This is a genomic window from Cognatiyoonia sp. (assembly GCF_965661665.1).
Classification (GTDB): Bacteria; Pseudomonadota; Alphaproteobacteria; order Rhodobacterales; family Rhodobacteraceae; genus Cognatiyoonia.
In genome coordinates, this window is sequence record NZ_CBFIEO010000017.1 from 1 (window position 1) to 44,100 (window position 44,100).

The 44,100-nt window shown below is 56.0% G+C and carries 47 protein-coding genes and 2 pseudogenes; 11 read left to right on the top strand and 38 right to left on the bottom strand.

What is annotated here, in order from left to right; translation table 11 throughout:
* Positions 1 to 874 (top strand): HpcH/HpaI aldolase/citrate lyase family protein (locus ACTF5F_RS11345; RefSeq protein ID WP_438956986.1); only part of this gene is annotated, 874 nt, incomplete at its 5' end.
* Positions 875 to 898: 24 nt separating this feature from the next.
* Here the strand turns inward: ACTF5F_RS11345 and ACTF5F_RS11350 are convergent.
* Together ACTF5F_RS11350 and ACTF5F_RS11355 are read right to left on the bottom strand one after the other, a co-directional pair.
* Complete coding sequence (locus tag ACTF5F_RS11350) at positions 899 to 1,039, bottom strand: LapA family protein (RefSeq protein ID WP_438956987.1); 141 nt, start codon at positions 1,037 to 1,039, stop codon at positions 899 to 901.
* Between the two features lie 106 nt (positions 1,040 to 1,145).
* Complete coding sequence (locus tag ACTF5F_RS11355) at positions 1,146 to 1,346, bottom strand: hypothetical protein (RefSeq protein ID WP_438956988.1); 201 nt, start codon at positions 1,344 to 1,346, stop codon at positions 1,146 to 1,148.
* Between the two features lie 186 nt (positions 1,347 to 1,532).
* On the opposite strand from ACTF5F_RS11355, the pseudogene ACTF5F_RS11360 reads away from it, so the two are divergent.
* The 4 genes and pseudogenes from ACTF5F_RS11360 to rnhA form a co-directional block, all read left to right on the top strand.
* Positions 1,533 to 1,748, top strand: a pseudogene (locus ACTF5F_RS11360) (integrase core domain-containing protein); the annotation flags it as partial.
* 102 nt (positions 1,749 to 1,850) lie between these two features.
* Entirely contained in the window at positions 1,851 to 2,297 is a 447-nt protein-coding gene (locus ACTF5F_RS11365) for a DUF3429 domain-containing protein (RefSeq protein WP_438957060.1), read from the top strand.
* Complete coding sequence (locus ACTF5F_RS11370) at positions 2,294 to 2,890, top strand: class I SAM-dependent DNA methyltransferase (protein ID WP_438956989.1); 597 nt, start codon at positions 2,294 to 2,296, stop codon at positions 2,888 to 2,890. The genes ACTF5F_RS11365 and ACTF5F_RS11370 overlap by 4 nt, the downstream gene beginning before the upstream one ends.
* Complete coding sequence (gene rnhA, locus ACTF5F_RS11375) at positions 2,883 to 3,350, top strand: ribonuclease HI (RefSeq protein ID WP_438956990.1); 468 nt, start codon at positions 2,883 to 2,885, stop codon at positions 3,348 to 3,350. Before ACTF5F_RS11370 ends, rnhA begins: the two co-directional genes overlap by 8 nt.
* Here rnhA and ACTF5F_RS11380 read toward each other — a convergent pair.
* A complete protein-coding gene (locus ACTF5F_RS11380; RefSeq protein WP_438956991.1) occupies positions 3,347 to 4,330 on the bottom strand; it encodes an NAD(P)H-quinone oxidoreductase in 984 nt (327 codons plus the stop codon). The two genes, rnhA and ACTF5F_RS11380, sit on opposite strands and share 4 nt — an antisense overlap.
* A 9-nt stretch (positions 4,331 to 4,339) precedes the next feature.
* Entirely contained in the window at positions 4,340 to 5,035 is a 696-nt protein-coding gene (locus ACTF5F_RS11385) for a COQ9 family protein (protein ID WP_438956992.1), read from the bottom strand.
* Between the two features lie 109 nt (positions 5,036 to 5,144).
* On the opposite strand from ACTF5F_RS11385, the gene rpsU reads away from it, so the two are divergent.
* Entirely contained in the window at positions 5,145 to 5,351 is a 207-nt protein-coding gene (rpsU, locus tag ACTF5F_RS11390; protein WP_072857096.1) for a 30S ribosomal protein S21, read from the top strand.
* Positions 5,352 to 5,414: 63 nt separating this feature from the next.
* Here rpsU and ACTF5F_RS11395 read toward each other — a convergent pair whose 3' ends face one another.
* The 13 genes and pseudogenes from ACTF5F_RS11395 to iolD all read right to left on the bottom strand — a co-directional run bounded on the left by ACTF5F_RS11395 (position 5,415) and on the right by iolD (position 18,068).
* Positions 5,415 to 5,765, bottom strand: coding sequence for a hypothetical protein (locus ACTF5F_RS11395; protein WP_438956993.1), 351 nt, complete (start codon positions 5,763 to 5,765; stop codon positions 5,415 to 5,417).
* Between the two features lie 73 nt (positions 5,766 to 5,838).
* On the bottom strand, positions 5,839 to 6,141 hold the full coding sequence (locus tag ACTF5F_RS11400) for a hypothetical protein (protein ID WP_438956994.1): 303 nt from the start codon (positions 6,139 to 6,141) through the stop codon (positions 5,839 to 5,841).
* Between the two features lie 434 nt (positions 6,142 to 6,575).
* Positions 6,576 to 7,043, bottom strand: coding sequence for an Lrp/AsnC family transcriptional regulator (locus ACTF5F_RS11405; RefSeq protein ID WP_438956995.1), 468 nt, complete (start codon positions 7,041 to 7,043; stop codon positions 6,576 to 6,578).
* Between the two features lie 121 nt (positions 7,044 to 7,164).
* A pseudogene (gene mscL / locus ACTF5F_RS11410) lies at positions 7,165 to 7,575 on the bottom strand (large conductance mechanosensitive channel protein MscL).
* Positions 7,576 to 7,700: 125 nt separating this feature from the next.
* Positions 7,701 to 8,144, bottom strand: a complete 444-nt coding sequence (locus ACTF5F_RS11415; RefSeq protein ID WP_438956996.1) for a YtoQ family protein — start codon at positions 8,142 to 8,144, stop codon at positions 7,701 to 7,703.
* Positions 8,145 to 8,194: 50 nt separating this feature from the next.
* Positions 8,195 to 8,380, bottom strand: coding sequence for a methylglyoxal synthase (locus tag ACTF5F_RS11420; protein WP_438956997.1), 186 nt, complete (start codon positions 8,378 to 8,380; stop codon positions 8,195 to 8,197).
* Between the two features lie 160 nt (positions 8,381 to 8,540).
* Complete coding sequence (gene pheT / locus ACTF5F_RS11425; RefSeq protein ID WP_438956998.1) at positions 8,541 to 10,937, bottom strand: phenylalanine--tRNA ligase subunit beta; 2,397 nt, start codon at positions 10,935 to 10,937, stop codon at positions 8,541 to 8,543.
* 448 nt (positions 10,938 to 11,385) lie between these two features.
* Complete coding sequence (gene pheS / locus ACTF5F_RS11430) at positions 11,386 to 12,459, bottom strand: phenylalanine--tRNA ligase subunit alpha (RefSeq protein ID WP_438956999.1); 1,074 nt, start codon at positions 12,457 to 12,459, stop codon at positions 11,386 to 11,388.
* A gap of 60 nt (positions 12,460 to 12,519) precedes the next feature.
* Positions 12,520 to 13,506 (bottom strand): inositol 2-dehydrogenase, encoded by a 987-nt coding sequence (gene iolG / locus ACTF5F_RS11435; RefSeq protein WP_438957000.1) that lies wholly within the window; start codon positions 13,504 to 13,506, stop codon positions 12,520 to 12,522.
* 3 nt (positions 13,507 to 13,509) lie between these two features.
* Positions 13,510 to 14,337, bottom strand: a complete 828-nt coding sequence (locus ACTF5F_RS11440; protein WP_438957001.1) for a class II fructose-bisphosphate aldolase — start codon at positions 14,335 to 14,337, stop codon at positions 13,510 to 13,512.
* A gap of 21 nt (positions 14,338 to 14,358) precedes the next feature.
* Positions 14,359 to 15,201 (bottom strand): 5-deoxy-glucuronate isomerase, encoded by an 843-nt coding sequence (locus ACTF5F_RS11445; RefSeq protein WP_438957002.1) that lies wholly within the window; start codon positions 15,199 to 15,201, stop codon positions 14,359 to 14,361.
* 9 nt (positions 15,202 to 15,210) lie between these two features.
* The gene (iolC, locus tag ACTF5F_RS11450) at positions 15,211 to 16,200 is read right to left on the bottom strand and encodes a 5-dehydro-2-deoxygluconokinase (protein WP_438957003.1); all 990 of its coding nucleotides are present in this window, start codon (positions 16,198 to 16,200) and stop codon (positions 15,211 to 15,213) included.
* Entirely contained in the window at positions 16,200 to 18,068 is a 1,869-nt protein-coding gene (iolD, locus tag ACTF5F_RS11455) for a 3D-(3,5/4)-trihydroxycyclohexane-1,2-dione acylhydrolase (decyclizing) (protein ID WP_438957004.1), read from the bottom strand. Before iolD ends, iolC begins: the two co-directional genes overlap by 1 nt.
* A gap of 115 nt (positions 18,069 to 18,183) precedes the next feature.
* Between iolD and ACTF5F_RS11460 the strand changes: the two genes are divergently transcribed.
* The 3 genes from ACTF5F_RS11460 to ACTF5F_RS11470 are packed head-to-tail and all read left to right on the top strand — an operon-like array spanning position 18,184 to position 21,335.
* Positions 18,184 to 19,284 (top strand): Gfo/Idh/MocA family protein, encoded by a 1,101-nt coding sequence (locus tag ACTF5F_RS11460; protein WP_438957005.1) that lies wholly within the window; start codon positions 18,184 to 18,186, stop codon positions 19,282 to 19,284.
* Positions 19,285 to 19,300: 16 nt separating this feature from the next.
* The gene (locus tag ACTF5F_RS11465) at positions 19,301 to 20,188 is read left to right on the top strand and encodes a TIM barrel protein (RefSeq protein WP_438957006.1); all 888 of its coding nucleotides are present in this window, start codon (positions 19,301 to 19,303) and stop codon (positions 20,186 to 20,188) included.
* A 10-nt stretch (positions 20,189 to 20,198) separates the two neighbouring features.
* Positions 20,199 to 21,335: a Gfo/Idh/MocA family protein gene (locus ACTF5F_RS11470; RefSeq protein ID WP_438957007.1), complete on the top strand. Its 1,137-nt coding sequence runs from the start codon at positions 20,199 to 20,201 to the stop codon at positions 21,333 to 21,335.
* A 164-nt stretch (positions 21,336 to 21,499) separates the two neighbouring features.
* Here the strand turns inward: ACTF5F_RS11470 and ACTF5F_RS11475 are convergent, their stop codons facing one another.
* The 4 genes from ACTF5F_RS11475 to ACTF5F_RS11490 all read right to left on the bottom strand — a co-directional run bounded on the left by ACTF5F_RS11475 (position 21,500) and on the right by ACTF5F_RS11490 (position 25,447).
* Positions 21,500 to 22,498, bottom strand: a complete 999-nt coding sequence (locus ACTF5F_RS11475) for a LacI family DNA-binding transcriptional regulator (RefSeq protein WP_438957008.1) — start codon at positions 22,496 to 22,498, stop codon at positions 21,500 to 21,502.
* A gap of 66 nt (positions 22,499 to 22,564) precedes the next feature.
* Positions 22,565 to 23,341 (bottom strand): ATP-binding cassette domain-containing protein, encoded by a 777-nt coding sequence (locus tag ACTF5F_RS11480; protein ID WP_438957009.1) that lies wholly within the window; start codon positions 23,339 to 23,341, stop codon positions 22,565 to 22,567.
* Between the two features lie 13 nt (positions 23,342 to 23,354).
* Complete coding sequence (locus ACTF5F_RS11485) at positions 23,355 to 24,428, bottom strand: ABC transporter permease (RefSeq protein ID WP_438957010.1); 1,074 nt, start codon at positions 24,426 to 24,428, stop codon at positions 23,355 to 23,357.
* Between the two features lie 80 nt (positions 24,429 to 24,508).
* The gene (locus ACTF5F_RS11490; protein WP_438957011.1) at positions 24,509 to 25,447 is read right to left on the bottom strand and encodes a substrate-binding domain-containing protein; all 939 of its coding nucleotides are present in this window, start codon (positions 25,445 to 25,447) and stop codon (positions 24,509 to 24,511) included.
* Between the two features lie 325 nt (positions 25,448 to 25,772).
* Between ACTF5F_RS11490 and ACTF5F_RS11495 the strand changes: the two genes are divergently transcribed.
* Positions 25,773 to 26,582, top strand: coding sequence for an HpcH/HpaI aldolase family protein (locus tag ACTF5F_RS11495; protein ID WP_438957012.1), 810 nt, complete (start codon positions 25,773 to 25,775; stop codon positions 26,580 to 26,582).
* A gap of 6 nt (positions 26,583 to 26,588) precedes the next feature.
* Here the strand turns inward: ACTF5F_RS11495 and ACTF5F_RS11500 are convergent, their stop codons facing one another.
* The 14 genes from ACTF5F_RS11500 to ACTF5F_RS11565 form a co-directional block, all read right to left on the bottom strand.
* Positions 26,589 to 27,284 (bottom strand): RraA family protein, encoded by a 696-nt coding sequence (locus ACTF5F_RS11500; RefSeq protein ID WP_438957013.1) that lies wholly within the window; start codon positions 27,282 to 27,284, stop codon positions 26,589 to 26,591.
* Positions 27,277 to 27,981 (bottom strand): alpha/beta fold hydrolase, encoded by a 705-nt coding sequence (locus ACTF5F_RS11505; protein WP_438957014.1) that lies wholly within the window; start codon positions 27,979 to 27,981, stop codon positions 27,277 to 27,279. The genes ACTF5F_RS11500 and ACTF5F_RS11505 overlap by 8 nt, the downstream gene beginning before the upstream one ends.
* On the bottom strand, positions 27,978 to 29,102 hold the full coding sequence (locus ACTF5F_RS11510) for a cobalamin-independent methionine synthase II family protein (protein ID WP_438957015.1): 1,125 nt from the start codon (positions 29,100 to 29,102) through the stop codon (positions 27,978 to 27,980). The genes ACTF5F_RS11505 and ACTF5F_RS11510 overlap by 4 nt, the downstream gene beginning before the upstream one ends.
* A gap of 81 nt (positions 29,103 to 29,183) precedes the next feature.
* Positions 29,184 to 30,149, bottom strand: coding sequence for a cupin domain-containing protein (locus ACTF5F_RS11515; protein ID WP_438957016.1), 966 nt, complete (start codon positions 30,147 to 30,149; stop codon positions 29,184 to 29,186).
* Positions 30,150 to 30,160: 11 nt separating this feature from the next.
* Complete coding sequence (locus tag ACTF5F_RS11520; RefSeq protein WP_438957017.1) at positions 30,161 to 31,129, bottom strand: ester cyclase; 969 nt, start codon at positions 31,127 to 31,129, stop codon at positions 30,161 to 30,163.
* Positions 31,126 to 32,148 (bottom strand): LacI family DNA-binding transcriptional regulator, encoded by a 1,023-nt coding sequence (locus tag ACTF5F_RS11525; RefSeq protein WP_438957018.1) that lies wholly within the window; start codon positions 32,146 to 32,148, stop codon positions 31,126 to 31,128. Before ACTF5F_RS11525 ends, ACTF5F_RS11520 begins: the two co-directional genes overlap by 4 nt.
* A complete protein-coding gene (locus ACTF5F_RS11530; RefSeq protein WP_438957019.1) occupies positions 32,148 to 32,912 on the bottom strand; it encodes an SDR family NAD(P)-dependent oxidoreductase in 765 nt (254 codons plus the stop codon). Before ACTF5F_RS11530 ends, ACTF5F_RS11525 begins: the two co-directional genes overlap by 1 nt.
* Positions 32,912 to 33,964: an ester cyclase gene (locus tag ACTF5F_RS11535; protein WP_438957020.1), complete on the bottom strand. Its 1,053-nt coding sequence runs from the start codon at positions 33,962 to 33,964 to the stop codon at positions 32,912 to 32,914. Before ACTF5F_RS11535 ends, ACTF5F_RS11530 begins: the two co-directional genes overlap by 1 nt.
* The gene (gene hisD, locus ACTF5F_RS11540; protein ID WP_438957061.1) at positions 33,961 to 35,271 is read right to left on the bottom strand and encodes a histidinol dehydrogenase; all 1,311 of its coding nucleotides are present in this window, start codon (positions 35,269 to 35,271) and stop codon (positions 33,961 to 33,963) included. The genes ACTF5F_RS11535 and hisD overlap by 4 nt, the downstream gene beginning before the upstream one ends.
* Before the next feature lie 4 nt (positions 35,272 to 35,275).
* Positions 35,276 to 35,812, bottom strand: a complete 537-nt coding sequence (locus tag ACTF5F_RS11545) for an ester cyclase (RefSeq protein ID WP_438957021.1) — start codon at positions 35,810 to 35,812, stop codon at positions 35,276 to 35,278.
* Complete coding sequence (locus ACTF5F_RS11550) at positions 35,809 to 36,690, bottom strand: carbohydrate ABC transporter permease (RefSeq protein WP_438957022.1); 882 nt, start codon at positions 36,688 to 36,690, stop codon at positions 35,809 to 35,811. The genes ACTF5F_RS11545 and ACTF5F_RS11550 overlap by 4 nt, the downstream gene beginning before the upstream one ends.
* Positions 36,690 to 37,715: a carbohydrate ABC transporter permease gene (locus ACTF5F_RS11555; protein WP_438957023.1), complete on the bottom strand. Its 1,026-nt coding sequence runs from the start codon at positions 37,713 to 37,715 to the stop codon at positions 36,690 to 36,692. Before ACTF5F_RS11555 ends, ACTF5F_RS11550 begins: the two co-directional genes overlap by 1 nt.
* Before the next feature lie 74 nt (positions 37,716 to 37,789).
* A complete protein-coding gene (locus tag ACTF5F_RS11560) occupies positions 37,790 to 39,019 on the bottom strand; it encodes an ABC transporter substrate-binding protein (protein ID WP_438957024.1) in 1,230 nt (409 codons plus the stop codon).
* Between the two features lie 93 nt (positions 39,020 to 39,112).
* Positions 39,113 to 40,165 (bottom strand): ABC transporter ATP-binding protein, encoded by a 1,053-nt coding sequence (locus ACTF5F_RS11565; RefSeq protein WP_438957025.1) that lies wholly within the window; start codon positions 40,163 to 40,165, stop codon positions 39,113 to 39,115.
* Between the two features lie 124 nt (positions 40,166 to 40,289).
* Here ACTF5F_RS11565 and ACTF5F_RS11570 point away from each other — a divergent pair, with 124 nt between their 5' ends.
* Positions 40,290 to 41,282: an ester cyclase gene (locus tag ACTF5F_RS11570; RefSeq protein ID WP_438957026.1), complete on the top strand. Its 993-nt coding sequence runs from the start codon at positions 40,290 to 40,292 to the stop codon at positions 41,280 to 41,282.
* Here the strand turns inward: ACTF5F_RS11570 and ACTF5F_RS11575 are convergent.
* The 3 genes from ACTF5F_RS11575 to ACTF5F_RS11585 are packed head-to-tail and all read right to left on the bottom strand — an operon-like array spanning position 41,275 to position 43,653.
* Positions 41,275 to 42,006: an amino acid ABC transporter ATP-binding protein gene (locus ACTF5F_RS11575; RefSeq protein ID WP_438957027.1), complete on the bottom strand. Its 732-nt coding sequence runs from the start codon at positions 42,004 to 42,006 to the stop codon at positions 41,275 to 41,277. The two genes, ACTF5F_RS11570 and ACTF5F_RS11575, sit on opposite strands and share 8 nt — an antisense overlap.
* Positions 42,006 to 42,839, bottom strand: coding sequence for an amino acid ABC transporter permease (locus ACTF5F_RS11580; RefSeq protein ID WP_438957028.1), 834 nt, complete (start codon positions 42,837 to 42,839; stop codon positions 42,006 to 42,008). The genes ACTF5F_RS11575 and ACTF5F_RS11580 overlap by 1 nt, the downstream gene beginning before the upstream one ends.
* 1 nt (position 42,840) lies before the next feature.
* Entirely contained in the window at positions 42,841 to 43,653 is an 813-nt protein-coding gene (locus ACTF5F_RS11585) for an ABC transporter substrate-binding protein (protein ID WP_438957029.1), read from the bottom strand.
* Positions 43,654 to 44,100: the final 447 nt, after the last annotated feature.

A 44,100-nucleotide genomic window follows, 5' to 3' on the forward strand; every position in this document is an offset into this window, starting at 1 on the left:
TGTTGATGTCATCTTTCTTGATCTCGAAGATGCGGTTGCGCCAGATGAAAAAGTACAGGCGCGCAAGAACATCATCAAAGCCCTGAACGAAATCGACTGGGGCAACAAATCCATGTCGGTTCGGATCAACGGCCTCGACACACACTATATGTATCGCGATGTGGTGGACGTGGTTGAGCAGGCTGGGGAGCGGCTCGACCTCATCATGATTCCGAAGGTTGGCACCGCCGCTGACGTCTATGCCGTGGACATGATGGTGACCCAAATTGAGGACGCAAAAGGCTATAAAAAACGCATCGGTTTTGAGCACATTATTGAAACCGCATTAGGCATGCAAAATGTAAACGAAATCGCCGCTGCATCAGAGCGGAATGAGAGCCTTCATTTCGGCGTCGCAGACTACGCCGCATCCATGCGGGCCCGCACCACGGTCATCGGCGGTGTCAACGAAAACTACGCGGTCCTAACCGACCCTGCCGACGACGGCTCCCGTCAGGTGCACTGGGGGGATATGTGGCACTCCGCCATTGCGAATATGGTGGTTGCTGCCCGTGCCAACGGCTTGCGCCCAATCGACGGACCCTTCGGTGATTTCTCCGACCCAGACGGGTACAAAGCCGCAGCCTATCGCGCCGCCGTTCTGGGTTGTGAGGGCAAATGGGCGATCCACCCAAGCCAAATCGCGCTCGCCAACGAGGTGATGAGCCCGTCTGACGCCGAAATCGACAAAGCACAGCGCATCCTCGCAGCGATGGCCGAAGCCGAAGCCGCAGGCAAAGGAGCCGTCAGCCTTGATGGCCGCCTGATCGACTACGCCTCCATCCGTCAAGCGGAAGTGCTGGTTGAAAAGGCAAAGCAAATCTCAGCTGGCTAAACCAATAAGCAAACCTCGGCGGCGCTATGCCCTGCGCCGCCGACTGGCCCCCATAAGCCACCCCACAGTGAAGCCAATCATTGTGCAGATCGCCACGACAGCAGACCGTCGGACCTGAACCTGCCAAGTCAAACACCGATAGTCGACGAGTGCTGCATTCTGCACCGAAATACCGTCAGTACCTAAGTGACAAAGGCCAAAAGCAACCAAGCCAGTTTACGTTGCATGATGTGTTCCTTTGTTTTGCGCCTCGTAAGGGATGCCCCGACCGTCAATCATACCAAGCTGGGCGCAACTGCGTAAAACAGACCAGTACCCCATGCGCGCTGCGCGCAGGATGACGAATCTCGTCCAACCGATATGGCAGGAACAAGATATCATCAGGATGCTCTGGCACAGTTGTTCCAAAATGTGCGGCCAACCCCTCTTGCTCCATCAGGTTCAGCCAAACAAGCGTCAGTTTGCTACACATCCAGCCCAATGTTGGCTGTCTGACGTCAGCGCTTATGGGTCCAAATAGGGCAATTTGATAAGACAGTTTTCTTGGCTCATCGTAACCACCAAAGAGTGGACGACGAGAAAAACAATAAAGAGCCCTGACGAGAAGATCGTCAAAGACATCAAATGGGCTACGCGCAAACAGTATTCGGCTGAAGAGAAGATCCGAATCTTGCTGAAGAACTACTTCCTACCGGGCGATCTCAAAGCCCAGATTGAAGCCTTCGTCGATCACTACAACCATCAGCGCTACCACGGGAGCCTCAACAACGTCACACCTACTGACGTCTACTTCGGACGGGACAAGGCCATTCCGAAGCAACGAGAAAGGATCAAACAGAAGACCTTCGAAACGCGACGCTTGCATCACCGCCAGCACCCCTGGCAAGCAACGGGGTCATTTGCATCTTGTGACCAGCGCCAAACGAGCGGATACACGTTCCAAGAGGATAGCGAAACTGATCTCGGACCTTTGAGCATGATTTTTGACATTCCGCGCGTGCCGCTTGCGCTGACACTTGCAGGGGTCCTCCCTTTCGTTTGGGGGGCTTTGACCACCTTGAACCCTGCCCTCTCTGCATGGGGGATCGAGCATTTGGGCAGCCGCTTCGTCGGGCCTTATGTTCAGTTATTCTACGGCACGGTCATCCTGTCGTTCATGTCCGGTGTGCTCTGGGGCTTCGTGGCACGGAGCGACTACTCCTTTGGCTATGTCCTTTCCGTCATTCCTGCGCTTTGGGCGTTTTTCATGACGGGGGGCGGACCAACTACTGCATCGATCAACCTGATCATCGGGTTTGTCGCCGTGTTGGCACTTGATTGGCATTTTTCGTCGCTCGGCCAAACGCCGCATTGGTGGTTCAAGATGCGCGCCGGTGTCACCGCGCTCGTTGTGCTGTGCCTGATGCCGGGAGCCATGCTTTGATCGACGACAGAACCATCGCTGTCTATGACGCCAAGGCGGAGGATTACGCGCGGCTGGTTCAAAAATCAAAGCCAGACGAACATTTGCGGGCGTTTATCGGTGATTTGCCAAAGGGGGCGCATGTGCTTGATCTCGGATGCGGGCCTGCGAAAGCGTCGTCATTCATGAAAGAAGCGGGTCTGGTGCCGGATCCTGTCGATGCCTCTGACAGCATGGTCAAGCTAGCGAATGAAACTTTCAACATCGGTGCGCGCGTTGGTCGGTTTGATGAGATTGATGGCGTCGAGGTCTATGACGGCATCTGGGCGAATTTCAGTTTGCTTCACGCGGCGGAGGATGAGCTGCCCCTTCATATCGCGGCCCTCACCACGACGCTGAAACCAAACGGCGTTTTTCACATCGCAATGAAGGTCGGCGAAGGTACGCGACGCGACGCCTTGGATCGTCGCTATACCTTCGTGACCGAAGAGGAGCTGCGGTATTTGTTGGAAAACGTGGGCCTGACGATTGTGGATCAGGATGCTGGGGAAGAGGCAGGGCTCGACGGCAAGGTCTCCCCTTGGATCATGTATAGGGCGCGCAAGGATGGCTGAGCTTTTTGCTTACACAGACGGGGCGTGCTCCGGCAATCCGGGTCCGGGTGGTTGGGGCGCTTTGCTGATCGCGCGCGAGGGCGACGAGGTTATCAAAAAGCGGGAGTTGAACGGTGGCGAGCCCGAAACCACAAACAACCGGATGGAGCTTTTGGCCGCCATCACTGCGCTTGAAACGCTCAAGACCCCGTCCAAGATTACGATCGTGACGGACAGTGTTTACGTCAAAGACGGGATCACAAAGTGGATCTTTGGGTGGAAAGCAAGGGGCTGGAAAACCGCCGCCAAGAAGCCCGTGAAGAACGAGGAGCTTTGGACGCGATTGGATGCAGCGACCCAGACCCATAACATAACATGGGAATGGGTTAAAGGCCACGCAGGCCATCCCGAAAATGAGCGCGCGGATGAGTTGGCGCGTCAGGGGATGGAACCGTTCAAGCCGTCGAAAGACGACAGCTAGATTTTCAAAACGATCTTGCCGATGTGCGCGCTGCTTTCCATGCGGGCGTGGGCGGCGCTGGCGTCTTCCAAAGCAAACTCCTGATCCATCACCGGCGCGACGCGACCGGCTGCAAGCAGCGGCCAAACCTCTCGGCACAGATCATCAGCAATTCGCGCCTTCGCCAAATCAGACTGCGGGCGCAGGGTAGAGCCTGTCATCGTCAGGCGGCGCGTCATGAGGTGTACGAGGTTCAGCTCAGCCTTCATGCCTTGTAGGAACGCAATCTGTACCAACCGCCCATCATCGGCCAAGGCTTTGAGGTTGCGCTGGATATAAGGACCACCCACCATGTCGAGGATCACATCGGCACCCCCTTCGGCGCGGAGCACTTCCACAAAATCCTCTTCCCGATAGTTGATCGCTTTCTCGGCACCCAATTCTACACAAGCTGCGCATTTCTCATCGCTGCCCGCAGTGGCAAAGGCCAGCGCGCCGAAGGCGTTGGCGAGTTGGATCGCCGTTGTGCCAATCCCAGAGCTGCCGCCATGAACCAAGAACCGCTCCCCCGCTTTCAGGCCGCCACGCATGAAAACGTTCGACCAAACGGTGAAGAAAGTCTCGGGCAGGCACGCGGCTTGCTTTTCAGACATGCCATCTGGAATGGGCAGGCAGTGGGCCGCAGGTGTGTTCACCCGCTCAGCATAGCCGCCGCCGGGCAGCAAGGCGCAAACTTTGTCGCCCACATCGATGCCCGACACACCATCGCCTACCGCACAGACGGTGCCAGCGCCCTCAAGCCCCGGCAGGTCACTTGTGCCCTTGGGTGGATTGTAGAGCCCTGCCCGTTGAAGCGCGTCAGGCCGGTTCACGCCCGCGTAAGACAGCGCTATTTGCACTTCACCGTGCTCCGGCGCGGCGATTTCCCGTGTCGCAGGTTTAAGAACTTCAGGACCACCGTGCGCAGTGATTTCCACCACGCAGATCATTTCGCCGCTCATTTGTCTTCCTTAAGTGTCGCCGCGCCACATCCCCGGCAGATCAACATCCGGAATGCGGTTTGGGGCTTTGATCATACCCAGCATCCGCGACAGCGGATCGGTGATCGGCTTCAGGGCTGGGTTGTTGTTCACGCGAGCTTTGAATTTCTCAAAGTTCATCACATTGTCGATCCGGCGGCCGATGAAGGCGCGGGTGGCGCTGTGATCTTCGCTCATATCGCCGAGCCAGAACAAGACGACGGAGCTATAGACCGCCGAGAGCGTCGCGCGCTTTGAATACCAGTTGATGTCGTCAGAGGTGTCGCCAAGCACGGTCCAAATACGATCCGCGGTGCCCCAGATAAGCTTTGCCCCATCCGGCGCCATATGTGGCAAGGCGAACAGCACAGTGCCATGGCGCACCGTCTCTTTATCCGTGATGGCTTCCAACCGCAGCCAAATCGCATGGGCCACCTTTTCGCTATAGCGCATCTCTGACAGGTCGGCCTGCGCCATCGCAGCAGCCATCTCATCATCACCGCGCTGATGATACAGGATCGCAAGGTCAACGGCCCCACGGGGGAACAAGGTTTGCGCGTGTGCTTTATCAATGCCGACATCGGCAATGGCAGCCTCAAAGGCAGGCTGTGACCATCCGTCAAAGGCGACGTAGTCAAGAATGGCATCAATAAGTTGGACTTTTACGGGGTCTACTGGCGGTTTCATCGTCGTTTCCTCGCGGTTCCGGTGGATACTAGACAAAACTATAGTGCGATGCTACACGCCGACCTCCTGCTTTTTTGCAAATCTAGATTAGAAAGGTGGTGTAAACCACATGCAGGTTAGTGTTCGTGATAACAACGTCGATCAGGCGTTGCGTGCTCTGAAGAAGAAACTTCAGCGTGAGGGTGTTTTCCGCGAGATGAAGCTCAAGCAGCATTTCGAAAAACCATCCGTGCGCAAAGCGCGTGAGAAAGCTGAAGCTATTCGCCGTCAGCGCAAGCTGGCGCGCAAGAAAGCGCAACGTGAGGGTTTGTTGTAAGACACCCCCAGACGTTTACGAATGAGAATGCCCCGGTCTTGTGCACAAGGCCGGGGTTTTTCGTTACTGGCGCATGTACTGCGTTTGGCGGCCCTTGCCTTGGTTGCGCACGGTGACGAGCTTGTCACCATCAGTCAGCACCACAACGCAGTCCAACGGAAGCCGTTCCTTACCAAGTTTACGGTCGAAACAGGCAAAGCCCTTGTCGAACCACCCTGTGCCAGTAAGGTCCTTGCCCCCGCTACCGCGGCTTAGGCTACCGTCGCTGTTAAAGAGAAACCAATTACCGGCACTGTCTTCAAATGGCGTTTCGACCACCTGCGCATCAAATATGCTTTGGTCAAAAATCTGCTGCCATTCTGCCGATGCAGGCAGCGCCATAAGGCCAAAAATAATCGTATAAAGAAATTTCATAGCATCCTCCTGGAGCTAGAACCAAGAATCCCACTCCTGCAAGGAAGCGTCAAGCAAAGGCTAAGTTTGTGCGCTAAACTTTGCGTGTACGGCGGCGCAGCAAAGCGCCACCTGCAATGGTAAGGGCACGCATCGCGCAAGAGGCTGGGAGCGGTACGGGTGCAACTTCGATCTGAAAGATCACCTCTTGTCCCGCAATCCGACCGACATTAGAGAAATCAATCCAGATTACGTTTTCGTTTACAATAGATGTAATTGGCCCAAGGTTCGTACCAGTGATCTGAGTTAAAGACCGAAAGTCAGGCAGGTTATCTATTGTGTCGCACAAAACGATACCGTTGAACCCGTTGCCCTGATAAAAGTTGAAGTTCCCCATCTGGAACACCAACTCGTCTTGGTTAGTGGTCTCGTTGCGCCGAATATCGATCGTGTAAACAGTTCTGTTGCAGATTTGAAGATTAACTTCTTCTCCCTCACCGGCAATGAAGGTCTGCGGGAAAAACTGGTTCCCACGAAGTTCATGATGAAATTAAGACTCTATACCATACAAGATCGTAACAGCGGATGCAGCACTTGCACTGAGGCAAGCGACCAACGCAACTGCGAGTACTTTCGAGAATTGCATTGTTATACCTCAACAATGGCCGAGGAAACCCCGACAACGCGCAAGGTATGAGTCAATCTTGACGTAATTGTGCTCGTTTACGGCCCATATTCGGACGCTTTGGAGGGAAGTTCTTGGAAACGCTCACCGTCGGGCGCCAATCCCTCCCGAGGACCTTTGATTGTCCAATTTTCGTAAACAAAATGTTAAACTGGCAAAGCTGTCGTGTCGCGAACCGTGCGAAGGGCAAACGAGGATTGCATCTGAGCGACCCCGGGCAGCGTCGCCAAATATTTGCGGTGTATTCTGGCGAAATCTTCTGTGTCGCCCGCCACAACTTTAAGCAGGTAGTCCGCTGTGCCTGCCATCAAATGACACTCCAAAACATCTGGCACACGCGCAACCGCCTTCTCAAAAGCGTCGAGCACTTCGTCCGCCTGACCTGACAGAGTTATTTCGACGAACACCGTTGTGGGGCGACTGACCTTTTTGGGATCGAGCAGCGCGACATAACCCTTGATGAATCCATCCGCTTCAAGACGCTGAACACGCCTATGACAAGCAGAGGGCGAAAGGTTCACGAGGTCGGAAAGCTCCGCGCTGGATGTGCGGCCGGATTTTTGAAGTACCGTCAAAATGCGACGATCTATTTGGTCTAGGTCTACTTCACGCACGATTGTCCCACCTAACTTGTTTTTCACGCGATGAAATTACAGACTGGTGAGAGAAGGAGCAACAAAATCTGCAACTAAAAAGGGCTCATCGGTGGTGAGCCCTTCAAAAGATTGTCAAAGATTACCTCTTCAGCGCGGCCAAGATATCTGCAAGCAGCTCTTCCTGAGTTGGACCCTTAGGCGCCTCAGGTGCAGGCTCTTCCTTCTTCTTCGTTTTGTTGACGGCCTTCACAAGAAGGAACACAACAAAGGCGATGATCAGGAATTTGATGATGGCCATGATGAAACGGCCGTAAGCAAAGACAGCTGCGCCGGCTTCTCATGCCGCGGTGATGTTTGCATATTCGCCGTCACCCAATACGGCAAACATGCCGCTAAAGTCGACGCCGCCCATGAAAAGGCTGATAATCGGGTTGATCAGGTTAGCAACAAAGCTACCGACGATTGCAGTGAATGCTGCTCCGATGATGATACCAACGGCCATGTCCATAACATTGCCCTTGGCGATAAAGTCTTTGAATTCTTCGATCATTTGTATCCCCTAGTTCTTTGTTGGCCGGCGCTCAGATCATTTACCTGCGTCACAACTGGCGGGACATGATCCGAAAAGTTAAACAATCCAATGATTTTCATTAACAACGTTTCCCCGTAAGGAATTTACGGTAATTGTCCGGTCTCCACGTAACTCAGAATATCAATGACCTGCTGCGGTGTCTGAACCACGGCGAGGGCGGCTGCGTCGACCTCTTTCAAAGCATGTTGATGCTCATCTTGGTGCATCACGATCAAGGATTTGCCCAAAGCCGCCGCGTATCCAGCGTCAAAAGCGGCATTCCATTGTTTGTACTCCTCACCAAACCGGACAACGACGATATCCGCCTCTTCAATGCCCTTGCGCGTTCGGATGGCATTGAGTTTTGCGCCCTTGTGGTCGTGCCAGAAATTCTGATCTTCCGCACCCATGATCGCGACACCGCAATCGTCGGAAGCATCGTGATCCGTCACAGGCGCGCTAAACGACACATTGAGGCCCGAAGCGCCCGCAATGATCTGGTCGCGCCAATCGGTATGAATTTCGCCTGAAAGATAGATTTTGAGCATTGGACATTCCCTTATACTTCAGCCCAAGAAGCCAGACACGACAATCAAATTTACCGTCGCGGGCTACAGGCCATAGGGATATCATAGACCGTTGCGAGACGGGTCAAGGCTTTGACGTTGACATCATGCGGGTGCGGTGACAGCGGATCAGTGAAAAAGATGAGCAAGTCGATCTTGCCATCTGCAATCATTCCACCGATCTGCTGATCTCCACCAAGTGGGCCGCTTTTGGTCAAGTTTGGTTAAGCGACGGCACCCAATCGTAAATCTTCCCACCAGTCGTTGCTGTGCAGAGGATGGTATGATCCTGCAGCACCGTCTGATGCTGCTCCACCCAGTCGCAAAGAAGCTCTTTCTTCCTATCATGGGCAGTCAAAGCAATGCGTTTGGGCCCATTCATCCGCGCAATTCACCGCCCGTTGCCTTTACAACTTTCTCGACAATCTTCGCGCCTACGGCTGCAATATCGTCTTCTTTCAATGTCTTATCGGCTGGCTGAAGCCGGACAGTGATCGCTAAGGACTTTTTCCCGTCGCCCAAACTGCCGCCGATGAATTCATCGAACACACGGACGTTTTCGATCAATGCTTTGTCTGCACCTGCGGCCGCGTTCACCAGCGTCAAAGCCTCAACATTGGCGTCGACGACAAAAGAAAAATCGCGCTCAACGGCTTGCAAGTCCGTAACCTGCATCGCGCCTTTGTTGGCAGATTTGTTCTTGGGCAGTGGGATTTCGGCGGGCCAAAGGGTGAAGCCAACAGCAGGGCCTTTTACATCCAACTCCCGCAGGATTTTCGGGTGAATTTCACCGAAGACACCCAACACCTTTTTCGGTCCGAGGCAAATCTTGCCACTGCGGCCAGGGTGCCACCAGTCATCGGCGCCGCGCATGATCTGGACCTTCGCAGGCGCACCGAGGGCGGAGAGGACCGCCTCAGCATCCGCTTTGGCGTCATAGACATCAACGGCGCGGCTTTCACCTTGCACGTCTTTTGGACCTGTGCGCCCGACCAGAAGTCCGGTCACCATTTGATGCTGTTCACCCGGCTCACCCCCGTGGAACGCATCGCCCACTTCGAAGAGCGCGACATCCATGAAGCCCCGCGCTTGGTTGCGAGCGGCGGCTTGCAAAAGGCCGGGCAGCAAGGCAGGCCGCATATGCGACATCTCCGAACTAATCGGGTTTTCCAGCATGGTCGCATCATCCCCACCGCCGAAAAGCGTTGCCGCCGCTTTGTCGATGAAGCTGTAGGTCACGCATTCATTGTAACCCAGCGCGGCCACGGACCGACGCGCAATGCTCGCACGGCGTTGGCTGCTCGTCAGGATTGGCTTTGGCACGCCATCCTCTGCCTTTGGCAAAGGCTTACCTGCCAACTTCGTCAGGGACGCCACACGCGCGACTTCCTCGACCAAATCGGCTTCTCCCATCACATCAGGGCGCCAAGACGGGACGTGCGCTATATCGCCGTCCAAGGTAAACCCAAGGGCCGTTAGTGTCTGGCGCTGCTCCGCCTCTGGAATGTCCATCCCGACAAGGCTGATCACCCGCTTTGCATCCAGTTTGTACACGCGGGAGGTGTCCGGCACGTCGCCTGCTTGGACAAGCTCAGACGCCTCACCACCCGCATGATCGACGATCATTCGAACGGCGTGCTCCAATCCTTCTGGCGTGAACGCAGGATCGACGCCCCGTTCAAACCGATAGCGGGCGTCTGAATTGATTTTTAGCGCGCGGCCTGTGTAGGCGATCTGCACCGGATCCCAATAAGCGCTTTCAATGAACACATCGGTAGTTTCCTCGGTGCAGCCCGTTTCCAGACCACCCATGACACCTGCGATGCTTTCTGGCCCGTTGTCATCAGAAATCACCATCTGGCCCGTTTGCAACGTGTATTCTTTGTCGTCCAAGGCAACGAGCGTCTCGCCCCCTTTTGCGCGGTGAACGCGAAGATCACCCATGACTTTGCCAAGATCAAAGACGTGCAGCGGGCGGTTCAGGTCGTAGGTGAAGAAATTCGTCACATCGACGAGGAAGCTGATCGGGCGCAGTCCAATGACGCGCAACTGATCCTGCAACCATTGCGGGGATGGGCCGTTCTTCACGCCGCGGATCACGCGGCCACAGAAAACAGGGCACCCGTCGAGTGTGTCGGTATCGATTGTGACGCCAATATCAGCCTTGAACGCGGCAGGCACGGGATCGACCGTCCGGTCTTTCATCTTGCCAAGGCCGCGCGCGGCCAGATCACGTGCGATGCCACGCACGCCAAGCGCATCAGGACGGTTTGGCGTAATTGCGATTTCGATGACAGGATCGACCTTCGCGGGATCATTTTCGGCCAGCCAATCAGTGAAGGATTGCCCCACCTCGCCAGAAGGCAGCTCAATGATGCCGTCATGCTCTTCCGACAGCTCCATCTCCCGTTCGGAGCACATCATGCCAAAGCTTTCGACGCCGCGGATTTTGCCAACGCCAATGGTTGTGTCGATGCCTGGCACATAGGTGCCGGGGGAGGCTACAACGACAGTGATCCCTTCACGCGCATTCGGTGCGCCGCAAATGATCTGCGTCGGGCCGTCCATTGTCTCAACCTGACACACCCGCAACTTGTCAGCATCAGGATGCTTTTCAGCCGAGGCCACGAAGCCGATGGTAAAATCGCGCAGCTTTTCTGCCGGATTTTCAACGCCTTCCACCTCAAGACCGAGGTCCGTGAGGGCGTAGAGGATATCATCGATGGAGGCGTCCGTCTCCAAATGTGATTTCAACCAAGAAAGCGTGAATTTCATGAGTTTTTCGTCCGTATCGCGCGATTTTCTGCTTCTTAAACGAAAGCCTGATGAGGGGGAAGCGCCAAGGCAAATCAGCACGTTTCAGTCGCATTTTAAGCAATTTTTACCGATATAACTGCGGCAGTTTGGTAATTGGTGATAATATGAATTTAATTGGCAGGACGTATATCTTTTTCGCTGTAACCCTTGTTATGTTGGCTGGCGCAGTAAACCACTACGATCAACTGACCGAAGAATCAGCGGATCCGACGATAGTCGTTACCTAAGCCGCAGCTTATGCAGAATGTGACAGAAATTCGCTCGATTTTGGCGATTTCCGCGTTGGGTGTCATTACGGGAATAAGGACAGTCGCGTTCGGAGGCATACGCCGGACCGCGTATCGCTTGGGCACGCCGGCAGTGGCGGCGTAAAGTTCGTTTCAACGACTCGTAACTGACCGATAACTCAGCGCGACAAGCCACCGCTGAGCGTGGGCTGGTCCAATGCGGCAAATCCATAGTGCCGCAGCCAGCGAAGGTCTGAATCAAAGAACGCCCGCAGATCAGGGATGCCGTATTTCAGCATCGCGATCCGGTCGATGCCAACACCAAACGCGAAACCTTGATATTCGTTCGGATCAATCCCACCTGCTTGCAGCACCTTCGGATGCACCATGCCGGAGCCGAGGATTTCGAGCCAATCATCACCCTCACCCACTTTCAGCGTGCCGCCTTCCCACGAGCATCGGATATCAACCTCTGCCGAGGGTTCCGTGAACGGGAAGTGTGAGGCACGGAAGCGGATATCGACGTTATCCACCTCGAAATAGCTTTTGACGAACTCCTCCAGCGCCCATTTCAGGTTGGCCATTGAGATGCCTTTGTCGATCGCCAGACCTTCGACCTGATGGAACATTGGCGTGTGAGTCTGGTCATAGTCGGCGCGGTAGACGCGGCCCGGACAGATGATGCGGGTCGGCGCGCCATTGGCTTCCATTGAGCGGATTTGAACTGGTGATGTGTGTGTGCGCAACACATGTGGCGGGCGGTTATCGCCCTCTTTGCGGTGGGTGTAGAACGTGTCCATCTCCGCCCGCGCAGGGTGATGCCCCGGAATATTTAGCGCATCGAAGTTGTACCAGTCATTTTCGATTTGCGGCCCTTCCGCGACGGAGAATCCCATGTTAGCGAAAATCGCTGTCACCTCTTCCGTCACCTGACTGATCGGGTGGATCGTCCCCTGACGGCGGCCTCGACCCGGCAGCGTCACATCCAGCCATTCCTCCTTCAGACGCGCATCGAGTGCGGCATCTTCGAGCGCCGATTTCTTGGCGACGAGGGCTGAGTTGATCTCATTCTTCAAGGCATTGAGCGCGGGGCCAAAGACCTGACGCTCTTCCGGCGTCATCTTGCCCAGCTCGCGCATTTTCAGGCTGATCTCACCCTTCTTGCCCAGCGCTTGCACGCGCAAATCCTCAAGGCCTGCCTCATCAGAAGCATTACCAATCAAATCAAGGTATTTCGCTTTGAGATCGTCCATCGTCTCTGCCTTATGTGGTTTGCGATCTGCTACCATATGAGACAGGGATTTCAAGCAAGGTTAGAGCGTAACTGGCTTTCCAGTCTTGTGGCTTTCATCCGCCGCGTCCGCCATCATCTGCGCTTTGAGGCCATCTTCGATCGAAGGGGTCATCGGTTTGCCGGCGTTCAGACACTCCACAAAATGCGCCATCTCATTGGTGTAGGCGGCGGCGTAGCGTTCCAAGAAAAAAGGTTCGGTCGCAGATTTGCGGTAGCCGTCGCCTGTCGCAATCTCCACCGTATCAGTCAGCACGTTGTCCGCGCGGAGCATGCCGCCAGAGCCATGCACTTCGATCCGTTGGTCGTAACCATAGGTCGCACGTCGGGAGTTTGAGATCTGGCAGAGCTTGCCGCTGGCTGTTTTCAGGCTGACCATCGCGGTATCGATGTCTCCAGCTTTGCCGATCTTAGGATCAACGAGGCAGGAGGCATGGGCAAACAGTTCCACGGGTTCCTCCCCCAACAAGAACCGCGCCATGTCGAGGTCATGGATCATCATATCCCGGAACAACCCCCCGGAAGTCTTGATATAGCCAATGGGTGGCGGGGACGGATCGCGCGATTGGATCGTGATCATTTCAACGTCACCGATGGCCCCACGGCGCAACTGCGCCTCGACCTTCATGAAATTGGGGTCGAACCGTCGGTTGAAGGCGGTCATGAACGGGACACCTGCTGCACTCACAGCTTTGATGCAGTCGTGGATCCGCGCTACCGACAAATCAATCGGCTTTTCGCAGAAAATCGCTTTGCCGTGTTCGGCGGCCTGATGGATGATGTCATAATGGGTTGTAGTCGGCGTGCCGATGACTACCGCGTCGATGTTGGGGTCAGCGATGATGTCGTCAGACGTCATCACCTTGGCGCCGGTTTTGGTTGCCAAAGCCCCTGCTGCTTCGGGCAAGAAATCCGACACTGCCGCCGCCGTTGCCCCCTCCAACGACATCAAAATACGGGCATGGACCTGACCAATCCGGCCTGCGCCGAGCAATCCAATATTGACCATGGGCTATCCTTTCAGGTTCGACAGAACAGTACGGGCCGCTTTGAAGACGGGATCGTGTGTTTCCTTCAGAATGCTGACACGATCAAACCTGTCGGGGTCTTTGTTGACCGCCGCCCGCATCGCGGCGCCAAAGGCCATGCGCAATTCTGTACCGATGTTGAATTTACATATGTTGGTCGTCTGGGCAAGGCGACGGCGTTGGTCTGCCGGCACGCCAGAGCCGCCGTGAATCACAAGCGGCAAGTCTGTGACAGCTTGAATCGCGGAAATGCGATCCTCATCCAGTCTGCCAGATTGATCTTGTTGCAAATGCACGTTGCCAACGGAAATCGCCATCGCATCTACGCCGGTTTCCTTGGCAAATGTCGCAGCTTCAGACGGATCGGTACCGGCTGAGGCTTCGCCGTTGTCGTAGCCCACAAACCCAATCTCACCTTCGCAAGAGATGCCCGCGTTGTGCGCCATCTCTGCAATGCGCGCAGTCTCTTCAATGTTTTGCGCCAGCGGCTTACGCGACCCATCGAACATGAGTGAAGTGAAACCGCTGTCGAGCGCGATTTGACAGTCTTCGAACGTGTAGCCGTGGTCGAGGTGGGCGACGACGGGCACGCTCACCACTTCAGCCAAATGGCAGAACATCTTGCCCAAGATAGGCAGCGGAGTGTGTTCGCGACATCCCGGGCCCGCCTGCAGAATGACAGGGCAGTTTTCCGCTTCAGCGGCCGCCACATAGGCACGCATATCTTCCCAGCCGAGAGTCACTAAGCCGCCGACGGCATAGCCACTTTTCAACGCAGGTTTCAAAACATCAGCGAGGGTAACGAGGGGCATTTCTGGATCCGCGAGCGCTGGTTATTTGAACTTGGCGATCATGTCTTTGATGCCGGGAATGGTATCCAACTGCGCCGCATGAGACGGCTGGAAATACTGCACCAAAGACCGCTGGCTCAGACCACCGAGGATGGTGAAATAATACATCTGATAGCCCGGCAGTACTGCGCAAGGATGGTACCCGCTGTCGAGGCAGATCGTTGAGCCATCGACGATATGATAGGCGTCGCCCGCCTTGCCGTCTTCGCGCTGCAACATCTGAACCCCGGAACCGTAGTTCGGTTTGAAGCGGAAGTTGTAGGTCTCATCATGCCGCGTCTCATCTGGCAGACGATCCGTGTCGTGCTTGTGGCTTGGAAAGCCGGACCACCCCCCCTCACCCACGGTGAACAGCTCAGAGACAAGCAGACGCCCAACATTGTCATGATACTTGGTGCCAATGATGTGTTTGATCTTGCGATGGGTTTTGGTGTCGTCGGAGCCGTATTGCACCACATCCAACTCGTCATTTCGCACCGCAAATGCATCGAGCACTTTGTCATAAAGCGCGCCAGCAACAAAAACCTCCGCCTCGTCAGAGGTACAGACCATTTCCGCCTTCGCAGCCGTTGGGACATAGACGCCCTCAGGCTCCCCATCCCAAACGTCTTCGACGCGACCACCTAGCCCGTCAGCTTTGAACCCTTCGACATTCACATCGACCGTGCCCGTCGCGGGCACGATGCAGGTTTCATAGCGCGGCACTTCGTAGGTGAACGCCTCCCCCTTCTTCAGCTTCACGATGTTGAAGTAATTCAGGGGAACGGTGGCATCATCCACATCGACGATGGGTTTGTTCTGATTGTCAAACGGTGGAATATGCATGGTGTCCCCTCAAGCGGCTGTCGGGCCAGAATGTTCGGCCAGAAAATTTTCTAGAGTCTCAGTGTCCGCCATCGCCGGCGCGCAGCCCGGGCGGGACACAGTGACAGACGCGCAGGCAGAGCCGCGCAAAATCGATGTCTTCAAATCATGCCCAGCGGCAATCGATGTCACAAGGCCCGCCATAAAGCTGTCGCCTGCGCCAGTGGGCTTCATCGCGTCCACTGGATAGATGCCAGTGCGGATTTCTTCGCCATTGGCAAAGGTGATCGCACCTTTGTGACCCATCTTATAAACCACCATCGCGGCGGAGGTGTAAGAGAGCGCCCGCGCCTTGGCGAAGCCTTTGTCAATCCCGCCCGCCATAAACCCGAATTCTTCGTCATTGCCGACGATCATATCACTTTGTTCTGACGCGCGGGTCAGCACCTCTTCGGCCACCTGCGGGCTGGGCCATGAATAAGGGCGGTAATCGACGTCAAAGATGATCGGAAGACCTGCGTCTTTCGCCAGTACAAAGGCTTTGAAAGTTGCCGTGCGGGATGGCTCCGCCGCGAATACAGTGCCCGCCGTGATCAACGCGCCGTATTGCGCATAATCGACCGCGGCGACATCGCTGTCATCCATTTGAAAGTCAGCGGCACCATTGCGGTAGATGACCGTTTGATGATCGTCCAACCGGCTCTCATAAACCGCCAAAGACGTGCGGTATTCACCGCCAATGGGCGTCACATGGGTGGTGTCCACGCCGTATCTAGCCAATTGCCCCAAGCAATAGCGGCCCACGCTGTCGTCGGAGACCCGCGTGACCAAGGCCGCTTTGCCGCCAAGCTTGCATATCCCAGCCCCGATGTTGGCAGAGCTTCCACCCATGCCAACCATCATCTCTTCCGCTTCCTCGGTCGCCTCGCTCGGGTGCGTAAAAAAATCCATCCCGACGCGGCCAACAATAATGAAATTGTTCGCCTTGATCCCCTCGATGAGCCCCTCGTAATCCGCCATCACACGCCTTTCCGTTGGCGGTCACGGGTAGTTTCCCAATCGACGTGGGCATCGGTCACCCGCTTGCTGTCAGAGATGTGCGGTGTACCAACCTCCCACCAAGTATGGCCCTCAGTCGTCCAGCCCTCATAGGCGTCCACTTTCATGCAGATGACATAGGTCCGATCCGCAGCTTTCGCGCGTGCGAACGCCTCTGCCAGATCAGCAGGGTTTTCGACCATTTCGGCCAAAGCGCCCATTGACCGCGCATGCGCTTCGAAATCAACGCTCACCTGCTCCGTCGCTGTAGGCGTATCGGCGATCAGGTTGTTGAAGCTTTCATTGCCGGTGTTGTTCTGAAGCTTGTTAATGACGGCAAAACCACCATTGTCGAGCACCAGCACAATTATCTTCTTCTGCGACAGAACTGATGAATAGATGTCGGAGTTCATCAGCAAATAAGACCCGTCGCCGGTGAAAACGATGGTGTCTTTGTCCGGCTCCATTTCCGACTGCGCGATGCGTGCACCCCAGCCACCAGCGATTTCATATCCCATGCAAGAGAAGCCAAACTCGACATCGACAGTGCCGATGTCCAGCGTGCGCCAATTCGCTGTGACCTCTGCTGGTAATCCACCTGCCGCGGCAACCACACGGTCGCGTTTGTGACAGGCCGCGTTCACCGCGCCGATGGCTTGCGCATAGGATGCGGGTCGGTTGCCGATGCGCACATTCTCCGCCACGTAGTCATCCCAGTTGGCGCGTTCGGCTTGCGCATCTTTCGTCCATGTAGCTGGCGCTTTGTACGTTGTCCCCATGCTGAGCTGATCCAGCGCAAGCTTGGCGTCACCCACAACTGTCATTGACATGTGTTTGGCCGCATCGTGGCGGCCCACGTTGACCCCGATGAATTTCGCGTCGTGACTGAAGGCCGTCCAACTGCCTGTAGTGAAGTCTTGGAGGCGCGTGCCAATGGCAAAGATTACATCCGCCTTTTCGGCAATCGCATTGGCAGAGTCGGACCCTGTCACCCCAATTGGCCCGATATTGAGCGGGTGATCCGCGAGCAAGTTCGCGCGGCCAGCGATGGTTTCAACAACTGGAATGCCGGTACTTTCCGCGAATTCGGTCAACTCCGCCACCGCGCCGGAGTATTGCACCCCTCCCCCAGCAATGATCATCGGCCGTTTCGCGGTCTTTAGCAAAGCAATCGCGTCCGCAATTTCGGCGGCGTCGGGCATCTGACGACGGATGCGGTGCACCCGTTCCTCAAAGAACGAAACGGGATAATCGTAGGTCCACCCTTGCACGTCTTGCGGCAAGCCGATGAAGGCTGGGCCACAATCGGCGGGGTCGAGCATGGTGTTGAGTGCGGCTGGCAGCGACTGGATGATCTGCGCCGGATGCGTGATCCTATCCCAATAGCGGCTGACCGCTTTGAAGGCGTCGTTTAAGCCAAACGTTGGATTGCCGAAATGCTCAAGCTGTTGAAGCACAGGATCAGGCAAGCGCGTCAAAAACGCATCGCCGCAAAGAAGCAACATCGGCAAGCGGTTGGCGTGGGCCAAAGCGGCGGATGTTAAAAGGTTCGCCGTGCCGGGCCCCGCTGATGCAGTGCAGAACATGAACCGACGACGCAGGTAAGCCTTGGCGTAGGCCGCCGCGGCGAATCCCATGCCTTGCTCGTTCTGTCCGCGATAGGTTGGCAGCACGTCCTTATGATCATAAAGCGCCTCTCCCAGACAGGTCACATTGCCGTGCCCGAAGATTCCAAATCCGCCGCCACAAACACGGGTCTTCACACCATCGATTTCGATGTATTGTGCTGCCAAATACCGCACAATCGCTTGTGCCGTCGTCAGAGTGACGGTCGTTGGTTTGCTGGCCACGATATCCTCCCAGGCGTGCGGTCCACAGGGTCGGGAACAATATACCTATTGACCCCACTACCCAAATGAAGATACGCATTTTGCAACCGGTTGCAAACACAAAATTGAGGGCGCGATGAAAGAGATCGGAATTGGCATCGTTGGCGGGGGTTATATGGGTAAAGCGCACTCCGTTGCCTTTGCCAGTGTCGCCTCTGTATTTGATACCGCGTTGCGCCCGCGCCTCGTGCGAATCTGTGCATCATCCGATGATAGTGCGGAGCGGTATCGCGCGATGTATGGTTTTGAAACCTGCACCTCTGACTGGCAAGAGCTGGTTGACGATCCAAGGGTCGAGGCGGTCGTCATCGCCTCCCCCCAGAAAACCCACCGCGCCATTGCGGAAGCCGCCTTTGCCAAGGGCAAGCCCGTGCTTTGTGAAAAGCCGCTGGGTGTCTCAGTGGAGGAAAGCCAAGAGATGGTCGACGCCGCTGAGAAGGCGGGCGTCACGAACATGGTCGGCTTTAACTACGTCCGCACCCCTGCAACGCAATACGTTCGCAAGCTGATCAACGACGGCCGGATCGGGAAAGTCACCTACTTCCGTGGCGAAATGACCGAAGACTTTTTCGCCGATCCAGAGATTGGCGGCTGGCGCGGTCAAGGGGCTGCCAACGGCTGCATGGGCGACCTTGCCCCGCATATGATCAACTGCGCGCGGGCTTTGATGGGGCCGATTGTCTCGCTCAACGCGGTCGCAGAAACCGTGCACGCCACACGCGCGGGTGAGACCGTCACCAACGACGATCAAGCGCAGATGATGTGCCGGTTCGAAAGCGGCGTTCAGGGGCACATGTTCTTCTCCCGCGTCGCGACGGGCCGGAAGATGGGCTATGCCTACGAAATCCACGGCACGCACGGTCACATCCGCTTTGATCAGGAAGATCAGAACGCGCTTTGGCTTTACACAATTGAGGGACCAGAGGCGGAGCGTGGCTTTCGCAAAATACTGACTGGACCTGAACACCCAGACTACCTGCCCTTCTGCCAAGGCCCAGGGCATGGCACAGGTTATCAGGATCAAATCATCATTGAGGCGAGAGATTTTCTCACCGCCATCGCCGAAAAGAGAGACATCTGGCCAACCTTTCGGGAAGGTCTTGAAGTAAACCGGATTGTTGCCGCGGTTCTGGATTCCAGTGCCAAACAGGCTTGGGTGAACGTCGCTGACTACTGACTAAAGGTACAAAGATATGATCAAGATTGGGAATGCGCCCTGCTCATGGGGTGTTGAATTCGCAGACGACCCCCGCAACCCCGCATGGCGCAAGGTTTTGCAGGAAAACGCTGAGGCTGGATATAAGGGTATCGAATTGGGCCCAGTGGGCTTTATGCCTGAAGACCCTGCTGTGCTGGCCGAGGCGCTGGAGGAATTCAATCAAGAGCTTGTCGGTGGCGTTGTTTTCCGCCCCTTCCACGATCCTGTTGCTTGGGATGATCTGATGGATGGGGCCGTGCGCACATGCAAAGCCCTAAAAGCCCATGGGGCGGAACATCTTGTGTTGATCGACAGCATCTCCCCCCGTCGCGCGCCGACCGCGGGTCGCGCCGATGAGGCGGAGCAGATGGACAAAGCCGAATGGACCGCGTTCCGCGACAGGATCGCAACGGTGGCCAAGATGGGCGCAGAAGAATACGGCCTCACCGTCGGCATTCACGCACACGCTGCTGGCTTCATGGATTTTGAGCCAGAGTTGGAGCGGTTGCTAGATGAGGTCGACGAAAACATCTTGAAGATCTGCTTTGACACAGGCCACCATTCCTATGCTGGCTTTGATCCCGTCGCATTTATGAAAAAGCACATCGACCGCATTAGCTATATGCACTTCAAGGACATCGATCCGAAGGTGAAAGCGGAGGTTGTCGCCAACCGCACCGATTTCTACACCGCCTGCGGCCAAGGCATCTTCTGCAATTTGGGCAATGGGGACGTGGATTTCCCAACGGTACGGCAAACGCTGTTGGATGCAGGGTTCGAAGGTTGGTGCACAGTGGAGCAAGACTGCGATCCAGACGGCGACACCTCCCCCGTGGATGACGCGAAGCTGAACCGCACCTATCTGCAATCCATCGGGTTTTGAGGAGACACCCATGAAACGACTGAATTGGGGCATGATCGGCGGCGGTGAAGGCAGTCAAATCGGGCCAGCACACCGTATGGGCGCGCAGGCTGACGGCAACTTCATTCTGGCCGCTGGTGCTTTAGACCACGACGCAGAGCGTGGCAAAGACTATGCCCAGCGCTTGGGCGTCGCTGCCGACCGTTCATATGGCAATTGGCAGGACATGCTGGCGGGCGAGAAAGACCGCGACGACCGCGTTGATCTGGTGACGGTCGCCACACCAAATTCCACCCATTTTGAGATTACGAAATTGTTCCTCGAAGCGGGCTTTAACGTGCTGTGCGAAAAGCCGATGACCATGACCGTCGAAGAGGGCGAAGAGATTGTTAAAATCGCGGAGGCGACAGGCAAGATTTGCGCCGTGAACTACTGCTACTCGGCTTACCCAATGGTGCGAGAGATGCGGAATATGGTCGCCAAAGGTGACATCGGAAAGGTGCGCCTGATTATCACCAGCTTCAGCCACGGCCACCACGGGGATGCGACCGACGCCGATAACCCGCGCGTCCGCTGGCGCTATGACCCAGCGATGGCGGGCGTCTCTGGCCAGTTCGCCGATTGCGGTATCCACGCGATGCATATGGCGAGCTTTGTTGCTGGTGATGAAGTCCGCGCGCTGTCGGCTGATTTCGCCTCCACCATCCCTAGCCGTGAGCTTGAGGACGACGCGATGGTCAACTTCCGCATGGAAGGCGGCACCGTTGGGCGGCTCTGGACGTCATCGGTGGCGATTGGGCGTCAACACGGGTTTGACATTCAGGTGTTTGGCGAAACAGGTGGGATGAAATGGTTCTCCGAACAACCAAACCAAGTGATGTACACGCCTGTCGGTGGTCGCACGCAGATCATGGAGAAGGGTGAAGCTGGCTTGTCGGATGAGGCCGCCCGTCTCAGCCGCGTCGCCATTGCACATCCCGAAGGCTTCCCGATGGCTGTGGCCAACATCTATGTCGACCTCGCCGCCGCAATACGGGGGGAGCCGCATGGCGACTACCCGAAAGCGATCGACGGATTGCGGTCAATGGCGGCGGTGCATCAGGCTGTGGCGTCGGCAAGAGCGGATGGCGCTTGGGTCGATGCGAGGCCGCCGATGTTGCGGATGTAAACCGGGCAAACACCTGCCCGTGGGTTGGTGTTCCGACTGGGGTTTGGCAGCGCTTTATGGCTGCCAAACACATTCCTCAGAAATTCACGACGCAACATATACCAAAACACCAGCCCGCCATGACGGGCAGGTGTTGGCCCAGCAGCTTCGGCTTGTTCTGGGCCTCAAACCAGCAGCCGCAGCGTCCCGCGCTCAACGATCCAGCCTGAGTGCAACCTTGCCTCGGGCCGTTTGCGTTCGGATGACAGCATGTCTTTCATCAGCTCAATCGACTCGCGAATGATGTCTTTGATCGGATTGTGAATGGTGGTGAGGTTGATGTTGGCCCACCCAGCCATCTCCATGTCGTTAAGGCCAATTAAGCCCACCCTGTCCGGCACACCGATCCCTGCCGTCTGCAATGCAGACAAAGCACCGATTGAGACAACATCATCACCGCAGAAATACGCCTCCGCCAAATCCTCTTGGATCAGGCGGGTCATCTCGTCCCGACCACCATCAAAGCTGTAGCTTGAGGCGTAGCTGACGGAGGTCTCAACCCCAGAATGCTTGGACGCCTCCCCCAAAAATCCGGCACAGCGATCTTGGGTGGAGGTCGCATCCTTCGGGCCGCCCAAAAACGCGATCTTGCGATAGCCTCGTGCGATCAACGTTTCCGCCGCCATCCGGCCCGCCGCGTGGTTATCGATCCCGATGGTCGTGACTTTCGGGTCGGCGACTTGCCGACCGAACGGGTGCACCACGGGCACGCCAGCGTCTTGAAACGCCTCGGCAAAAGTCACCGGCAGCGTCGATGACGCCACAATGACCCCATCGACGGAGTATTGCTTCAACATCCGCACAGAATTGGCAGGATCAGTTTCATCCGACAGGTTCACAAGCAATGGCCGCAAGCCGGTGTCTTGCAGACCTTTGGTCACAAGATCGAAAACCTCCAGAAAAATCGGGTTTTGAAAGTTGTTGGACACCACCCCGATCATCTTGGTGCGACCGGTGGTGAGGGATGAGGCGAGTGCATTGGGGCTATAGCCCAGTTGCGCCGCCGCTTTCTCGACCTTCTCGCGAGTGCGGGCGGAGACGGAGGCCCCCTCGGTAAAGGTGCGCGACACCGCAGAACGCGAGACACCAGCCTGTTCGGCCACGTCTTTCAGCGTTACTGCCATATCCTTACCTCACCGATGGTTACGTCCCGCGACCTGCCCTAATTCCTGCCTTGTCGTCAATAACGATCAGGCGGCGCCTTCAAACTCAGCACCTGTCTTGGCACCCGTGATGTAGGCCACGATGTCCTGACCGTCCGTCTCCTCTTTACGAAGGTTGGCGACGATGCGACCACGACGGAAGACGATGATCCGGTCCACAAGATCCATCACCTGCCGCATGTTGTGGCTGACAAGGATCAAGGGCTCGCCCTGCTCTTTCAGCGTGCGGATAATGTTTTCAACCTGTGCCGTTTCCTGAACACCCAAGGCCGCTGTCGGTTCGTCCATGATCGTCAGTTTTGAGGCAAAGCTCGCCGTGCGTGCAATGGCCACGCACTGACGTTGACCGCCCGACATCCGTTCAATTGTGTTCTTGATGTTGGGGATCTTAACGCCTGTGCGTTCCAGCGCGTCTAAGGTGTCCTGCCGCATCGCTTTGTAATCGAGCAGGCGGAATGGGCCCAGCCAGTCAAACTTGGTCTTCTCCCGACCCAGAAAGAGGTTGTCCGGCACATCAAGGTGATCGGCCAAAGCCAGTGTTTGGAACACTGTCTCAATCCCTGCTTCACGCGCGTCGATGGGGCCGTTGAAATGAACAGGTTTACCATCAAATATAACATCACCACTAGTGCGTTGTTCCACGCCAGTGATCTGTCGCACGAAGGTGGATTTCCCCGCCCCGTTGTCGCCCATGATCGCCACATGCTCCCCTTTGCGGAGGACGAAGTTGGCGTCGTTCAAAGCCTGCACACCGCCGTAGTGCTTCGTGAGGCCCCTAGTCTCCAGAACGATTTCGTTGCTCATCTCAATGCCTTCCCTAAGCTCGATTTCTCTGTCGGTATTGGTCAAGGATCACAGCCGCGACAATGATCGCGCCCATGGCCATCAACTGATAGGACCCGTCGAGTTTGATGTAGGTGAAGCCAGAGCGGATGACGCCCAGAACCATCGCACCAAGGACGGTGCCGATGATAGAGCCACGGCCACCCTGCAAGCTGATGCCACCGATGACCGCCATCGCGATGGCGAAGAGTTCGTAGAATTCACCCATGCCGGCCTGCGCTGTCACAGCTTTGGAGCTCAGGACGATGCCCGCAAACGCAGCCAGCATAGAGGCGATCATATAAACCATCACCTTGTGGCGCTTCACATTGATGCCAGACATCCGCGCGGCTTCTTCGTTGGAGCCGATGGCATAGGTGTGCTTGCCATAGACGGTGTAGCTCATGATGAATTGGAAGATGATAGCCAGCGCCACGAACCAAACCACAGGCATCATGCCGGAGCCGATCCAAGCGTAGGCATCTGTTGGGAAGGAGACTGGATTACCGCCTGACCACCAAAGCGCGATGCCACGGCAAAAGAGAAACATGCCAAGTGTCGCGATAAAGGGCGGAATGCGGAAATAGGCAATGAAGGTGCCGTTTATCAGGCCGATCATTGCCCCAAAGGCCAGACCAATCACCACCGGCACGACCACCGGCAGGTCCATCGCCCAGGGCCCGAAAACGGCCTTCGGATTCGCAAACCCATTCACTTCGGCTACTTGCGCAAAACTCATCGCGATCATCGCCGTCGCCGCCACAAGGGGGCCGGAGGATAGATCGATCCCTGCCGTAATGATGACTTGGGTCACGCCCAGCGCAATGATGCCGATGATGGCGACTTGAAGAATGATAATTTTTAGACGCGCTTCGTTGAAGATGCTGTCAAAGCGGTCTTTTGTATCGAACAGGAAGCTTTGCCCGTTCATATAAGGGGCCAACTGACCAATCGCTTCAAACACCGCGATTATGATAAACAGCGCAAGAAGGATGTTCAGCTCATTCGGCCACGATCTTTTTGATTTATCAAAGGTTAGACCACCAACGCCTTGGCTTGTGTCAGCCATGCTCGCCTCCCCAGTTTTGTTGGCTAGAAAAGATTGGGCGGCACGACACCGCGCCGCCCAAAATAAAAGGTCAGGTGACCTTAGTTACGAGACATAAACTCGCCCATGTTCGCTGGTGTCACCAGAACAAACGGGATGTAGACTTTACTGTCCACGTCTTCACCAGCGATCAGCTTGAGCGCTGCGTCGATGGAGCCTGTGCCCTGACCAACGGAGTCTTGGAACACGGTGACGTCATAGTCGCCAGCCGCCATTGCGAGCAGAGCGTCCTGAGAGGCGTCAACACCACCGACCTGAACGTCAGCCATGTCCATGCCAGCCGCTTTCATCGCTTGGATCGCGCCGATGGCCATTTCGTCGTTGTTGGCCAGAACGAAGTCAAATGGCTCACCAGAAGACATCCAGTTTGTCATCAAGTCTTGTGCTTCGTCGCGGGACCAGTTGGCAGGTGCTTCATCGATGATTTCCATGAAGTTGCACATGTCCATGCCGATCACGTCATAGACGTCCTTGGACCGCTGAACAGCCGCTTGGTTGGACAGCTGACCGTTCATCAGGTAGCCGCGCGCGCCGTTGCCTTTGCCTTCTGCACGCAGGTTTTTGCAGATTTCAAATGCGGACAATGTACCGGACTCGATTTCGTTCGATGCAACGAAGGCTTGCGTTGCCGGCAAATCGTTCACGTTGTCTGGCTCACGGTTGACGTAGACCAACGGTGTATCGCCAGCAGCCGCAGACACAGCCGCACCAGCAGATGTATCAACGATGTTCACGATGATCGCATCCACGCCTTGCGCGACGAAGTTCTTCACCTGGTCAATCTGCTTGGCCAAGTCGTCTGTCGCGTCTTCTTGCTGGTAGGACAGGCCGTCGATTGTGCCTGCGTATTCCAGCATGCCGGTGCGCAGAACTGTCAGCCAGTTATCGTCGAAGCGCGAAAATGTTGCGCCGATTTCCTGTGACATCGCGGATGTCGCTGTCAGAACCGTCAGGCCTGTCGCGAGTAGATACTTTTTCATGTTTTCCTCCCATGTTTTGGTGTCCGGCACACCTTTTTTGAACCGGAGACCCCGACATGCCAAAGGCGCAGCGGAGCCGACAAATTTAAAATAATGCCTCTGAATTCCCTCCAAGTGGCACCGAAAGCTGCGGTGTTTGAAACATCAAATCACCACAATACAGGTTGCGATTCTCACGGTCGCTGAGGATCAGAATAGATATTTTGCAACCGGTTGCAAGAATAAGTTTCCCGAAGGCCATCAAATTGATCCGAGCTATGGGTTGTCTCCGAATGGTTTTCGGCGGACAACTTCGGTCAACAGAAGCGCAGGCGGGAGGCCGGACATGCAGCAGAACAAACTTCGCCAGATGTTCAACGACGGTGTTCCGATCTTGAATGGCTGGCTGTCCATCGCGAGCCCGTTTTCGGCTGAGATTATGAGCGCTCAGGGCTTTGATAGCTTGACAATTGATGTGCAACACGGGGCGCTCGACTACACCGATCTGTTGCCAATGTTCCAAGCGATGAAGGCGTCCCCCTCGGTCTTGATGGCGCGGGTGCCATGGCTTGATCCGGCACCGATTATGAAATCGCTCGATGCGGGTGCGATGGGGATCATTTGCCCGATGATCAACAACCGCGCGGAGGCGGAGGAGTTTGCGTCCTACATGCGGTATCCGCCGCGCGGACAGCGCAGCTATGGCCCGACACGAGCGCTTTTCGCCTACGCCGACTATCGCCTGAGCGTAAATGACGAGGTGCTGGCGATTGCGATGGTTGAGACAGCTGAAGGCTATCAGAACTTGGAAGAGATCGCCTCAACCCCTGGGATCGACGGCATCTACGTGGGTCCCAGTGATCTGACACTTGGGATAGAACAAGGGCGCCTGCCCGAAGGACTGGACCGCGAAGAGCCAGAGATGATCGAACGTATCCAGCGCATCGCGGGAGTCTGCAAGCAGAACAACATTCTGGCCTGTTTGCATTGCATGACCCCAGAATACGCAACCCGTGCTGTTGGCTGGGGCTACAACTTGACCACCGTTGGGGGCGATGTGCGGTTCATGGCGACTGGCGCTAAGGCGGCAGTAAGCGCCTTTCACGAACAGAATGGGCGTGAGGCGCTGCCAAAAGGCCGTGACCTGAAATACTAACCCACCCTACACGCGCGCCTTTTCGAATGCGGCCCATGCCGCCTCAAATGCTTCAAAGTCAAATCCAGGCTCCCGCGCGGGGCCGAGGATCAGGTGTTCCGTATCCTGCATCTTTTTGATCGCGGCCCCCAGGAGCGGGATCACATCCGGCGGGACGACCACAGCGCCATGGAGATCGGCATGCACAAGATCACCGGGATGGATGGTTAAGCCAAAAACGTTAACGGGACATTGCAGGGCCGTGACGTGGACAAAGCCGTGGCTCGGCCCGATGGAGCCTGCAACGACAGGATACCCCTTTGCCATATCGCCGAGATCGCGCATCACACCGTTGGTCAGAGTGCCCGACATGCCGAACCCTTTGTGGATGGTGGTGTTCACCTCGCCCCAATAGGCCCCAATGGCGTTTGGATAATCCTCATCCTCGATCACGCAGATCGACGGTTTTGGCGCTTCGGCCATTTGTTTGTAATAGGCCATGCGGCGTTCGCGGATCACCTCGGGTGGCTCAGTCGGTGGTGTGACCGCCGCGATCTTGGCGGTTGAGGCATACCCCACAATCGCGGGGTCTTCAGGTGCCGAGCAAAGCATCGTCCCGCGCGTAAAATCATTGAACCCACGCTTGCCTTGCGCCACTTCGATGGCGTTGCAAACGGTCGGTGTGTCGATAGCGCGCAAGAGCGTCAGGAGGGCATCATCCATTTGGGATCTCCTTCAGCCACGCTTGGAGCGCGGCGGTTGTGGCTTCGGGTTGTTCGAGGGTGGGCAGATGTCCTGCGCCCTTGAGGATGGTCAGGGTCGCGTGGGGCATCAGGTCGTACATCAGCGTGTGGCGATGCACGGGACAAAGCGCATCGTCCTCACCGCAAAGAATCAAGGTTGGGCCTTTGTAACCTTTGAGCGTCTCTTGCTGATCTGGGCGGGTGGCGAGGGCGCGGGATTGTTTTTCAAAAGCATGTGCGCCCAAGCCCAAGGCCATATCCATGCAGAGGTCGAGAATGTCGCCCCGCTGCGGTGTGTCGGCCAGATAGTTGGGCTTCATCTCATCCCGCATCACAGAAACCAGTTTGCCTGCTTTCACGCGGGCAATCTGGGGCGTGCGGTCCCCTGCGATTTTCGGGTGCTCCGCCTTGGGGTTCGTATCCATAAGAGCGACGCCAGCGACGCGGCCGGGCGCTTGGCGGATCACCTCCATCGCGACGATACCGCCCATCGACAGCCCTACCAGTGCGAAACGGTCAGGGGCGTTGGTCAGAACGTCAGCAGCCAGTGCTTTCACCGTGTCATGCGCATGGATGGAGAGGGTTGTCACTGCCCTGCCCTTGCTCAAGGCGTTGATTTGCAGCGCAAAAAGGCGGGCGTCGCACATCATACCCGGCAGAAGTACGAGCGGCGTCATGTGACGAGCGCGGCCCCTTCGGACAACGCGCAGAGTTTGGCATAGGCAATCTCAGGATCAACCGCACCAAAGCCGGCGAAAGTGCCAAAGCCGCAGTCAGACCCTGCGATCACGCGGTCTGCACCGACGATATCTACGAAGCGTTGGGTGCGCTGGGCGACGAGTTCGGGATGCTCCACAAAATTGGTGGTGGTGTCGACGACGCCCGGCACTAGAACCTTGTCCGCAGGAATGTCGGCCTTGCGGTCGCGGAAGACAGTCCACTCGTGACCATGGCGCGGATTTGAGGTTTCAAACAGCACATAGCGGGCTTTGGCAGACATCAGCGTGTCGAACATCTTGGCCATTGGAATGTCGCAGACATGCGGGCCTTCGTAGTTGCCCCAGCAGATGTGGATGCGCACCTTTTCAGCCGGGACATCTGACAGCGCGTGGTTCAACGCCTCAACATGGGAGCCTGCGATTTTCAAGAACTCCTCATCGCTTAAGTCATTGAAAAGCATATGTCTTGAGAGCGCGAGGTCGGGGCAATCGAGTTGCAGATCAAGGCCACTGGCGACAATGGTTTCGTATTCCACCTTCATCGCGTCCGCAAGGGCGGCGAGGTATTCGTCGCGGCTGCTGTAATAGTCGTTCTGCAAGAAGAGCGAAATCACACCGGGTGAGGCGGCGTTCATAAAGCCGTGTTCGACACCGTGTTCGGCCATCGCGGTTTTGAGGTTTGAGATGTCTTTTTCCAACTCGCCTTGGCCTTTGGACTTCACCTCCGCCACGCACATCGGGCGGGCGTATTGTGGGGTGCCGCCATCGTCGGCCAAGCGTTTGAGAAACGTGGGGAATTTCTTCAAATCGGCGGGGGCATTACGGGGGCTGTCGCCGTCGAAACCAGTGTAGCGGTCTTTGACATAAGTGGCATAGCTGATCTTGGAGGTCTCACCGTCGCTAACGATATCAACACCCGCATCGACCTGTTTGCGGACCGTCTCTGACACTGCTGTTGTCATACAAGCGTCAAAAGCGTTTTGGTCATACTCTTTGCCGTGTTCACGGGCAAAAATGCAATCCACAACCTCTTGCGTGCGGGGAAGTGAACCCACGTGTGAAGTTAGAATTTTGGTCATGGGTTCCTCCCCCAAAAAGTCAGTAAAATAACGTACACCTAGCGTATACACAGAGTACACAGGGCGAATGTACGTTGCACACTAGCCGAGCCACGTATCGCCTGCTGGATCGTCATTGGAAAAAACGCGGTAAAGCGAGGCTTCGCCAGTCATGGCCGGATAGAGCGCGTGCGCGGTGCCCGGTGGCACGGCGCAGGTGTCACCCGGATTGAGCGTAGTAGAACCGCTCATCCAATCGAGCCGCCAATGTCCCCGCATCGGCATCAAGATGGTGTGGTGGTTGTGGGTATGTTCGTTGGGTGAGATGGACCCCCTGCTCAGCAGCTCAACTTCAAACCCCGGTTTGTCGCGCAAGATGCCGTTTTCCCCAATCACCTTCGCGGGCTGCTTGTCGGATAGCGCCATCAAGTCCCAATAGCGGGCAACGTAATGCGGCACCACGTCGAGGGTTGAGGGTTCGGGGAAGGCTTTGAGTTCCTCATCAGTCAAAAGCGGCATCGGCTTTATCCCGTCGGGGAGGGAAACGCCTTTCTTGCTGTCGTATAGCTTGCCGTTCTCCCCAAGCACTAAGCCGTGGTCGGTGGCGTCCTCGATCACCTGCGGGGCCCAGATGACACCGCCGCCTGCATCGTCGCCGCCAAGGATCGCCATGATCATCCCGTAGTCGATGCCGATGTTCTCAAACCCGCGGAAGATACCCGTAGGGATGTTGAATATATCGCCTTCTTCCAGAACGACTTCGCCCGCATCCCCCCAACGGCCCCAGAAGAACCGCCAGCGGCCTTTGAGGACAAAGAACACCTCTGCCGTGCGGTGCGAATGCAGCGAGTTGCGGCATTTCGGCGGTTGACCAGCAGCACCGATGTTGAAGCCAGGCGTGTCTTGGATATGGACGTGCTGATCGGCAGATTCAGACACGCCGCCCCCAATGATGGTGAAGTTTTCTTTTTGGTTGGAACCGGGCGTGTGCGCGTCGATGAACGCCGTTTTGCAAGGGCGCAAATCGCCATAGCGGACTATGCGGGCTTCCATTTCTGTTGGTGTCATCGCTGTCTTCCTTATCCTGTCGCCAGAACGATCTGCTTCCAGATCGCTGTTTCATCGAACAACGTGTATTCGCGGCGGATGCCCCATGGGCCAAACTCCACATGGGTTGAGCCCATGACATAGACCTGAGCGCCGCTGGGTGCGCCAAACGTGCCCCATCCGTCGTGCTTGCCCCAAAGCCCCCAGCGGATTGCAGCACGTGGCGGCATCATAGGATCTTCACGCCCAATCTGGTGTTCAATCTTGAATTCCGCATTGGGGAAGGATGCACGGAGGCCCATCCAGAATTTGTCAGCCCCATCATGGGACAGCGTGGTCACACCACCTGGATATTCAAGGTTCGCTGCGCGGTCATATTCCTGCGGGATCACATTGAATTCAGCGTTCATGATGCGGGTCAGAACGTAAGCATATTTCTGACCCCACTCATTATCATTGCCTCGCCCTTTGTAAGGGCCGTCGATGTCAATCTTTGGCGTGAACGGCTTCACACATTTGTCCGCGCCGCCTTCCCGCTCAATCAGATCAGCGGCGTACTCTTTCGGGTCCCATCCCAACTGACGCACAATCGCGCCTTGGTCGCGGATCAGCCATTCATCGTTGATCTGATTGTTGATTGCATGACAGTCGGCGATGATCCGGTAGTCGAGCTTTTTACCCGTTGCCTTACCGTAGACACCATCATGGGCATGGGTAGCCGTTGTGTGGAGACGGTGGGAACTGAGCATCCCCTCTTCCGGTGTTCCAGACCAGATGACATCTTCGCCAAAAAGCGTGCGATCGGGAAACTCCGCCAATGTAGCCATTGTCGCAGCGATAACGCCTTGATTGCCTTTGACCACACTGCCTGGCGACCGTACGGGAATTTCAGGCGCGTAATAGTCATGCAGCGTGCCAATCCCGCGATCTTCCCAAATCTCTTTCGTGATCCCGATGATGTAGTCCGGAAAATCGGTGAACCGGTTTGAAAAACCTTTCATGGTGTCCATCCTTCTGGGCGTCTTGCAGAACCGCGTGCGATCAGCGGCCCTTGAATTTCGGTCTTTTGCGGTGTGCGGGTTGGATCGTTGATTTGATCCAAAAGCGTTTCAATGGTGGTTGTCACCATCTTATTGACGGATTGGCGAACGGTGGTCAGGTTGTAGGAGGCCCAAGCCGCCATAGGCACATCATCGTATCCAACGATCGAGATATCGTCCGGAATACGCAGCCCCATCTCAAACCGCAGTGTATCCATGACGGCGAAGGCCATGTGATCGTTGCCGACAAATATCGCATCGGGCGGTGTCGGGTCGGTCATCAGATCGCGGGCCGCTTCGGACGCCGCTTCGCGGGAATAGAGCCCGTCGATTTCCGCATGTACCTTTTGGCCCGCAGCCTCAAGTCCAGCCCTGAACCCAATCGCACGGTCCCGTCCGGTGGAGGATCCGGCCCAACCACTGATATGCGCGATCCGTTTGTGACCCCCTGCCACAAGGAACTCCGCCACCTTGCGGCCCCCCTCGGTATTGGCCGACGTCACAGCAGACAGCCCGCTGCCATCAAGGCCACGGTTGAACAGCACCACCGGAATCCCTGCAAGACGGGCACGATCAGCAAGGGTTGAGCTCATCGAGACGGACGCCGCAATGATGCCATCGACTTGATAGTCCATCAACTCTTGCACTAGATTATCGACCCCATCGATGGAGTTTGGCGCGGTGAAGATAAGGACGTGGTAGCCCTGTTTCTGAAGCTCATTCGACAACAGTTCGAGCGCCACGGGATAAAAGTGGTTGTTCAGGTAAGCCACCACCAACCCGATGATCCGGCTTTTGCCAGACACCATTGCGCGGGCAAGGACGTTGGGCCGATAGCCCAGTTCCTCTGCCGCAGCTTTCACCTTTTCAACCGTTTTGGCAGAGGCGGAGGCACCGGGTGTAAAGACGCGGCTGACCGCCGACTGGCTGACGCCAGCGCGGGCTGCAACTTCTGCCGATGTGACCTTTGCCTGTGCCATTAGTCTGCGGTCCACCCCGCATCCAGCATCATGTGCGTGCCGGTCATCAGTGCAGAGGCATCTGACGCCAAGAAGACGGACGCGCCCATGATATCTTCCACCTCGCCCACGCGACCAAGTTTGATCTTATCCATGATCCACGCCTTCTTTTCAGGGTCCTCAAAGGTGGGGCGTGTCAGGTCGGTCACGATGAACGTGGGGCAGATTGTGTTAACGCGGATGCCGTATTTACCCCACTCAATCGCTTGGGCTTTTGTCATGCCTTCAACGCCGTGCTTGGTAGCGCAGTAGACAGCACGTTCTTGTCCGCCGACGTATCCCATCTGGGACGAAATCGTGATCAGGCTTCCAGGCTTGTCCGCAGCGATCAGTTTCTTGGCAATCGCTTGGTTCAGGAAATACGCGCCTTTGAGGTTGATACCCGTTACTGCGTCGAAATCAGGCGCGTTGGTTTCAAGTGACGGACCGTGGCGGGCGAGGCCCGCCGCGTTGAGAAGGATGTCGTAAGGTTCCGCATCCGCGACGGCCTTTTGCACGGCATCCACGTCAGAGACATCCAGTGGCATCACATCGGACGACCAGCCTTTGGCTTGGATGTCGTCGTGCAGCGCCTCCAGCTTATCCGCGCGACGGGCGGATAGGGTCACATGGGCGCCTGCTTCTGCCAATGCAACAGCGCAGGCCAAGCCAATGCCAGAAGAACAGCCAGCGACCAGCGCGCGTTTACCATCAAGGCGAAATGAAGGGGTTTTGGGCAAAGACATCAGGGGGCTCCTACAGGGAATGGGACGGTGCCCAGCACGCGGGCTTTGTTAAATTCGCGCATGCGGGCCAGAACGTCGACCCCAATTTTCCGGTAGAGATCCAACAGATCAACCAAGACCCAGTTTTCACGGATTTTGCCGTTTTCGACCCGCCAAAAATCAAGCGAGCAGAGCGTGACCTTCTGCCCGCTGGGCGCGATGCCCATCCAGCCATCACAGGTTATCGTTTGCGTCATATTGGGCCAGCCGGTGACGGCACAATAGGCGTTATCGCCGAAGAAGTGATGGGTAATCTCGTCCTCATGACGACCACGGTCGGGCATAGCCGCAAGGAATGGGATTTGATGCCAATTGCGGAAGCCCGCTGTGCCCCTCCCCGTCCCAATGCCAGCGGGGCCGTACCAGTTCATCTTTTCGTGCCAGAACTTCGGCAATTCCATCACCTCTGGTCCGCCCTGGTTGGGGTGGCGGATCATATGGGTGAGCATGTCGATGATCAGTTGCTGGCTGGCAGCACTTTGATCCGCGTCACGCGGCGCACGGGACGTGCCATCGGCGGTAGCTGGTCCAGGGACGAACATCTCTCGGCCGAGGCTCGGCGCCATAGGCCATGCCCCTGCTTGCATCATCAGTTCGGGAATATCCCAGATCGCCTGAACCTCGACGATTTTATCGTCCTCGAAGCGGTAGAATTCATGGAATCGCATATGCGCCAGATGGCCAGTCGGTGGGATATCAAGAAGCGGTGCGACGAAGGTGCCAACATAATGCCCACCGCAACCGACCCAAGCGTTGCCCTGTTCATCTTCACCCCCGATGACGATCCAATCGCGACGTTCGACATCTGGGAAGGCTTCCGTGAGTGGGGATAGCACCGTCTGCCCAAAAGCCGTGGGCCCTGTCAAATCGCCAAACGGATGGCACATATGGATCGTGCAATCAGGCGCCATTACAGCGTGCAGTGCAGCCTGAACCGCGTCAGCATCACCGGCATAAAGGGCGGCGCGATAGGGATCGAGCAGCGCCTGGTTATGCCGGTGGGCGCAGGTCATCCAGCGGCGTGGCCGTAAGGCACATTCTTGCCGCCGTAACGACGGACGCGCAGGTTACATTGTTCCGCATGCCCCACGAAGCCTTCCAGCATACATAGGCGGGAGCCATATTCACCAACCAAAGCTGCAGCTTCATCCGTCGTGACGCGCTGATATGAATGGGTTTTGAGGAACTTGCCGACCCATAGACCACCAGTATAGCGCCCCGCCTTCTTCGTTGGCAGCGTGTGGTTGGTGCCGATTACCTTGTCGCCGTTGGCCACATTGGTGCGCGGGCCGAGGAACAGCGCGCCGTAAGAGTGCATGTTCTCAAGGAACCAATCATCGCGGTCGGTCATGATTTGAACGTGCTCGTAAGCCGTATCATTGGCGACCTGCAACATCTCTTCATACGTGTCGCAGACAAAGATATCGCCGTAGTTGTCCCAAGACGCCAACGCCGTTTCTGCCGTCGGGATGATCTTTAGGATGCGATCAATCTCAACCAATGTTTCATTGGCCAGTTTGCGTGAGTTGGTGATCAGCATCGCGGGGGAGTTATAGCCATGCTCCGCCTGACCCAGCAGATCGGTAGCACACATTTCGGCATCGACGGTTTCATCTGCGATCACTTGAGTTTCGGTCGGACCAGCGAAGAGGTCGATACCGACCCGTCCGAAAAGCTGTCGCTTCGCTTCAGCGACAAACGCGTTACCGGGGCCCACGAGCATATGCACAGGATCAATCGTTTCGGTCCCGATGGCCATAGCGCCCACAGCCTGAATGCCACCCATGACGTAAATCTCATGCGCGCCGCCCATCTGCATCGCGGCGACGATGGCGGGATGTGGTTCGCCGTTAACTGGCGGGGCGGAAGCGATGATGCGCGGAACGCCAGCAACGTTCGCCGTCAGAACCGACATATGCGCAGACGCCACCATCGGGAATTTCCCGCCCGGCACATAGCAGCCCACCGATTGCATCGGGATATTCTTGTGACCCAAGATAACACCCGGCATCGTTTCAACCTCAACATCCGTCATCGAAGCACGCTGCGCCTCCGCAAAGTTTCGGATTTGGGTTTGGGCGAACTTGATGTCTTCCATATCGCGGGTTGATACCTTTTGCATCGCCGCTTCAATTTCAGAAGCGTTTAGGCGGAACCGCTCAGGCTCGTACCCGTCGAACTTTTTGGACAGGTCACGAACGGCCGCATCACCGCGTGCTTCAATGTCGGCCAACGTCGCCTCTACGACGGAGCGAACTTTCGCGTCCTCTTCTTTCTTTTCAGCTTCGGGTTTGCTTTGCTTCAGATGCTCAATCGCCATCGGATCATCCTCGGGTTTCGGGTGTTGGCGGCGTCTTTTCACCGCGGTCATAAGCTTCCCAGCCTTCGCCGTTGAACACATCAACGCCGAGTTGGGCGAGTACGTGGGGAAAATCGACCATCACCCAATTGTCGGTAATTTTGCCGTCTTCGACTTTCCAGAAATCCATGTAGCGGATGTTGATCCGCTTTCCGGTGGGGGCGACGCCCATAAAGGTGCCGGAATGCGTCGCCTCTTGCCGGCCAAAGGCCGCGGCCCATTCGCCCATGTAAAGGCGGGATTCGTCCACGCAAACCTTGTCAGAAAATGCCGCTTGGAACGGCTTTTGCCAATTGTCCTGAAACTCGCGCAGGCCTTCTTTGGTGCCGCAACCAGTGTTGCCCATCCAAGAGAATGTCTCGGAAAAGAATTCCCCAATATCGGCGATCCGGTGATCGTTCAGGCCGTCGACCATGCCCTCGATAACCGCGCGGGTGGCTTCAGTTTTTGACATATCGGTGTCGCGGCTGAGGACAGCTTGTTCTGGACGTGATCCCTTCATCCTTTGACAGCCCCCGCCGTGAGGCCGCTAACAATCTGGCGCTGGAACAGCATAACCAGAATGAAGATCGGGACGGAGGCCGAAACCACAGCCGCCACTGCAAACATCACCTGACCTTCGGTGTAGGTTGAACCCAAGAAGGCCGCAATGGCAGGCACCATCGTGCGGTTGCTTTCCGACAGCAACATCGAGGTCACGATAAAGTCGTTGTAAGCCAGCAAGAAGCTGAAGAGGCCGGTGGTGATCACGCCCGGCCACATAACGGGTACGATGACAAAGCGAAAAGCTTGAAACTGCGTACACCCGTCAACCTTGGCGCTTTCGTCCAGCTCTTTCGGGATGTTTTGGAAGAAGGAATGAAGCATCCAGAGGGTGAAGGGCTGGTTCATTGCAACCAGCGCAATGATGGCTGTGGGCAGGATGCCCCAGACGTTCCATTCAAACGCTGGCAACAGATAGCCCGCAACCAATGTCACCTGTGGCAAAGCACGGAAAATGAGCGCAATGATGAGCAGCCAGAATGTGTAGTGGAAGCCGGAACGGGATAGTGCATAGCCCCCCAGTGTGCCGATAGTAAGCGATGTGCAGACCACGAAGAAACACACGATGAAGGTGTTGAGTACAGAGCGCCAGAACTCCTCTTGAATCCATGCGCCTTCGTAACCGGCGAGCGTGAAGGGTGACCCATAGGTCGCCTCCGTCCTCGGGCCAGTTAGCGCATCCGACCAATTCGTGATAGAAAAGAAATCAAGCTCCACCTTGAAGCTGCCCCATGCCGTCCAGAGGAACGGAAAGGCCGCTGCGAGGAGCCAGAGGACGAGGAACGCATAGGTCGCGATCTTCAAGCCAAGGGGCGTTGATTGAGCTTTGCTGGCCATTACGCTTTCCCCTTAAAGTCGCGCCATGTACGCGTCAGGACTGGCGTCAGAAGGATGGCGACGCAGATGATGATCAGGACCGATGTGGCCGCCGCAGCTGAAAGCTGTCGCGTTTCGCCCCCAAGATCGTTCAGAATGATGTAACTGAGCGTTGTGGCATGAGCAGAGGCTGAGAAGCCGATGATCGGCTCAAGGACGCGGAAGTTGTCCATGATGTTGATGAGCGCGACAAAGGTGACGAGCGGCATCAGGTGTGGCACGATCACAAAACGCACTTGTTGGAACCGCGAGGCGCCGTCGATCTGTGCGGCTTCCAATTGGTCTTTCGGCAGAGTTTGCAGGCCCGCATAGAAAACGACAAAGGCGAAGGGCGCGGAGTGCCAGATGCCCCAGACGATGATCGCGATCCACATCAACGGTGTAGAGGCTTTGATCGACAGGTCGGGGTCTTGGGCAAGCCACGAGATCGAGTTGCCGATAATGCCCCGCGCGTCGATCATCCAGAAAAGCACGAGGGAGCCGATCAGCGCAGGCACCGTAAAAGGCAGCAGTGAGAAGAAGATCACGAGGCCCTTGAGCCTCTGCGTCAGTGTGTTGACGGCCAGAGCGATGAGCAGGCCCAGCAGGATAACGAAAGGTGTGACCACGAAGGTGTAGGTAAGCGTGAACGCCATCGCGCGGTAGAATGGCAAGTTGTTAAGATCGGAGAGGAATTCCCCGTAGGTCTCGGACGTGCGCCATGCCTCGCCCACTTCGGCAAAGGCGAGGTGGCCGCGGTCTTTGTAAATATCCAATCCGACAAATCGGCCCAAGGGTTTGGCATCGCGGATCGCGGCGGTCGCATCTTGGTCAATTATTGTGGATTCTTTGCACCCAAACGGGTCGCAGTTTTCAACGGTGATCAGCACCGCTTCATGGGGCGCGAACACAGACTGCGTCAGGATCGACGCAATCGGCAAAGCAATAAACAGCAGCATGGCCAGCCCAGTGGGCAGGAAAAACCAAAAGAAGGTACGATGTTTCATAGGTCGTGCCGTTCGTTGCGTGAAAAGAAAAGGTGGGAAGGGCGCGGGCGCCCTCCCCCATCGTCATGGGCTACTTACTGGAGAAAGCCTTTTTCTTTTGCCGCAGCGGTATATGCAGATGTGATGTCTGCCAGAGCTTGCTCTGCAGACTCGTTGCCTTGCATAAAGTCAGATAGCTCAGCACCAAGAGCGGTGTGGAACAATGGCTGCTGTGGAAGAGATGGATAAGGATTAGAATTACCACTAGCCGCTGCGAACACACCAATCGCTGCTTCTGTTGGCTCGTAACCATCGATCAACCAAACAGCTTGTGTCGCTGTTTCTTCGTCTTGAATGACTGCCGGGCGGATTGCGTGGACAAGAGCGATGAAGCTCGCTTCTGCTTCCTCATCAGAAATGTTCTTTGCGATTGAAAAACCGTCCCACCACAAAGTCGTCGCATTGCTGTCAGATCCACCGGCCGTCATTGGGCCGGCAATAGCAAAACCGTCGATCACTTCCTGTGGGACGCCTTCAGCTGCTGTCATTGTGGCAGCACGGCTGCCCCACATGTTCATTAGGGCCACGTTACCAGCGCGGTATTCCGCATTTGTCGCGTTTGAATCGTGTGTTAGGAAGTCTGGGTTCATGTACTCAGACAGAGCCTTCATCATGTTCAAGGCAGCAACGGCCTGATCGTTTTCGATTGCCAACTCAGCTGTGCCTGGCTCATAAATCTCACCACCATGGCCGAAGTACATGTTAATGAACTCTGTCGCGAGGTTCCAACCGGATGCATATGCACCACCGACTGGATATTCCATAATGCCTTGGTCACGGATCATCTTGGCTGCTGCCAACATGTCTTCGTAGGTTTCTGGCACGTCGACACCAATTTGCTCAAGCACGTCGGCACGATAAACAAGGTGCTGAGCGTTTGCCATGAACGCGACAGCCATGATCTCACCATCGATTGTTATCAATTGGTTTGGCTTCAGACCACCACCGTGCTTTGCAACAAGGTCATCCAGAGGACGAACAAGGTCTTCGTTCATAACTGCAGTCAATACGGAGTTGTTGTTGATAACTGCAGTAAATTCCGCAGGGTTACCTTGCATGCCCGGAATGTTAATTTTCTGGTGATCAGCGGTAAGGTTTGTAGATACCTCTGCGCCAGAACATTCTTGTGCCCCGGCGCCAACTGTCTGAATCGCTGGGAATTCATTACCAACGATGCTGACGCGTGCGTTGATTTCGCAAGCTGCGGCAGATGTTGCTGTCAAGATAGCCAGAGCGCTGGCTGTGGTTAGTGATTTAAGAAACATACTTCTCTCCCTGTTTCCATTTTGCGGAATGCACCTTGCAATCGTGCATCCCTTTCTTGCCCTCCACTAATCTGGCGAAGGACCTTTTGGGGGTTAATCCCCAATTCGTTCACCTGTGTCTGCATGGAACAGGTGACATTCTTTTGCTGGTATTTCGAACGTGACCGTGTCGCCGATATCGGCACGGAACGCTTTGTCAGCCTTGGCGCTGACCAACGCCCCCCCAATGCGCACGCTGACCATTGTCGCGTCACCTAAAAGCTCAAGCGTGTAAATTGGCGCTGTGATCTGACCCTTTGCAGAGGGGACGATCGCATCTTCGGCGCGGAATCCAAGGGTCACAGGCCCGTCTGGCGCGGTGAGGCCCGAAATCTCGGTCCCGGCGGCGTGGAACGTCCCACCTTTCATTTCACCGTTAATCAAGTTCATCGCGGGCGATCCGATAAAGCTGGCCACAAAGCGGTTGGCAGGCTTGTCATAAATCTCTGTCGGGCTGCCTACCTGTTGCACAACACCCTTTTCCATCACGACCACACGATCGGCGAGTGTCATGGCCTCGATCTGGTCATGGGTGACATAGATTGTGGTCACTGACAGCTCATGACTAAGGTTCTTGATCTGCGCACGTGTGGACACGCGCAGTTTCGCATCAAGGTTAGACAGCGGTTCGTCCATCAAGAAGGCATTGGGTTCACGCACGATGGCACGGGCCAGTGCTACACGCTGCCGCTGACCGCCTGACAGCTCTGCAGGTTTGCGGTGCAAGAAATCATCAAGTTCCACCATGCCGCTGGCGCGCATGACCTTTTTCTCATGATCCGCTTTCTTGCCGCCGTCACGAACCCGCAACGGGAAGCGGATATTTTCATAAACGTTCATATTCGGGTAGAGCGCATAGCTTTGGAAGACCATCGCTACGTCGCGGTCTTTCGGTTCAAGACTGTTGACAACCTTGCCATCCACAAGGATTTCGCCATCGGTCGGGTCTTCCAGACCTGCAATCATACGCATCGTCGTTGTCTTGCCGCATCCTGACGGACCAAGCAGCACCAAAAACTCACGATCTGCAATTGTCAGATTGAAATCGTCCACACCGACGAATGATCCCCAGCGCTTGGAAACATGACGCAGTTCAATCTCGGCCATATGGGCCCCCTTTATGGAATCACGTAATTTTGCATACGTTTGCAAAAAAGGTAGACTTGTGACTGGGCGTTGGGCAAGTTCTTTTTTGAAAACGACCCAATCACCATGACATGGAAAAGACGAAGTGACTGATTTTAAATCCGAAAAAACACTTATCCAAGAATATTATAACGCGCTGGATACCGCACCTTTGGACCAAATTGCGGGCGTTGAGCAAACCTATGCCGCCGACACGTATGTCTGGCGCGGGTTTCACCCATTTGGTGAGCTGACAAATCCCGCCGAGGTGGCCAACATGTTTTGGGTCCCGCTGCGCACCAGCTTGACCCGCATTCAGCGCCGCTTGGACATTTTCTTTGCAGGCACGAATGAGCTGGACGGCCATGCCAGCACTTGGGTCGTATCAATGGGTCATCTTATGGGGCTTTTTGACCAACCGTGGTTAGGCGTCAAACCGACATGCAAGATGGCTATGCTGCGCTATTGCGCGTTTCATCGTGTTGAAGGTGGCAAGATTGCTGAACAGATGATGTATTTCGATCTGCCCCATTTGATGGCGCAGGCTGGACAATCCCCCTTCCCCGTCCAAACAGCGGCACATATGGTTCAGCCTGGGCCGATGACACACACTGGTTTGCTTTTTGAGGCGCAAGATCCGGCCGAGGGCCAAGCGACCCGCGATGCGATCAACCGAATGGTTGCCGATCTTGGACAGTGGAATTTAGGTTTGCCTTTGGAGGAAGAGCTGGCACTGAGCTGGCACGACGACATGTTGTGGTGGGGGCCAGAAGGGATCGGCGCAAGCTACACCATCGAACGCTATGCCAAGCAACATTCCGGCCCGTTCCGCGCGGCATTTTCGGACCGGTCTAAAACCAATCACATCGCCCGTGTGGCCGAAGGCGAGTTTGGCGGTTTCGCTGGTTGGCCCAACTTCACCGCCACCCTGTCCGGCCGATTTATGGGGCACGAACCCACCGGCAAACGGGGGGAGTTTCGCGTGATCGATCTCTATCGGCGCGAAGGAGACAAGCTGGCTGAAAATTGGATTTTTATCGACCTACTCCATTTCTGGAAAACTCAAGGCGTCGATTATCTGGCAGAGGCGGCTACTTAAGCGCGCGGCTGAGGAAGGCTTTTGTTTCGTCCCTTTGCGGGCTGTCAAAAAGCACGTTTGGCGGTCCTTCTTCGATGACCTTGCCGTCCTTTAGGAAGCACACCTTATCCGCAGCCTGACGCGCAAATCCCATCTCATGTGTGGCTAATACCATCGTCATTCCTTGTGCCTTCAGCATCAAAAGAACATCAAGCACCTCTCCCACCAATTGCGGATCAAGGGCAGAGGTGATCTCATCAAACAGCATCACCTCTGGCTGCATGGCGAGCGCACGGACAATGGCCACCCTTTGTTGCTGACCGCCAGACAGTTGATCGGGATAGTTTTCCATCCGGTCGGCCAGCCCGAACTTTTCGAAAAGCGCTTCAACATCAGGCCGAATATCAGCGCGGTATTGCCCGTGCACGCGTCGCGGGGCAAGCATAGCGTTTTCAAGGGCCGTCATATGCGGGAAAAGGTTGTAGCTTTGAAATACCATGCCGATCCGCGACCGCACGACCTGCGGATCTAAACCGGGGACGGCGATATCTTCGCCGTCCAAGAAAATCTCCCCATCCTCGATAGGTTCCAAAAGATTGATACAGCGCAGAAGTGTCGATTTGCCCGCACCTGACGCGCCAATGAGGCAGACCATCTGCCCCTGTTCCACATCAAGATTTATCCCGTCGCATACGGTGTTTTCGCCAAAGCGTTTGACGACTGATCTCAATGCAAGCTTCGCCATCAGCGCCGCTCCTGCGACTGGCGCGCCATCAGGTAATCCGCGTAACGGGTGGCAGGAATCGTCACGACCAAAAAGATGATCGCTGCCCCAACATAGGGCGTGAAATTGGCCAAAAGCGATTTGAACACGCCCGCCTGCCTGAAAATCTCAACCGGCCCAATGAAGCTGAGGAGCGAGACATCTTTTTGCAAGGCGATCAGCATATTCATTTGGCTGGGCACCACGTTGCGGATCGCCTGCGGCAATACAACATCACGCATCATCTGACGTTCTGACAGACCCAGCGACAATGCCGCGGACCGTTGGCTGTAGTGCACGCTGTCGATGCCGGAGCGGAAGATTTCAGCGACATAGGCCGAATAGGTCAGGATCAGCGCAAGCGATCCCCAGATATAGGGGGAGTTCCACGGGCGCGGCAAACCCAGTCCCGGTATGCCGAAGCCGATCAGATAGACGGTCAAAATCACCGGCACGCCACGGAAGACATCCGTAAACACCACACCAAAGATGCGCAGCGGAAAAAGGGCGGGCGATTTCACGTCGCGTGCCAAGGCAATCAGCAACCCAAGGATCGCAATCGCAGGGGCCGACCACGCAAAGATCATCACGTTGATCTTGAAAGCCTCAAGCAACTTCGGAAAAGACTTCGCCAAGACATCCCAATTGAAAAAGCTTTTCTGAACTTTCTCCCACCCTGGCGTCATCGGCACAAAGATAATCAGCGCCAGAACCACCAACACCGTACTAACGCTGGCAATGATCAGCGATCGACGGAGTTGGTGGTGTTCATAGCGCTCGCGGCGAGTCAGCCCCGCCGCTTTTGGGTCAGCCATACTACTTGATCAGCGGCACACCGGTGGTGTCTTGCAACCATTCCGCCTCGATCGCAGCCAAGGTACCGCCTTCGGTCAAAGCGGCCAGCGCCTCATCCACGCATGCTTTCAACGGGTTGCCTTCTTCCATCAGCATGCCGAACTGATCAGGGTTGTCGCCGGAATCCGCTGGGAACTGGCCTATGACCTTTGACCCTTCGATCATCACCGCACTCAGGAACAGTGCTGTCGGCAAGTCAAAAAGTGCCGCATCGATTTGGTTTGCCGTCATTGCAGCGTTCACGTCCGCATTGTCACCATAAAGCAGCAGGTCGCTATCTGGCTGAATCACATCGTTGAGCTTCGCCACCGCAGTGGTTGACCCAACCGCGCCCCACTTCAGGCCTTTCAAGGCCTCCAAGGTTGGCATTGTTTCAACAGCACCGGGGCTGACCAGCACGGCCATCGGCGCGCTGTAATAAGGGGCTGAGAAGTCAACAACTTCGTCACGTTCAGCGGTGATCGAATACTGCTGCATGTTCATATCGAAATTCTTGGCACCCGGTTGGATCGCCTCATCAAAGGATGAGCGCACCCAAACCACGTCTTCTGCAGCAAAGCCCATTTCGGCTGCCACGGCATAGGCCACAGCCGCCTCAAACCCCTGCCCGCTTTCAGGCGCATCGTCCATCACCCAAGGATAGTAAGCCGGATTGCCCGTTGCGATGGTGAGCGTGCCTTCGGTCAGCGTCTTACCAGCCGCGCAGTGCCCGCCAGCGAAAGCCGATGTGGCCAAAGCAGTGGTCGCCAGTGCGAGTACAATAGCTTTTGTCATGATGTCGATCCTCTTTATCCTAGTCGCCAAAAGTCTATGGCGGGTCCGTGAGGGAGTCTAGGGCCAGAGGATCAACGCAATTTAAGAGCGGTGGGGCTTCTCACGCAGATACTCTGTCCAGCATGGGACAGGCTCTACCTTCAGGAAAGTCTTGAGACGTGAAGTGAGGGATTTGAGGAGTGCAGACATGACGCGGCTCCATTCGTTCAGCGGTTGTTGCCTGCGCTTTACGCCTGTCTTGGCGGGGTGTACACCACCGTTTTTTGCATAGCCGGTTTGCGTGGCTTGGGAACAACCCAAGCTATTCACAGATATTTTCAGCGATAAAGCAGTTGTTCCCAATGCAAAAACCCCAACCTTCGGCCTTGACCTCTTGCGAGCGTTCGCCAAACTCTGCGTCAATCACAACAACATCTTGGATCTTATCAAACCGGAAGATCCGCTTTG

Bases quoted from the DNA above. Each gene is read 5' to 3' on its own strand.
- ACTF5F_RS11355 (WP_438956988.1), bottom strand. From the start codon at position 1,346: ATGTGTAGCAAACTGACGCTTGTTTGGCTGAACCTGATGGAGCAAGAG.
- ACTF5F_RS11365 (WP_438957060.1), top strand. From the start codon at position 1,851: ATGATTTTTGACATTCCGCGCGTGCCGCTTGCGCTGACACTTGCAGGG.
- rnhA (WP_438956990.1), top strand. From the start codon at position 2,883: ATGGCTGAGCTTTTTGCTTACACAGACGGGGCGTGCTCCGGCAATCCG.
- ACTF5F_RS11380 (WP_438956991.1), bottom strand. From the start codon at position 4,330: ATGAGCGGCGAAATGATCTGCGTGGTGGAAATCACTGCGCACGGTGGT.
- ACTF5F_RS11385 (WP_438956992.1), bottom strand. From the start codon at position 5,035: ATGAAACCGCCAGTAGACCCCGTAAAAGTCCAACTTATTGATGCCATT.
- rpsU (WP_072857096.1), top strand. From the start codon at position 5,145: ATGCAGGTTAGTGTTCGTGATAACAACGTCGATCAGGCGTTGCGTGCT.
- ACTF5F_RS11395 (WP_438956993.1), bottom strand. From the start codon at position 5,765: ATGAAATTTCTTTATACGATTATTTTTGGCCTTATGGCGCTGCCTGCA.
- ACTF5F_RS11400 (WP_438956994.1), bottom strand. From the start codon at position 6,141: ATGGGGAACTTCAACTTTTATCAGGGCAACGGGTTCAACGGTATCGTT.
- ACTF5F_RS11415 (WP_438956996.1), bottom strand. From the start codon at position 8,144: ATGCTCAAAATCTATCTTTCAGGCGAAATTCATACCGATTGGCGCGAC.
- pheT (WP_438956998.1), bottom strand. From the start codon at position 10,937: ATGAAATTCACGCTTTCTTGGTTGAAATCACATTTGGAGACGGACGCC.
- pheS (WP_438956999.1), bottom strand. From the start codon at position 12,459: ATGGACGATCTCAAAGCGAAATACCTTGATTTGATTGGTAATGCTTCT.
- iolG (WP_438957000.1), bottom strand. From the start codon at position 13,506: ATGGTCAATATTGGATTGCTCGGCGCAGGCCGGATTGGTCAGGTCCAT.
- ACTF5F_RS11440 (WP_438957001.1), bottom strand. From the start codon at position 14,337: ATGCCCCTCGTTACCCTCGCTGATGTTTTGAAACCTGCGTTGAAAAGT.
- ACTF5F_RS11445 (WP_438957002.1), bottom strand. From the start codon at position 15,201: ATGCATATTCCACCGTTTGACAATCAGAACAAACCCATCGTCGATGTG.
- iolC (WP_438957003.1), bottom strand. From the start codon at position 16,200: ATGGCGGATTACGAGGGGCTCATCGAGGGGATCAAGGCGAACAATTTC.
- ACTF5F_RS11460 (WP_438957005.1), top strand. From the start codon at position 18,184: ATGAAAGAGATCGGAATTGGCATCGTTGGCGGGGGTTATATGGGTAAA.
- ACTF5F_RS11465 (WP_438957006.1), top strand. From the start codon at position 19,301: ATGATCAAGATTGGGAATGCGCCCTGCTCATGGGGTGTTGAATTCGCA.
- ACTF5F_RS11470 (WP_438957007.1), top strand. From the start codon at position 20,199: ATGAAACGACTGAATTGGGGCATGATCGGCGGCGGTGAAGGCAGTCAA.
- ACTF5F_RS11475 (WP_438957008.1), bottom strand. From the start codon at position 22,498: ATGGCAGTAACGCTGAAAGACGTGGCCGAACAGGCTGGTGTCTCGCGT.
- ACTF5F_RS11480 (WP_438957009.1), bottom strand. From the start codon at position 23,341: ATGAGCAACGAAATCGTTCTGGAGACTAGGGGCCTCACGAAGCACTAC.
- ACTF5F_RS11485 (WP_438957010.1), bottom strand. From the start codon at position 24,428: ATGGCTGACACAAGCCAAGGCGTTGGTGGTCTAACCTTTGATAAATCA.
- ACTF5F_RS11490 (WP_438957011.1), bottom strand. From the start codon at position 25,447: ATGAAAAAGTATCTACTCGCGACAGGCCTGACGGTTCTGACAGCGACA.
- ACTF5F_RS11495 (WP_438957012.1), top strand. From the start codon at position 25,773: ATGCAGCAGAACAAACTTCGCCAGATGTTCAACGACGGTGTTCCGATC.
- ACTF5F_RS11500 (WP_438957013.1), bottom strand. From the start codon at position 27,284: ATGGATGATGCCCTCCTGACGCTCTTGCGCGCTATCGACACACCGACC.
- ACTF5F_RS11505 (WP_438957014.1), bottom strand. From the start codon at position 27,981: ATGACGCCGCTCGTACTTCTGCCGGGTATGATGTGCGACGCCCGCCTT.
- ACTF5F_RS11510 (WP_438957015.1), bottom strand. From the start codon at position 29,102: ATGACCAAAATTCTAACTTCACACGTGGGTTCACTTCCCCGCACGCAA.
- ACTF5F_RS11515 (WP_438957016.1), bottom strand. From the start codon at position 30,149: ATGACACCAACAGAAATGGAAGCCCGCATAGTCCGCTATGGCGATTTG.
- ACTF5F_RS11520 (WP_438957017.1), bottom strand. From the start codon at position 31,129: ATGAAAGGTTTTTCAAACCGGTTCACCGATTTTCCGGACTACATCATC.
- ACTF5F_RS11525 (WP_438957018.1), bottom strand. From the start codon at position 32,148: ATGGCACAGGCAAAGGTCACATCGGCAGAAGTTGCAGCCCGCGCTGGC.
- ACTF5F_RS11530 (WP_438957019.1), bottom strand. From the start codon at position 32,912: ATGTCTTTGCCCAAAACCCCTTCATTTCGCCTTGATGGTAAACGCGCG.
- ACTF5F_RS11535 (WP_438957020.1), bottom strand. From the start codon at position 33,964: ATGACCTGCGCCCACCGGCATAACCAGGCGCTGCTCGATCCCTATCGC.
- hisD (WP_438957061.1), bottom strand. From the start codon at position 35,271: ATGGCGATTGAGCATCTGAAGCAAAGCAAACCCGAAGCTGAAAAGAAA.
- ACTF5F_RS11545 (WP_438957021.1), bottom strand. From the start codon at position 35,812: ATGAAGGGATCACGTCCAGAACAAGCTGTCCTCAGCCGCGACACCGAT.
- ACTF5F_RS11550 (WP_438957022.1), bottom strand. From the start codon at position 36,690: ATGGCCAGCAAAGCTCAATCAACGCCCCTTGGCTTGAAGATCGCGACC.
- ACTF5F_RS11555 (WP_438957023.1), bottom strand. From the start codon at position 37,715: ATGAAACATCGTACCTTCTTTTGGTTTTTCCTGCCCACTGGGCTGGCC.
- ACTF5F_RS11560 (WP_438957024.1), bottom strand. From the start codon at position 39,019: ATGTTTCTTAAATCACTAACCACAGCCAGCGCTCTGGCTATCTTGACA.
- ACTF5F_RS11565 (WP_438957025.1), bottom strand. From the start codon at position 40,165: ATGGCCGAGATTGAACTGCGTCATGTTTCCAAGCGCTGGGGATCATTC.
- ACTF5F_RS11575 (WP_438957027.1), bottom strand. From the start codon at position 42,006: ATGGCGAAGCTTGCATTGAGATCAGTCGTCAAACGCTTTGGCGAAAAC.
- ACTF5F_RS11580 (WP_438957028.1), bottom strand. From the start codon at position 42,839: ATGGCTGACCCAAAAGCGGCGGGGCTGACTCGCCGCGAGCGCTATGAA.
- ACTF5F_RS11585 (WP_438957029.1), bottom strand. From the start codon at position 43,653: ATGACAAAAGCTATTGTACTCGCACTGGCGACCACTGCTTTGGCCACA.